The following is a 55,456-nucleotide window of genomic DNA, read 5'->3' on the forward strand; positions in this document are numbered from 1 at the left end:
ACAAAGAAGTGGCCAAAATCTTGTTGCGCGGGCTGTAGAGCAAATTGGCGCGCGGCACATGGGTGGCGCACACCGGTTTGCATTTGCCGCAACGCAAGCAGTCCTTGACGCTGGCCGCGATCGCGCCAATGTCGGACTGCTGCATGATCAGCGACTCGTGGCCCATCAGGCCAAAGCTGGGGGTGTAAGCGTGGGTCAGGTCGGCCGCGTGCACATCGTCGCCCAAGCCCGTGAGGGCCGCGCCGCGCAGCAGCTTGCCCTTGTTGAAGCGGCCTTCGGGGTCCACTTTGGCTTTGTAGGCGGTGAAGTTGGCCAACTCGGCGTCGGTCAAAAACTCCAGCTTGGTGATGCCAATGCCGTGTTCGCCCGAGATCACGCCGTCCAGGCTGCGGGCCAGCACCATGATGCGGGCCACCGCCTCGTGTGCGGTCTGCAGCATCTCGTAGTTGTCGGAGTTGACCGGGATGTTGGTGTGCACATTGCCGTCACCGGCGTGCATGTGCAGCGCCACCCAGACGCGGCCTTTGAGCACGCGCTGGTGGATGGCCGTGACTTCGGTCAGGATCGGCAGGAAAGCCGAGCCAGAAAAGATGTTCTGGAACGCCGGGCGAATTTGCGTTTTCCAGCTGGCGCGCAAAGTGTGCTCTTGCAGCTGAGGGAATAACGCGTCGACATCGGTCAACCAGCCTTGCCACTGCGCCTGCACCTCCCGCACCACCGCCAGGGCTTGCGCCACGCGGTCCTCCAGCAACTCGACCGAAGGGATGTCGCTGGCGTCGTCTTGCTTGCCCAGCGGCAGATTGCCACGCTCCAAGAAGGCTTCGATTTCGCGGCACAGCTTGAGTTTGTTCCGCAAGGAGAGCTCGATGTTGATGCGCTCGATGCCATCGGTGTATTCGGCCATGCGCGGCAGCGGGATCACCACGTCTTCGTTGACCTTGAAGGCGTTGGTGTGGCGCGAGATGGCGGCGGTTTTCTTGCGGTCGTGCCAGAACTTTTTGCGCGCCTCGGGGCTGATGGCGATGAAGCCTTCGCCACTGCGCGAGTTGGCAATGCGCACGATCTCGCTGGTCGCCTTGGCCACATCGTCGGCGTTGTCACCGGCGATGTCGCCGATCAACACCATCTTGGGGAAACCGCCGCGCTTGCTCTTAGTGGAATAACCCACGGCCCGCAAATAGCGGTCATCCAAGTGCTCCAAACCCGCCATCACGGTGCCGGTGCGTTTTTGCTCGGCGAACATGAAGTCTTTGATCTCGACGATGCTGGGCACGGCCTCACGGGCGTGGCCAAAAAACTCCATGCACACCGTACGGGTGTGGGTGGGCATGCGATGCACCACCCAACGGGCGCTGGTGATCAGGCCGTCGCAGCCTTCTTTTTGCACGCCAGGCAAGCCGCTTAAAAACTTGTCGGTCACGTCCTTGCCCAGGCCTTCCTTGCGGAAGGTCTTGCCGGGAATGACCAAGGTTTCGGTGCGGATCGGGGTTTTGCCGTCGGCCTTGAAGTAGCGCAACTCAAAGGTGGCGACCTCGGCGTCGTGGATCTTGCCCATGTTGTGGTCCATGCGCACCACGTCCAGCCACTCGGCGTCAGGCGTGACCATGCGCCAGCTGGCCAGGTTGTCGAGCGCCGTGCCCCAGAGCACGGCCTTTTTGCCGCCCGCGTTCATGGCGATGTTGCCGCCAATGCAAGAGGCTTCGGCAGAAGTCGGGTCCACCGCAAAGACAAAACCGCCGCGCTCGGCCGCATCGGCCACCCGCTGGGTCACCACACCGGCTTCGGTGTAGATGGTCGGGATCTTGTGCGCGATGCCCGGCAAGTCGACCATCTCGACCTCGGTCATGGCTTCGAGCTTTTCGGTGTTGATGACCGCGCTCTTCCAGGTCAGCGGGATCGCACCCCCGGTGTAGCCCGTGCCGCCGCCGCGTGGGACGATGGTCAAGCCCAAATCGATGCAGCCCTTGACCAGTCCCGCCATCTCGACTTCGGAATCAGGCGTCAGGACCACAAAGGGGTACTCCACGCGCCAGTCGGTGGCGTCGGTCACATGGCTCACACGGGAGAGGCCGTCGAACTTGATGTTGTCTTTTGCTGTGAGGCGGCCCAATGTCTTTTGTACTTGGCTGCGCAACTTGGCCATGCGGGTGAAACGCTCGCTGAACTGCGTCACGGCCTGTGCAGCCATGGCCAGCAGTTGGCCGACCAAGGCATCACGGGCCGTGTCGGCCTCGGGCGTGCGGCGCTTTTGCACCTCGCCCAGGCGGTGCTGCAAGGCCTCCACCAGCAGTTTGCGGCGGGCCGGATTGTCCAGCAAGTCATCCTGCAAATAAGGGTTGCGCTCCACCACCCAAATATCGCCCAGCACTTCATAGAGCATCCGAGCAGATCGGCCCGTGCCGCGCTCTTGCCTCAACTGGTTCAGCAGGTCCCAAGCCGACTCACCCAGCAAACGCAGCACGATTTCACGGTCTGAAAAGCTGGTGTAGTTGTAAGGAATTTCGCGCAAGCGCGGCGCATCGGCGTCGGCTTGCATCAAATGTTGGAGCGTGGTGGGTGCATTCATGGGTGTGGCGCAGTCAAAGGCGTCGCTGAAGACGCTGTCAGCCAGACCCGAAAAGGTGTCAAAGCGGCTGAGGCTGAATGTTACCGCAGTGATACAAACACGCGCCGGAGGTGGGGACACCTGTCACACAGGGGTCTGGACTCATGGAAAGTCCGGGTTGTCACAACAGCTTCATGCCGTTTTAATACTTCCGTCATCTTCAAAAGGCACAGTTTCAGTGAATCCATGATCAATTGACCGCTTGGTTTTCACGTTCGACGCCACTTTTACAGGAACCACCATGAAACTCAAACTCACACTGTCCGCCCTGACCCTGGGTCTGGCCAGCATGTCTGCCCAAGCCCAAACCGAAGTCCAGTGGTGGCACTCGATGGGCGGCGCCTTGGGCGAGTGGGTCAACGACCTGGCCAAAGACTTCAACAACAGCCAAAAAGACTACAAAATCGTGCCCACCTTCAAGGGCAGCTACGACGAGTCCATGACCGCCGCCATCGCCGCCTTCCGTGCAGGCAATGCCCCGCACATCCTGCAGGTGTTCGAAGTGGGCACCGCCACCATGATGGCCAGCAAGGGGGCCATCGTGCCTGTGGGCGAGGTCATGAAAAAAGCCGGTGTCACATTTGACGCCAACGCCTACGTGCCTGCTGTGGCCGGTTATTACACCGCCCCCAACGGTCAGATGCTGAGCTTCCCCTTCAACAGCTCGACCACGGTCTTCCATTACAACAAGGACGCTTTCAAGGCGGCCGGGTTGGACCCCGAAACCCCACCCAAAACTTGGCCCGAAGTGGCGCTGGCTGCAGGCAAGCTCAAGGCCTCCGGTCACAAGTGCCCCTTCACCACCAGCTGGGTGAGCTGGACGCAGCTCGAAAGCTTCTCGGCTTGGCACAACACCGAGTTCGCCACCAAGGGCAACGGCATGCGCGGCATTGACGCCCGCCTGAACTTCAACAGCCCCCTGCATGTGCGCCACATCGACAACCTGGCCAACATGGCCAAAACCGGCCTGTTCGTCTACAAGGGCCGGGGCAACGCGGCCGATGCGGTCTTTGTCTCGGGCGAATGCGCCATGACCACCGGCTCGTCTGCGCTGTACGGCAACATCAAGCGCAACGCCAAGTTCGCTTCGGGCATCTCCACCCTGCCTTACTACCCTGATGTGACGGGCGCGCCCCAGAACACCGTCATTGGCGGCGCGAGCCTGTGGGTCATGTCGGGCAAAAAGGACAACGAATACAAGGGTGTGGCCCAGTTCTTTGCCCACCTGTCCAAGGCCGAAGAAGCGGCCAAGAGCCACCAGCGCACCGGCTACCTGCCGCTGACCAAGGCTTCTTATGAGATGACCGAAAAATCGGGCTTTTATAAGCAAAACCCTGGCACCGATGTGTCGGTGGAGCAGATGATCCGCAAGACCACTGAAAAGTCACGCGGCATCCGTCTGGGCAATTTTGTGCAGATCCGCACCATCAACGACGAGGAACTCGAGCAGGTCTGGGCGGGCAAGAAAGCGCCCAAAGAAGCCCTGGATGCCGCCGTCAAACGGGGCAATGAACAGCTCGAGCGCTTCCAAAAAGCCAACAAGTGAGCCGGCATCCCGGGTGATCTGCCCGGGTGTTGCCTTGAAAGCAGGGGTCTCGCGCCCCTGCTTTTTGAGCTTTTGTGGCTCGCCTAAACTCTTGCCCTATGGAAAAACGCGTTCGATTTCAGTCCCGCTGGTTGCCCTGGCTCCTGGTGGCACCCCAAATGGCCATCGTGCTGGTGTTCTTTTTTTGGCCTGCCGGGCAGGCGCTTTACCAAAGTGTGCTGTCGCAAGATGCGTTTGGCACCAGTACCGAGTTTGTCGGCCTGGAAAATTTTGAGCGCCTGTTTGCCGACAACACTTACCTCGAATCCTTCAAGACCACGGCGGTTTTTTCCTTGCTGGTGGCTTTCTCCGGACTGAGCATTTCGCTGCTGCTGGCCGTGATGGCCGACCGGGTGCTCAAGGGGGCGGCCATCTACAAAACCTTGCTGATCTGGCCTTATGCGGTGGCCCCGGTGGTGGCGGGCGTGCTGTGGCTGTTCATGTTCGCCTCGCCCATGGGCGTGATCGCTTTTTACCTGCGTTCGGTGGGCATCGAGTGGAACCACCTGCTCGATTCAGGCCACGCCATGACGCTGATCGTGGTGGCTGCCGTGTGGAAGCAGATTTCCTACAACTTCCTGTTCTTTTTGGCGGGGCTTCAGTCCATCCCCAAATCCCTGCTGGAGGCTGCCGCCATCGACGGGGCCAGTCCTTGGCACCGCTTTTGGACCATCGTGTTCCCGCTCTTGTCGCCCACCACGTTTTTCCTTTTGGTCATCAACGTGGTCTATGCCTTTTTTGACACCTTCGGCATTGTCGATGCCACCACCCAGGGCGGCCCCGGCAAGGACACGGCCATTTTGGTCTACAAGGTCTATTACGACGGCTTCAAGGCGCTGGACATGGGCGGCTCGGCCGCGCAATCGGTCATCCTGATGCTGATCGTGGTGGCGCTGACGGTGGTGCAGTTCCGTTTTGTTGAGAAAAAAGTCCAATACTGAGCCGGCCCCATGATTGAAAAACGCCCCGGCCTCACGGTCCTGTCCCACCTGGTGCTGATCCTGGGGGTGGTGATCGTGGCCTTCCCGCTGTACCTGACTTTTGTGGCGTCGACCCAAAGCGCCGCCGAAATCGCCCAATCGGTGCCCATGTCCATGTGGCCCGACAACCACGCCCTGGAGACCTACAAAACCGCCCTTTTCGGCGGCGAAACCAGCGCCGGCAGCCGCATTCCGGCGGCAGCCCCGATGATGTGGGTCAGCTTGGTCAGTGCGCTGGTCATTGCCTTGGGCAAGATCGCCATTTCTTTGCTGTCGGCCTTTGCCATCGTGTATTTCCGCTTCCCCTTGCGCAATCTGGTGTTCTGGATGATCTTTGTCACCCTGATGCTGCCCGTCGAAGTGCGCATTGGACCCACCTATGAAGTGGTCTCCAACCTCGGCATGCTCAACAGCTACGCGGGCCTGACGGTGCCGCTGATCGCCTCGGCCACGGCCACCTTTTTGTTCCGGCAATTCTTTTTGACCGTGCCCGACGAGCTGGTCGAAGCTGCGCGCATGGACGGCGCGGGGCCGATGCGCTTTTTCATCGATATTTTGCTGCCGCTCACACGCACCTCGATTGCGGCCCTGTTCGTGATCCAGTTCATTTATGGCTGGAACCAATACCTGTGGCCGCTTTTGGTGACCACCAACGAAAACATGTACCCGGTGGTCATGGGCATCAAGCGCCTGATCGCGGGTGAGGCTTACACCGAATGGAACGTGGTCATGGCCACCGCCATTTTGGCCATGCTGCCGCCGGCGCTGGTGGTGATCCTGATGCAAAAATGGTTCGTCAAAGGCTTGGTTGATACGGAGAAATAATTGACCCGGGGACAGACCAATGCGAAGCGTTGCTCTGTCCTCGTCTAACTTACAAGACGGGGACAGACCGCTGCGAAGCGGCGCTCTGTCCTCGTCAAATTAAAAACCCGGGGACAGACCCATGCGAAGCATGGCCCTGTCCCCGGCTGATCAAAAACATATGGCTGCCATCACACTTTCTCACATCCTCAAAACCTACGGCACTGGCGCCAAGGCCAACACCGTCATCCACGACCTGAGTGCTGAGATCGCACACGGCGAGTTTGTGGTGATCGTCGGGCCCTCGGGCTGCGGCAAATCCACCTTGCTGCGCATGGTGGCGGGCCTGGAAGACATCTCGGGCGGCACCATCTCGATTGGTGAACGCGTGGTCAACGACCTGGAGCCCGCCGAACGCGACATCGCCATGGTGTTCCAGAACTACGCGCTGTACCCGCACATGAGCGTGTTCGACAACATGGCCTATGGCCTGAAAATCGCCAAAGTGCCGGTGGCCGAGATCAAAACCCGCGTGGACAAGGCTGCGGGCATCCTCGAATTGAGCCAGCTGCTGCAGCGCAAGCCACGTGAGCTGTCGGGCGGCCAGCGCCAGCGCGTGGCCATGGGCCGCGCCATCGTGCGCCAGCCGCAGGTTTTCTTGTTTGACGAGCCCTTGTCGAATCTGGACGCCAAGCTGCGCGCCCAAACCCGGCTGGAAATTCAAAAACTGCACCGCGAGTTGGGCATCACCAGCCTGTTTGTGACGCACGACCAGGTCGAAGCCATGACCCTGGCCCAGCGCATGATCGTCATGAACGGCGGCCACATGGAACAGTTTGGCACCCCCGAGGAGGTCTACAACCGGCCGGCCAGCACCTTTGTGGCCAGCTTCATCGGCTCGCCGCCCATGAACCTGCTCAAGCACGCACCGGGCACACCTGAGGGACAAATTCTGGGCATCCGCCCCGAGCACCTGGACATCACGCCTTCGGTGGGCTGGACGCTGACCGTGGACACCGTTGAACTGCTGGGCGCCGAGCGCTTGGTACACGCCCGCCTGGGGCAGGAAACCCTGACCTTGCGGCTGGACGCCTCGGTGCCCGCCCCCGAACCTGGCCAGAGCTTTCAGGCCACGCCACGGCCTGAACGGCTGCACTGGTTTGACGCACTCAGCCACAAACGCATCGCCTGACCATGACCACCCTGCCCGCGACCCACTGGACTTGGCCCTATCCCCGCTGGATCGCCCACCGGGGCGCTGGCAAGCTCGCGCCGGAAAACACCCTGGCCGCCTTCCGACTGGGCGCCGAACACGGCTTTCGCATGTTCGAGTGCGATGCCAAGCTCAGCGCCGACGGCGTGGTGTTCTTGCTGCACGACGCCACGCTGGCGCGCACCACCAACGGCCACGGCATCGGCGGTGACCTGCCCTGGCATGACCTGTCGCAGCTGGATGCTGGCAGCTGGCATTCACGCGCTTTCGCGGGCGAGGCCCCGCCCACACTCGAGGCGCTGGCGCGGTTTTGCTTGGCCAATGGCCACCTGCTGAACATCGAAATCAAACCCACGCCGGGCACCGAAGCGGCCACGGGCGAAGCCGTGGCCCGTGAGGCCAAACGCCTGTGGGCGGGTGCTGCCGTGCCGCCGCTCTTGAGCTCGTTCAAACCTGAGGCCCTGGCCGCGGCGCAACAAACAGCACCCGAATTGCCACGTGGATTGCTGGTCGACACGCTGTGGGACGGCTGGTTTGAGAAAGCCCAGGTGCTGGACTGCGTGGCCGTGGTGGCCAACTACGCCCTGTGGGATGCAGCCACCGTGGCCCGCGTCCACGGCGCAGGCATGAAATGCCTGAGCTACACCGTCAACGACGACTGGGCCGCCCAGCACCTGCTGGCTCTGGGCACCGACGGCATCATCACCGACCGGGTGGACCTGTTCAGCCCCTGTTGAAACAAAGGCTGCCCTAGCGAAGCCTGTTGCGCTTACTTAGAAGTCCAACCACGCTGCATGACCCATTCGAGGGTGGCGGCCACCAGCACCAAGGCGATGTAGGTGCTCATTTTGCCGTCCTGGTCATGCAGCCACAAACCGGCCACCAGAACCAGCAAACCGCTCACGGCATGGACAAGCATGCGGCGACGCATCGGCCTCGCGTTCGTGCCCAAGACCCAGCGACCGGCCCAAGGCATGAAAAGAGCCATGGCCAAGGCAGGCATCACAAAACCCCCAAGGTGCAAGACCAACAAGCCAAATGTCATGAAACCCCGATCTGTCAAGGTGGCCCCGCCCCTGTGGCAGTCCAAAACCTCCAAATTGTGCCCTGAAAGCCACGTCAATTTTCAAACCCTTGCAATGTGTCAAGCAAAGTTGACATGTCGTGCCTATAATGACCCTCATGGCTGTCTGGACCCTGGGTTTGAACCACACCACTGCACCGCTGGATCTGCGCGGTCGGTTTGCGTTCGCCGTGGACAAACTGGTCCCCACCCTCCATGGCCTGCGCCGTGATCTGGCCAACCGCATTTCGCAAGAGCCCGAAGCGGCCATCTTGTCGACCTGCAACCGCACCGAAATTTATTGCGCCGCCGACCAGGCCGCCACCAACGACACCCTGCGCTGGCTGGCCCAAACCGGCGGCGTGAGCGCCTCGGAGTTGCACGCCCACACGTATTTGCTGGAAGGCAATGAAGCGGCCCGCCACGCATTTCGCGTGGCCAGCGGTCTGGACTCGATGGTGCTGGGCGAGGCCCAAATTCTGGGGCAACTCAAGGATGCCGTGCGAGCAGCCGAGCAAGCCGGCGCACTGGGCAGCACCCTGAACCAGTTGTTTCAACGCAGCTTTGCGGTGGCCAAAGAGGTGCGCAGCGCCACCGAAATCGGCGCCCATTCCATCAGCATGGCCGCCGCCTCGGTGCGACTGGCCAGCCAGTTGTTCGAAGACCTCAAGGACATCCGCATCCTGTTTGTCGGCGCGGGTGAAATGAACGAGTTGGTGGCCACCCACTTTGCAGCCAAGCAGCCCAAAGGCATGGTGATTGCCAACCGCAGCCTGGAGCGCGCCGAACTGCTGGCGCAGCGCTTTGGGGCCGATGTCATGCGCCTGGCCGATCTGCCCGACCGGCTGCACGAGTTCGATGCCGTGATCAGTTGCACCGCCAGCACGCTGCCCCTGATCGGTTTGGGCGCTGTCGAGCGGGCCCTGAAAAAACGCAAATACCGCCCCATGTTCATGGTCGACCTGGCGGTGCCGCGTGACATCGAACCCGAGGTCAAATCGCTGGACGATGTCTACCTCTACACCGTGGACGATCTGGCCAGCGTGGTCCAAGAAGGACAAGCACATCGCCAAGCGGCCGTGGCCGAAGCCGAAATCATCATCGATGCCGGGGTGCAAAGTTTCAACCATTGGCTGGGCCAACGTGACACCGTCCCGCTGATTCAGCAACTGCAAACGCAGGCCGATGCCTGGCGCGAAGCCGAGCTGGGGCGTGCACGCAAGTTGCTGGCTCGGGGCGACGACCCGATCGCCGTGATGGAGGCCCTGTCCAAAGGCCTGACCCAGAAAATGCTGCACGGTGCCTTGGCCGAATTGCGCGGCGCAGACCCGGAACACCGCGAGCAGACCATGCACACGGTGCAACGCGTTTTTCTGCGCAAAGAGCGCTAGCGAGACCATCGTTCAAGCCCGGCCATTCCCGAGCCAACGGGAAACCATGTCCTCTAATAGAACCCCCTCGATTCCCGCCTTCGCGGGCATGACGCCCTGAAGTGAAACCGTTCCTCATCCAACAACTTGAACGCTACGCCCTGCGCTTGACAGAGCTGGACTTTCTGCTGTCCCGCGAAGACATCATGGCGGACATGACGCAGTTCCTGAAGCTCTCGCGGGAGCACGCCGAGGTCAGCGCCGTGGCCTCGCGCTTTGCCCGCTATCAGCAGCGCAGCGCCGACCTGGCCGCGGCCGAGGCCATGCGCCATGACGATGACTTGCGCGAGATGGCCGAAGAAGAATCGGCCAGCGCCAGCGCCGAGTTGCAAAGCCTGGAAGCTGAGCTGCAGCGCATGCTGCTGCCCAAAGACCCCGACGATGCCCGACCGGCTTTTGTGGAAATCCGGGCTGGCACCGGAGGCGACGAATCGGCCCTTTTTGCAGCCGACTTGCTGCGCATGTACATGCGCTATGCCGAAAGCCAAGGCTGGCGCTGCGACGTCGTGTCTGAATCGGTGAGCGAACTCGGAGGCTACAAGGAAGTCGTGGTGCGCATCGAGGGCGACCACGTCTACGGCGCACTCAAGTTTGAGTCGGGTGGCCACCGGGTGCAGCGCGTGCCCGCCACCGAGACCCAAGGCCGCATCCACACCAGTGCCTGCACCGTGGCCGTACTGGCCGAGCCGGACGAGGCCGAGGCCATCAAGATCAACCCGTCGGATTTGCGCATCGACACCTACCGCGCCAGTGGCGCGGGCGGGCAACACATCAACAAAACCGACTCGGCCGTGCGCATCACCCACTTGCCCACCGGCATCGTGGCCGAGTGCCAAGACGGCCGCAGCCAACACAGCAACAAGGCCCAGGCCCTGAAAGTGCTGACCGCCCGCATCCAGGAAAAAGACCGCGCCGAACGCGCCGCCAAAGACGCAGCTGAGCGCAAAAGCCTGATCGGCAGCGGCGACCGCTCCGACCGCATCCGCACCTACAACTTCCCGCAAGGGCGCCTGAGCGACCACCGCATCAACCTGACTTTGTACAAGCTGCTGACCATCATGGAAGGCGATTTGCAAGACGTGGTCCAGGCCTTACAAAGCTACGAAGCCGCCGAACAGCTGGCCGCGCTGGAAATCGGGGCCACCACCTGATGCGCACCGCCGCCACCGTGGCCCAGTGTCTGCGCCAAGCCCACACCCTGGGTTTGGCCCGGGTGGACGCGCAAATGTTGCTGCTGCACGGCCTGCAGCGGCCCTTGCACGAGCGCGCCTGGCTGATGGCCCATGACGGCGACGCATTGACGACTGAGCAAGAAACCACGTGGCAAAACGCCCTGCAGCGCCGCCTGCAGGGCGAGCCCGTGGCCTACATCACCGGACGCAAGGATTTTTTTGGCCTGACGCTGGGCGTGGACGCCCGTGTGCTGGACCCGCGCCCAGACACGGAAATCCTGGTCGAATGGGCGCTGGAACTCCTGCCCACCGCGTCTGAACACACCCTTCGCGTGCTGGACCTGGGCACCGGCAGCGGGGCCGTGGCCCTGGCCCTGCAACACCAGCGCCCTGCCGCGCAGGTGACCGCCGTGGACGCCAGCGCTGACGCCCTGGCCGTGGCCCTTGCCAACACCCAAGGTCTGAACTTGCCGGTGCAGTGCGTGCTGAGCCACTGGATGGACGCCGTGCCGGGCCCGTTTGAGCTGATCGTTTCCAACCCCCCTTATGTGGCGGAGGGCGACCCGCACCTGGCCGCCCTGACCCATGAACCCCTGAGCGCACTCACGAGTGGTGCAGATGGTCTGGATGACATCCGCCAGATCATTGCCCAAGCCCCCAGCCGACTGGCCCCGGGCGGCTGGCTGCTGCTGGAGCACGGCTGGGACCAGGCCGTCGCCGTGCAAGCGCTGCTGAGCACGGCTGGTTTTGTGCAAGTGCAATCACGCCGCGATCTGGGCGGTATCGAGCGCTGTACAGGCGCGGTCATGCCTTCGTGACAGCAACATCCCTGCAAAAATGGCAGACTTTCAATCAGAGACATAATTCACCTGATACGACAACGACCCTACTTGGAGCACCAACATGAGCGACACCCAACAACGCATCGACGAACTCGTCAAAGGCAACGACATCACCCTCTTCATGAAGGGCAACGCCAACTTTCCCATGTGCGGTTTTTCGGGCCGTGCCATCCAACTGTTGAAGGCTTGCGGCGTGGACCCCAAGACCGTCAAGACCGTGAACGTGTTGGACGACGCCGAAATCCGCCAAGGCATCAAGGAATACAGCAACTGGCCCACCATCCCCCAGCTCTACGTCAAGGGCGAGTTCATTGGCGGCTCGGACATCATGATGGAGATGTACGAGTCGGGTGAGTTGCAGCAAGTCATCAACGGACAAGCTTGAACGGGGCCTGACGAACTGGCCTCTTGGCAACAAGGGGTCGTGAAATCAATCCGGCACAACGAAAAAAGCCAGTCAAAAGACTGGCTTTTTTGTTGGGAGACGCTCTGGACTCAGCGGAACTTGGACTGAGGCACCACTTTCATGTCGCCCTCCAAAGAACCGATGTAACCGGCCATGGCTTTGAGTTCTGAGTTGGAGAACTGCTTGGCAATGCCGCCCATCACGCCGTTGTTGCGGCCCCATGTGGACTGGTTTTCCACTTTGTAAGACTTGAGCGCCACAAACAAAAAGTCTTTGTGCTGGCCGGCCAGCTTGGGGTAGCTGGGGTCGATCGGCTTGCTGAAGTTATCTCCGTGGCAGGAGATACAAGCGCCCTTTTGCAGCAAGGCTGCAACTTTGGCGTCAGCGGCTTTGGGGGCGGCCTTCACGGGCTGGATGTTGCCGTGTTGTTCATAGTAAGCCCCCAAGTCGGCCATGTCCTGCTCGCTCAGGCTGTCCGCGATGCCACGCATGGTGGGGTGCTTGCGCTCGCCCTTTTTGTAGGCGTTCAGGGCAGACACGATGTACTTCGCGTTCTGGCCTGAAATCATGGGCACACGGTAGACCTCTGGGAAGCTGGCTTGGTAACCCTTGATACCGTGGCAACCGATGCACATGGCAATCTTCTGCTCAGCAGCTTTGGCGTCGCCCTTGACTTCTTGGGCTTGGACAGAAATAGCGGTCACAGAGGCGACAGCCAGGGCAAACATCGAGGTCAACAGCTTGTTCATTTTGCTCACACAATCCAAATGATTGATAAAAATCAACTGCGGATTATATCGGGCTGGCCCTCATAATCCTGACAAGCTTTATTCCTGTTTTTAAGAACTGTCCACCATGAAATTTCAAGGTACCGAAAACTACGTCGCCACACAGGACCTGATGCTGGCCGTGAACGCCGCCATCACCCTCAAACGCCCTTTGCTGGTCAAGGGCGAGCCTGGCACGGGCAAGACCATGTTGGCCGAAGAGGTGTCCTCTGCCTTGGGGCTGCCTTTGTTGCAATGGCACATCAAATCGACCACCAAAGCACAACAAGGTCTTTACGAATACGACGCCGTGAGCCGTCTGCGGGACAGCCAATTGGGTGATGCGAAGGTCAAGGACATCGAGAACTACATCATCAAGGGCGTGCTTTGGCAGGCCTTCACTTCCGAAACGCCCGTGGCCATCCTGATCGACGAGATCGACAAGGCCGACATCGAATTCCCCAACGACTTGCTGCGTGAAATCGACCGCATGGAGTTTTACTGCTACGAAACGCGCCAGCTCATCAAGGCCAAAACCCGGCCCCTGGTCTTCATCACCTCCAACAACGAAAAAGAATTGCCCGACGCCTTTTTGCGCCGCTGCTTCTTCCACTACATCAAGTTCCCCGAAGCGGACACCATGCGCCAGATCGTGGATGTGCACTTCCCCACGCTCAAAAAAGACCTGCTGGCCCTGGCCCTCAAGACCTTTTACGACGTGCGCGGCTTGCCGGGCCTGAAGAAAAAACCCTCGACCAGCGAACTGCTCGATTGGCTCAAGCTGCTGGTGGCCGAAGACATCCCCCTCGAAGCCCTGCAAAGTGCCGACCAGAAGGTGTCGGTGCCCCCCATGGTGGGCGCATTGCTGAAGAACGAGCAGGACGTGACTTTGTTTGAAAAGCTGGTCTTCATGAACCAGCGCAACCGCTGAGCCAACGCCATGTCAACTCCAAACCCCTTGCTGGAAGGCGTTTCGGACGCCGTCGGTTTCGTCGGTGGCGCCTTGGCGGGCTATTGGGTGGGCAAGCTCTTGGGCTGGAACATCTTCAGCGCCGGTTATGACAACGCGAGCATTGGCGGCATTTTGCTGGTCGGTCTGGGGGGCGGTGCGGGTCTGCACTTGGCTCGCTTTTGGCGCAGCAAGCAAAAAGCCAAAGACACCGACCCATCATGAACCACGGGATCGCGCCCACACTGCTCTCAGGTCAACATGTGCAGCTCGTGCCGTTGTCACAGGCGCACCACGATGATTTGGTCCAGGCTGTGCGCGACGGCGAACTTTGGAACCACTGGTACACCGCCATCCCCACACCCGAAGGCATGTCGGCCGAAATCACCCGCCGCCTGGACTTGCAGGCCAAGGGCACCATGTGCCCATTTGCTGTGCTCGACCCTGCCACGCACCAAGCCGTGGGCATGACCACTTACATGAACATCGACGCGGCCAACCGCCGATTGGAAATCGGCTCGACCTGGTACCGTCAAAGCGTGCAGCGCACGCCGCTCAACACCGAAGCCAAGCGCTTGCTGCTGGCCAACGCCTTTGAACATCTGAACTGCATCGCAGTAGAGTTCCGCACGCATTTCTTCAACCAGCAAAGCCGCCGCGCCATCGAGCGCCTGGGTGCCAAGCTCGACGGCGTGCTGCGCAACCACCAAATCAACCCCCACCCGCTGGCTGCAGGCGCACTGCGCGACACCTGCGTCTACAGCATCATTGCCAGCGAATGGCCCAATGTGCGCACCCACCTCGACCACCAATTGAGCCGCACCAGAACCGAGGAACTCCGGTCATGCTGATCGACTTTTTCTACACCCTTCGCGCTGCCAAGCTGCCCGTCTCGGTGCGGGAGTACCTGACGCTGCTCGAAGCGCTGCAAGCCAACGTGGTCGGCCCCGCATCGGACGCCTGCAGCATCGACGACTTTTACCACCTGGCCCGCACCGTGATGGTCAAGGACGAAAAGCACTTTGACAAGTTCGACAAGGCTTTCGGCGCTTACTTCAAGGGCGTGGAGATGCTGACCGACTTCACCAAAGAAGTGCCGCTCGACTGGTTGGAAAAAATCCTGCAAAAAGAACTCACCCCCGAGCAAAAGGCCGCCATCGAGAAGATGGGCTGGGATGAATTGATGGAGACGCTCAAAAAACGCCTCGAAGAACAAAAAGAACGCCACGAAGGCGGCAACAAGTGGATCGGCACAGGCGGCACTTCGCCCTTCGGCAATGGCGGCTACAACCCGCAAGGCATCCGCATTGGCGGCAAAGGCGGCAACAAGAGCGCCATCAAAGTCTGGGAGCAGCGCGCCTACAAAGACTACGACGACCAGCAGGAACTGGGCACACGCAACATCAAGGTGGCACTGCGCCGCCTGCGCCGCTTTGCGCGTGAGGGCTCGCAAGACGAGTTGGACCTGGACGGCACCATCCGCAAGACGGCGGCCAACGCAGGCTATCTGGACATCTTGATGCGCCCGGAGCGCCACAACAATGTGAAGGTGCTGCTGCTCATGGACGTGGGCGGCACCATGGACGAGCACATTGCCCGGGTCGAGGAAATGTTCTCGGCGGTGAAGGCCGAGTTCAAGCACCTGGATTTTTATTATTTTCACAATTGCGTCTATGACTTCATGTGGAAGAACAACAAACGCCGTTATGCCGAGAAGTTTCCGACCTGGGACATCCTGCGCAAGTACAACAAGGACTACAAGCTGATCTTCATTGGGGACGCGACCATGAGCCCCTATGAGATTTTGCAAAAGGGCGGCAGCGTTGAATACAACAACGAAGAGGCCGGGGCCGAATGGCTGCAGCGCCTGACGCACACCTTCCCCAAATTTGCCTGGATCAACCCCGAGCCGCAAGGTGTGTGGCAATACCGCCAGAGCATCTCGATCATCCAGCAGCTGATGAGCAACCGCATGTTTCCACTGACCCTCAAGGGGCTGGAAGATGCGATGCGTCTGCTGAGCAAGTGAGCCCATGGGCAGATGGCACGCCTTGTAAAATAGGCACACCGCCACCGTAGTTCAATGGATAGAACTCTCCCCTCCTAAGGGAGTGATACAGGTTCGATTCCTGTCGGGGGCACCAAAGCCATAGCACCGTGCGTGGCAGGTCAACCCCGAATGGGTCCTACCGCCACCAGGCGTTCGATGGCCCGACGCAAAGGGGCCGAGCCTGCGGACTTGGCCAGGGTTTGAAGGCTGTAACGGTGACCTGCCGGCAAAACGTGTAACTGGACTCCCAACATTTCGATGGCCTCCAGGGTTTCCAGCTCGTTCACATTCGATTGCATTTGCGAGGGATCCACCAAGGTGACCGTGCCTTTGCCGATGACCTCCATCGCCTCGCCCCGCTCGATCACCAAAGCGGTGTCTTCATCAATGCCCACCCCCAACAAATCTGGACGCATGGCCAAGGTGGACAACAACCGCGCCAGGCGTCTTCGCTCCGAAAAATGCTGGTCGACCACGGCCTGTGACAACAGGCCCAGACCAATGTCAGTGTCCACCGCCTCCTTGCTCGGTCGCAGAACCGCGGGCCCTTGGGCAATCATGTGCCGCGACATGACTGCAGCGCCTGCACTGGTGCCTCCGATGCAACAACGGTTGAAGTGAAAGGACTGGTGCAACGCTTGGTAGGCCGGGGTGTCCCACAAAGTATCCATGAGTTTGGACTGGTCGCCGCCGCTCATGAAAATCCCGTCCGCTTGCAGAATCTCTGCCTGCAATGACAACGCGTGTGCACTCTCGCGGTCATCGATGGCCAGACGCTGCACATCTTCTACCCCGATGGACTTGAAGGCATTTTGGTAACTTTGCCAAACGCCTTCAGGATCGCCACTGGCAGCGGTGATGACGCGGATGCGTGCTGGGCTTCCACCGGAATAATCGGCGAATTTGCGCAAAATGATGCGGTCCTGCAAACGGTCTTCGGCCCCGCCCACGATCACCAAGCGGGAAATTCTGGGGCCCTGCGCCCAAGCAGGCAAGCCTGCCAGCATAGACACACCAGCCAAGGTCATCCCACTCCATACATCTCTTCTGTTCATGGTGGCACTCTAACCCATGCACCCTGAACCGGACTGTGTGCCAGCACCGTTAAAAAGCCACCTTTTCGGCTTCTAGATAAGCGAGGCTGATGTACTTGCCGATGTTCCCATCGAATCCATCCATGGTTTTGGCCCGAGCGATCACTCGGGGATCTTTGAGCACGGCGGCCTTGGCCTCGGCTTCAGATTGACCATCCTCCACCGCTTTGAGGCAAGGCTGCCAAATGCCGGCCATGAAGTCGCCATAAGTCTTGAGCAGGTCATGGCGTGCCCGACCATGGCCGGGCACCCACAGCTGGTCGCCCGTGGCCGCTTGCAGGTCTTTGTAATATTTGAAGGTACCGGGGTAGGAGCCTTCGTCCATGTTGGCAATGCGGTTGGTCATGGCAATGTCGCCGACTGCCGTCACTTTGTCTTGCACCACCTCGACACACAAATCCGAGGGTGTGTGGGCCGTGCCGTAGTGGTGCATGCGCAAGCTCACATCGCCCACCTGGATAACCTGGCCGTGCTTCACAGGCGTGTTGGGCAAGACCACCTGGGTGCCCAGTGTCGACTGATTGGTCCAGCGCTCCATCAGGCTGCGCCACAGGTTGCCTTCTGCACCTTTGAGTTTTTCGATGGTGCTGGGCAGCGCGTAAATGGGCAACTTGTCGCCATAGGTCTTGACGAAGGCGTGGTTGCCCAGCCAATGGTCACCGTGGTAGTGGCTGTTGAACACGGCCACCACCGGTTTGTCGGTCACCTTGCGAATCATGCGAATGGCCATCTGACCGATTTGCAGCGAGGCGCCCGAGTCGATCACCACCACCCCCGCCGAGGTCACCACAAAGATCACGTTGGCCATCATGCCGCGGTTTTCAGGGGTGGGAAATCCGTCGGGGGAGTAAATCATCCACACATGGGACGACAGTTGTTGCGCCGGGATGTCGGACACGGGCGGGCCTTCGATGAAGTCCTGGGCTTGTTGCGCCAACAATCGGGCCTCGGGCCACAGAGCCACGCCACCCATGGCCACGCTGGCACACAACAGTTGTCTTCTTTTCATGGTGATCCCTCCTCCAACGGTGCAGCGCCTGACAGCGCTGCACACGCTCTTCAAACGGCGTAGCCTTTGTTGGGCAATGCGCCCATGATTTTGGGAGCGTTGAGTTGGCGAGGCTTGATACGCCCGCCTTGCGCCTTGAGCCAGGTCTCGACCACATCCCACACCTGCTTGTTGCCCTGGTTGCGGGCCTCTTCGGCCACAGGGGCCCAGCCTGCGACCTTGTACTTTTTACCCGCCTCGATCAGTTGGCCTTTCAGGCGCAGATCACCAATGCGTTGGCCAGCCTTGGCCACTGGGTTACAGCTGTAGCTCAAGCCCCCCACGCGGACCATGTCACCGCCTTGCTGGTAATAAGGGTCGGGGTTGAACAGGTTATCGGCCACGTCTTCGAGCACCGTCTTGATGGTCTCGCCGGTCATTTCGGTCACGGTGGCGTACGAGTAAGTGGTCGCGGTCATGTCGAGCAGCCACTCGCGCGTGATGGCCTGGCCCGGCAAGAGCGTGGTGCCCCAGCGAAAGCCTGGCGAGAAAGCGATTTCTGCGCCCTGAACATCCAGCAAGGCATCGACCAGCAACTGGTCACCCGTGCCGTTGAAGTTGCCGCGGCGGTAGAGCAGACCATCGGTCACAGCCAGCTTTTCGGCCAGCTTGCTTTCGTAAGGCGCGCGGATCTTGGTGATCAGTGCGTCCATCTCCTTGTCGGCGGGCAGCATGTTGGAGAACACCGGCAGCAATTTGTAGCGGAAGTCGCTGACTTTTTTGTCTTTGACGTCGAAGTCGAGTACGCCCAGAAACTTGCCGTTCGAGCCCGCATTGGTGACGATGGTCTTACCGCCTTTGTTCGAGACGATGGAGGCCACGGGCATGCCATCGTGCGTGTGGCCGCCCATGATGGCGTCGATACCGCTGACGCGGCTGGCCATCTTCAGGTCCACGTCCATGCCGTTGTGGCTGATGACGACCACGACCTGGGCACCTTTGCCCCGCGCTTCGTCCACCATCTTTTGCATGTTCTCATCCTGGATGCCGAACTCCCAGTCGGCCACCATGTAACGCGGATTGGCGATTGGGGTGTAGGGGAAGGCCTGGCCGATGATGGCGCAGGGCACGCCATTGATCTCACGGATCACGTAGGGCTTGAACACCGGGTCACCAAAATCACTGGTCTTGATGTTTTGCGCCACAAAATCGACCTTGCCTGCAAAGTCCTTTTCGACGATTTCCTTGACGCGCTCCATGCCCAAGGTGAATTCCCAGTGGCCGGTCATCACATCCACGCCCAGGAGTTTGCAGGCATCGACCATGTCTTGCCCGTTGGTCCACAGGCTGGTGCCCGAGCCTTGCCAGGTGTCACCACCGTCGAGCAGCAAAGCACCGGGGCGGCTGGCCTTCATGCGCTTGACCAGCGTGGCCAGGTGCGCAAAACCACCGACCTTGCCGTAGCGCTTGGCGGCTTTTTCGTAGTCCAGATACGTCAGCGCATGGGCCTCGGCTGTACCCGGACGGATCTTGGCCACTTGCAACAAATACTCACCCACCAAATGCGGCAGGTTGCCCTGCATCGAGCCAACCCCTAAGTTGATGCTGGGCTCGCGGAAATAAATCGGCTTGAGCTGGGCATGGCAATCGGTCATGTGCAGGAAAGACACATTGCCGAACTTGGGGATGTCATACAGACCCTTGGCAGCCGTGCTCGCGCTGGATTGGGCGTAAGCGCCCATGCTCATGCCGGCCATCGTGCCCGCACCCATGACCTGGATAAATTCGCGTTTGGAGAGATTCATATTTGCAATCACTGATATATAAGGGGCTAAAAAACCCGGTCAAACCGGGTTTTCAAAGGCTTACTGGTTCACGGGTGACTTGGGGTCGAGCAACAAGCCCACGATGTGGCGAACCTGTGTTTCGTTCAAGATACCCATGTGGCCAGCACGAGGCATGTTGGAGCAAGCGTTGTAGGCCTTGGCGTTCCAGATCTTGCCCCAGGTGTACTCCACGATGGCCTTGCTGGCAGGATCATTGGGGTTGGACACACCACGGATCTTGCCGTAGTTGTAGAGGCTAGGACCAATGGTGCCGTAAGAAATTTCTTTTTTGTCCATCTGGTGGCAGTTGTAGCAATTGCCACCGTTGACCGCATCGGCCTTATCGGACCAGGTCAAACCGCGTCCGCTTTGGGCGATTTTTTCGCCTTCTTTCCAGTCACCAATGAACTTGCCGTCCGATGGCCATTTGATGGCTTTGAGGTTGGCTTGTTCGATGCGCTTGGCAGTTTTCTCGTCCAAGGGCTTGCCTGACACGTCGGCTTCACTGCAGACGCGGTTGGTTTCGTCGGTGGCGGTGATCCGCTCCACTTTCACATGGCTTTGGTCACGGAATGAAGCCTTGACGATCTTGTCAGTCAAGGCATTGAGTTCGGCCACGGATGGGCCGGAGGCGCAGCCTGCAGCCACCAAAGCGGCCGCCAAGCTGGCCAAAACGAGTTGGGTCTTTTTGTTCATGAGGGTCTCCTGTTCAGATCAGCGCTTGATGGCCGGTGCAACCGAGGCAGCACCCTTGGCGTTCACACCCAGATAGGTCGACAAGGCGATGGTGGCATCGCTGGCAAAACCTGGATAGGGGAAACGCTGCTGGCGGTAGCAGTCGTTCAGGCGCAGTTGCATGCTCCACATTTGGCCGTTCGAGACGCGATAAGCTGGCCAAGCGGCAAAGCCGATGCCGTCGCCGGGGTTCTTGGTCAGGATGGGCAAGTCTTGCAATCGGATGCGCTTGCCTTCTTCACCGTGGCAGGAGGCACAAGAAAAGTCGTGCGGTCCACCACGCTGGAAAAACAGGCGCTTGCCCACTTCGTAGAAGGTTTTTTCTTGGGGGTGCGCTTGTGACAGGTTAAAGCGCTGACCTTTGGACTCGGCGGCGATCCAAGTGGCCAAGGCGGTCACGTTGGCCATCTCGCCGCGACCAAATGCGGTCTTGGAGATTTCGGCGGCATTGAAGCCTTGCAGGGTTTCCATGCAGGTCACCAAGCGGGACTCCAGGTCCTGCATGCGTTGGGTGTCAGCAAAGTATTTGGGCAACGCCACAAAAGCACCTTTGACCACGCCTGGGCCTTTGCCCAGATCACATTTTTCAAGGCTGGCGTTTTTAGGTCCACGTGCTTTTTTCCAGAGGTCTTCGCCTTTGGCTTCAAAGAGTTCAGCGGGGTTGCCGTCTTGCAACATGGCGCGGTATTCGTCAATGCCTTGGCTGGCGGTCTTTTGGGCCAGAGCGGGCACGGTACTCAAAGCCAGTGCTGCGGCCATGGCCAAAATTGATGCTTTGTTCATTGTCACCTCTGTTGGTATTTTTCAAACGCGAAAAGGGTGAAGTACAGACTTCACCCTTTACTCTATCAGTGAACGATCACGACACAGTGGCTTCGTCGGTGCGGGTATCGCCTTTGTTGTCTTTCCAGGTCACCGCAATCTTGTCACCGGCCTTGGCGCCTTTGACGTTGAATTGGAGGAAGGGGTTTTTCGACACGGCGGGGCCCCATTCTGCCGAAAACACGTCCTTGCCGTTGAGTTTGGCTGTGACTTCTTGGATGAACCAGGCGGGCACGGTTTTGCCGGAAGCGTCTTTACGCTGGCCGGATTCCATCTCGTGGCTCATGAGCACACGAACGGTTGCTTTGTCGCCAGAGGCCTGGGCACGGATGCGCATTGGATCTGCCATTTTTCTCTCCTAAATCTTTCAGTGAATCAATGTGTGGGGGGGTTGTGCCGGGGCTTAGCCGCCGCAACCGCCCAAAGTGACCTTGACTTCTTTTTTGGCCCACAAGGCTTTGCCGTCGTTCATGATGGCCACAGCGTAGACGTCAGAAGACTGGCCCATCTTGGCGCGGGTTGAGAAGTTGGCTTCAACCGCATCGGTCACATGGAACATGGCCACCAAAGCGGATGGGTTCTTTTCGACCATGATCAACAGGTGTTTGACGCCGGGCAGCGCTGTGCTGGCACCCAATGGGACCACTGCGCCGTTTTCGGCGATGTCTGGACCGGTGATGGTCACGTCCTTGCTCTCGGCCATGCTGGTGGCGCCGGCGGCCTTGGCGGAGTCTTGCACCGACTTGGCATCGAATGCGGCTTTGTTGAAGGCGGCGTGGGCAAACTGTGGGAAACCCGCAGTGGCCAAGAGGCCAGCCACAACAGCGCTTTGCTTGAGTGTCTCGCGACGGTTTTGCATCTGATATCTCCTTGATGGTTGAGTGATGCTATTGAAACAGGTTCAGAAGTGCAACGAGGGATACCCCGTATTACTTGCTGGCCCCCTTGGAAATCCATTCGGCAATTTGCTTGGCGTCGGCATCAGGCAGCGACTGGGGTGGCATGGGGATTTGACCATAAACACCCACACCACCGGCCTTGATTTTGCCAACCAAATAGTCGGTTTTACCGGCTTGCTTTTTGGCAATCTCATTGAAACCAGGGCCCACAATCTTCTTGTCCACACCGTGGCAAGCTGTGCAACTGTGCTTGTTCAGGAGCGCAATCGCAGCCTTGGCTTCGTTGTTTTCAGGCTTGGCAACTGCTGCTGGAGCCGCAGCGGCTACGGGCATACCGGCCTTGGGCTCCGGTTTGGTGGTGTCCGCACCGCGCTGTGGGCCGACGATGCGGTTTTGCTCTTGCAAGTTACCGTGGGCATTTCGCGCAAAGTCAGGCAAAAATGATGCCACTTTGGGCTCAGGTGTGCAGTCCTTCATGCAAATCTTGTTGGCGGTGTCGGGTTTTTTAACGCCACCGAATTCATTGCCAGGCCACATCGCATGGGCGGTGGTCATGCCATTGCGGTTGGGCATACGTGCTTGCACCTCCGCAATATTTTTGTCTGACAGCACGTAATTGTCAGGCACGATGTTGGCCAGGTTCAACAAGAAAGCCGTGACAGCGTAGACCTCTTCCGTGGTCAGTGTCTTGGGGTTGGTCCAAGGCATGGCCCTGTTGATGTAGTCCCAAAGTGTAGAAACCGTGGGCACCTTCATGATGGTGGTGCGGCCGGGGTAGTCGGTACGCGACAAATTGGCCACGCGTCCGTTCTTGATGTCTTCTGCAGTGGTGCCACCAATCAGCGGACTGAACACTTCGTTGGACTCTCCAAACACGCCGTGGCAGTGGGCACACTTGGCCTCCCACACGTCCTGGCCTTTGGCAACCGATCCAGAACCTGCAGGCAGCCCCTTGAAGTCGGGGCGCACATCAATGTCCCACTTGGCCACTTCTTTGGGTGTGGCAGCTCGCCCCACACCCGGGTAATGGGTGCTTTGTGCAGTCGCCAAACCAGCAACTGCCATCAACGCCACCGTCAAAACGGCATTACGAAACCTGGACATTTTTCACCTCACCGTTTTCCTGCACCAACCACGACTGGATGGCGTTGTTGTGATAAATAGAGCGCGTTCCGCGCACACTGCGCAACTGCTGGTATGTGGGCTGCACATGGCCGGTTTCGTCTTGTGCGCGACTTTGGATGATGGCCGGTTTGCCGTCCCACACCCAGTCGAGGTTGAAACGACTCAAGGCCTTGGACAAGACCGGGGTTTCAAGGCGTGCCTGACGCCAGTTGCGACCGCCGTCGGTAGAAACATCCACCCGCTTGATCTTGCCTTTGCCCGACCAAGCCAAGCCCGTGATGTTGTAAAACCCTTTGTCCAGCAAAACCTGGCCGCCCGAGGGGGTGGTAACCACACTCTTGACTTCCTGGATGTTGGTGTACTGGCGATGCAAGCCGCTGGGCTGCAAGTCGATGTAATGAACGGCTTCGTCCTTGGCGGCATAGGGCTTGTCGCCCACTTCAATGCGGCGAAGGTACTTGACCCAGCTCACACCTTGCACACCGGGCACCACCAAACGCAAGGGGTAACCGTTTTCGGGGCGGAGCATTTCACCGTTTTGGCCATAGGCCACGATCACCTCACCCGAGGTGATCAGGCTCATGGGGATGGTGCGGGTCATCGACGACCCGTCACCACCTTCGGCCAAAACAAACTTGCCATTTTTCAGATCGGCACCAGCGAGCTCCAGCAAGGTGATCAAGGGCACGCCCGTGAACTCGCTGCAAGACAACATGCCGTGCGTGTACTGCACGGTGGGCACGGCCACATTGCCCCAATCGACCGCCGTGTTGGCACCACACTCGATGAAGTGGAAGCGGGACACGGAAGGCAAACGCATGATCTCGTCCATGGTGAACACCATGTTCTTTTTGACCATGCCGTTGATCATGAAACGGTGCTTGGACGGGTCGATGTCCCACCAGCCTTGGTGGTGACGCTCGAAGTGCAAACCGCTGGGCGTGACGATGCCAAACAAGGACTGCAGTGGCGCAAACGACACCGAAGCCTGTGTGGTTTGTGTCAGGCCGGGACTCTGACGGCGCTGCAAGTTCGCTTCAAACTTGGAGGGCTTGCCATAACCTTCCACGGCCACGCCTTGGCCCAAGCCCACAGCGTGCTCAGGCAAGTTCAGAATGTTGGGGTCACCGCCTTCAACGGGCACCGGGTTGCCTTGGGCCATGGCCATAGGGGCAGCGGCACCTGCAGCCGCTGCTGCAAAGGCATTGCGAATGAAATCACGGCGGCCTTTTTTGCCTTCGGCAAAGACCTCCTTGATGCCACTTTGAGTCAGGAAGTTTTCAGGTGCTTTTTGCACCCTTCCTGAGTTGATACTGTCTTCTTTCACACGAACTCCTTGTTTTGAGTTGTCAATTCACGGCAGTGTCAATGGCGACCTGCGTGCACATGGCACGGCACACCACCACGGCTGTTTCGTCTGCAATCCGGTAAAACATTTGGGCCCCTTGACGCCGCTTGCCCAAAATGCCCGACCTGTACATGATGTTCAAGTGCTGCGACATATTGGGTTGCGCCACGCCGATCTGGTCCAGCAACTGCCCTACATTTTTTTCCCCCTGGCACAACTCACTGATGATGCGCAATCGAATGGGCGTGGACAGAACGGCAAACATTTCTGCCGCCTTCTCAAACACCACATTGGTCTCGTCGCTCATGCGTGATTTGCTGCTAGGTTCGTATATTCGGATGTGCGAATATATACGATAAACAATGAATCTGAATCAGGGATTACACGGAACGTGTTGCCCGATCAGGATAAACCCTGATCGGGAAGGCGTCGTCGTGTTTTTAGAACTTCCAGCCGTACTGCACACCCAACGATTGCTGAGACATACGGATGGTTTCTGCCGTGCCAGATAATGTCGACGTACCTGTCACCGTGTTTTTTGGGGCATACATGTATGCAAAAGTCAGGTCGGATTTGTCATCCAACTTGTACGTTGCACCCAATGTGTAGTGGTCGGTGATGACGCCAGGGGCAATGATGTTGAACGTCACGTTCGCGCCGCTGACAGGGTTGTTGGTGTGGTTATAGCCAGCACGCAAGGTCAAGTTCTGACTCTGCTTCCACTCCACGCCCAACTTGAAGACATTCAGGTCAGCCCAACCGAAACCAGGCCCATCAACAGCCCCCATGGTTTTTGTCAAATCCATTGGATTGCCGATTGACTTAACTTTGCTGTAGATGATCCGCTGATAGTCAACCGCGAACAACAACGCAGGCGTAGCCTGCACAGACAGACCAAGCACGTAGTTTTCGGGAATATCAAAGTCACCACTCTCAGCAAACAAGGTAGCGTACTTCTTAAAAGCACCCATATTGGTTTTGGGTGAGTAAGAGGCACCGAATCGAATACTGTCGTTTAATTGAGTTGTGTATCCAATACGCACCCCCAAACCACTGCTTGAATCATTTCCGGCATCGTTTGCAAGTGCTGGGCTCATACCAGCGAATCCCTGCAAACCTGAAGCCTTAAATTGCTGATAAACCAACAAAGGAGAAACACCAACCGCACTGGAATCCGACAGCTTGTAAGCAAAAGTGGGGGCCACGATCAACTGCATCAAGTTGACGCCCAACTTTGTGCTGCCACACAGCATGTTGGCATCGCCTCCACCACAATTGAAGCCTGTCGCCCCGTAATCTGTGTTCATGCCGCCATTGCCATAGACCGTCAAGCCCACAGCCGTCTTTGCATCCAGTTGCCGGCTGTAGCCAAATTCAGGCACTACAAACGAACTGCTTCCACTTTCTACATTTCCGTCCATTAGACCCGCACCCGTGCGGGTTGCGCCACGTTTTGGCATGAAAATATTGGCCCCGATTTCATATCGATTGCCCGCAAATGCCGCCAATGCCGGGTTGTTGGCGCCCGCAAATGTGTTGCCCGTCACGGCCACTGACGCACCGCCCATGCCCAAAGACTGCATGCCATAGCCATGCGGAAAGTAACCGTCAGTCGCCCAAGCTGCAGAACCTGTGGCCAAAACAGCCGCCACCACGGTGGCACGCAAAGTGTTGATTTTTTTCATGAATATCTCCTGTTGATGACTGATCAGAACTCACCCTTGTGACCACGTTCCATCATTTCCCAGATGGTGTCGCGCACGGCTTTGGCTTCTTCTTTCAGGGGCGAGGGCAACTTGCGGCCCATTTTGACCATCATGTCCATGTTGAGGGTGTAGAGCCACAGACCGTCTTCTTTTTCCACCATGGAAATACGGCATGGCAAATATGCGGCCATGTGCGGGCTGAAGTCCACCATCTTGCGGGCCGTGGTGGGTGAGCAGAAGGAATAGACCGTCAGCAGCTTTTCTTTTTTGCCGGAACGTGCTTCAAGCTCTTTGGACAACGGCAGCGTGCCGACATCGCGCATGTTGCGCTCGGTGGCCACCTGCTTGAGGACTTGCTCCACTTCTTGGGCTGTCACGCCCTTCTTGACCTTGCGCTCCCAGGTGGTGGCCACGGCGATGTCGCCTTCGCCCTCGACCCAGCGGTCCCACATGCGGCTGGCTTCTGCGCCTGCGCCTGATTCAAGCTTGCCGAGGGTGCTGATGGTGCCGCAGCCGGTCAACCAGATCGAGCTGACCAACACCGCCCATTTCAGCCATGTGAAAGATTTGCGCATTGTTTTTTCTCCTGAAGTCATGCATTGATGGAAATCCAGTCGGACACACCATGTGTCTCGCTGGATTGACGTCCATCATCCATGCCCCGAGAAAAAGAAGGTATTGGCAGATACCCTATACCCTATGGGGTAAGGTATCTGTCAAGACCACAACAATGCGGTTTTAAGACCTCATTTGAACTTGTAATGGTCGCGGTTGAGCACCGCAGCGACCGAAGTCACGTCCTCTGGAAACATGCCCAAGTTGAGTTCAGTGTTGCATTGCTCCACCATGCCGCGCAACAAAGAGGCGTTGATGATCCGGCCCTGGGGCTTGTAAATGGCACTGCCATTGCCCCCGACCTTGGAAACATGGCAAGCCACGCACTTGCTTTCGGCGATCAATTTCTCACCCAGCTTGTAGTCGGCGTCCTTGTAAATGGCCAGTTGCGCATGTGCAACTGTTGCAAAAAAGAAACTGATCCCAACCATCGTGGTTTTGTTACAGGTGTCCATTCAAGTCTCCCATCAAAAAAGCCGCTCAAGGGCAGACCCTTGAGCGGCAAAAAAAGCCACGAGTACCCATCGAGCTTTCTAAATCATGCAGTGTTGATCAAGCCTGACAAGGCTTGAATTTATTTGGCGCCAGCCAGAATCCAAGTGGCCAGAGTCAGCGCATCGGCATCGCTCAAAGCGGCTTGGGCTGGCATGGGCACGGGGCCCCACTTGCCCGAACCACCGGCTTTGATGCTCTTGGCCAAAGTGGCTGCTGCGTCTTTTTGGCCGGCATATTTCTTGGCCACGTCTTGGTAAGAGGGACCCACCAGCTTTTTGTCCACCGCATGGCAGGCCATGCAAGCGTTCTTTTTGGCCATGTCCATGTTGGCGAAGGCGGGGGCTGACATCAGGGCAGAGACGGCAACAGCAGCAAAAATCAGTTTCATGAGAGCTCCATGTGAAGGGGTTTAAATATAACCAGTCGCTAATTTAACCGAAATCAAGATGGCTTTGTGAAAAACCGATCCAGTTTGGCTCAGGGATTTTACTGAGGGCAAGTCCTACAAAGACCCAAAGCCATCCCCAAAACGCGGGCATCGTGCTCAGTCAAACGCAGGCTGTTCAGGTTTGACCACTGCTTTGCCTGCAGAGGCCCAAGCATCAAAACCACCCGCAAGCGATGAAACATTCAAGTAACCCATGCTCTGCATGGTTTGCGCGGCCAGAGCTGCGCGGCCGCTGGTCTTGCAATACAGCACCACCTTCAGCTCGCGGCCCGACAAGGCGGGCGTGCCGCTGAGCTTGAACTCCAGCAAGCCCCGGGGCACCAAGATGGCACCCGGCAGGTGGCCTGCGGCAAACTCATCGGCCTCGCGCACGTCGATCAACACATCGGCTTGGCGAATGGCCGCTTCGGCGTCTTGCAAAGCGATTTCGCGGACATTAGCCTTGGCTTGCAGAACCAGGTCATGGGCTGTTTTCATCGTATCTCCTTCAGGTTCAAACAATGGGGTTTCAGCGAGCCAACTGAGCGTTCAGGGCTTGCAGGCTTTGTACCGACATGCTGCCTGTCAAGGCGTCGAGTTGCAAGCGGGTGAGCAGCAACTCGGTCTGTGCACGCAGCCATGCCAGCTCGGCTTGGGCGGCATCGTTTTCGGCTTGCAACAAGTCCAGCGTGGTGCGGTCGCCCACTTGACGGCCCAAACGGGTGGCGTCCAGCCGGGCTGTGCTGGCCTGCCAAGATGCTTTTAGGGCCGTCAAGCGTGCGGGACCGGTCTCCAGCGCCAGCCAAACCGAGCGGGCTTGTTGCTGCGCTTGCTGCACAGCCAAGTCCACTTCGGCCTCAGCCCGCGCTTGGGCATCCACGGCCTCTTGCAGTTTGGCGCTGCGCCAGCCGCCTGTGTACAAAGGCACATTCAAACTCAAGCCCACCATCTGCTGGCTCTGGCTGTTGGTCGATGTACCAAAGTCGCCATCACCACTCAAGCGGTCACGTCCGGCCGAAGCCACCAAATCCAAGGTGACGCCGCCACTGCGTTGGTGCTTTTTGAGCTCTTGACGGGCCACGTCTTGCTGGGCTTTTTGCAAGCGCACACCCGTATTGGCCTCGCGCACCTGCTCCAGCACTTGCGCCAAAGTGGGCCCGGCGATGACCGCTGCATCGGCCTTGGGCGCTAGTGGTTTCAAGGCATCGGCACCCAATCGGGTAGAGTCGGTCAATACACTGCGGGCCATTTGCACTTCGCTGCCTGCGGCCAGCAACTGCGCCTTCAGGCCTTCGGCACGGGCAGCGGCCTCGTGCGTGTCGGTGACCGGCAAATCGCCCAAGGCAAAGCGGTCTATGACTTCCGTCAGTGAGAGGCTCACGGCGGCGTACTGGTTTTTCAACACCTGCTCCTGGCGCTCGGCCAGGAGCAGATTGAAATACCTTTGCGCAGTGAGCAGCATGAACTGTTGCTGCGCCAAGTCGGCGCGCAAACCGGCCACGCCCGCTGCAGTGTGCAACTGCGCTTGCTGTGCCTGCCGCTCGGGGCTGAAGAGCGGCTGTTTGGCCTGCAGCGACCAACGCGTGGAAGTGGCTGCACTGGCCGAGGTGGCGAAACTGCCCGTCGACGGCAACTGACCGCCCACGGCGAACTGGGCACCGGTCGTAGTGGTGTCCGCCGACATGGCACCGACCGTAGCGCTGCCCATCAGGACCGGACGCCACAGTGCCTTGGCTTGCGCTTCAAAGGCTTGCACAGATGAGCGCGTGGCGGCGACCACCTGCATTTGCGGGTCGTGTGCACGCGCCTGCTCCCAGGTTTGCAACACATCCAGGGCCTGCACAGAAGGGCTGGCGAGCATGGCCGCCAGCATCCAGCCTCTCAAGGGCCGGGGTTTGAATAAAAGCAAGCTCATAACTTGGGTGTCGATGGATCAGCTGCCAGCCTCAACGCCCAACTTGCGCAAGATGGACTCCATCAGGCACCATTTGGTCAGCGCGCTTTGCAACAAGTTGGCGCCCACAAAAGCCGTGAAAGCCAACCACCACGGGCTCACAAAAACGGGACTGCCCTGCACGCCCAAGGCCAAGGACAGCAAGATGAAGGTGCCAGCGACCAAACGAACGATTTGCCAAGATTTCATGATTCAAACTCCTAAGGGTTAAAGAAAAAACTCAAGCGCCGTACTTTTTACGGTACGCCACGTAATACAAAGTCGGGATGACGACCAGCGTCAGGACCGTGGACACAAAGATGCCAAAGATCAAAGAAATGGCCAGGCCGTTGAAGATCGGGTCATCCAAGATGAAAAAGGCCCCAATCATGGCCGCTAGGCCCGTGAGCATGATGGGCTGGGCACGGGTGATGGCAGACTGCACAATCGCGCTTTTGAATTCCATGCCGCTGCTGACCTGCAGGTTGATGAAGTCCACCAGCAAGATCGAATTGCGCACGATGATGCCCGCCAGCGCGATCATGCCGATCATGCTGGTGGCGGTGTATTGGGCATTCAGCAAGGCGTGGCCTGGCATCACACCAATGATGGTCAACGGGATCGGCGCCATGATGATCAGCGGTGTGAGGTAGGAGCCAAACTGCGCCACCACCAGCAAATAGATCAGGATCAGGCCCACACCATAGGCCGCGCCCATGTCGCGGAAAGTTTCGTAAGTGATTTGCGACTCGCCATCCCACTTGATGCTGTAGCCGCGCCAGGCGTCATCGGGCTGGCTGATGAAGTACTCATCAATCCGCTCACCATCCGGGCCTTTGATCTGGGCTACATCACCACGCATCTTGAACAGGCCGTACAAGGGGCTGTCCACCTTGCCTGCCATGTCGGCATTGACGAAATTCACGGGCAGCATGTCTTTGTGGATGACGGGCTGCTCGCGCAGCGTGTCGCTCACGGTGACCAGCTCACGCATGGCCACCACCTTGCCCGTGGCGCTTTTCACGCCCAGCTGCAGCAGGGCGTCCAGATCGCCATGCAACTGCTCGGGCAGCTGAATCAAGGCGGGCACCGGGTACTTGCTGCCGTCGTGCAAATAGGTCACCGACTCGCCGGCCAAACCGGCACGCAAGGTGGTCACGATGGCTTGTTGCGACACACCCAACACGGCTGCTTTGCGGCGGTCCACCAGCAGCAGCTTGCGCGGCGCATCGGCAATCGAGCTGACATCGATGTCCACCACGCCTTCGGTTTTTTCAAACACAGCACGCACCGACTCGGCCACTTGGCGGCGGCCTTCGGCATCTGGACCATAAATCTCGGCCACGATGGGCGACATCACAGGCGGGCCAGGCGGCACTTCGACCACCTTGACGTTGGCCCCGTGGCGGCGACCAATCTCCTGCAAAGCCGGACGTACGCGTGTGGCGATCACATGGCTCTTGTCGCTGCGCTCAGATTTGCCCACCAGGTTGACCTGGATATCCCCCAGCTCAGAGCCGGCACGCAGGTAGTACTGGCGCACCAAACCATTGAAATTGATGGGCGAAGCGGTACCCACATAAGCTTGGTAATGGGTCACTTCAGGCACGGTGGCCAGGTGACCGCCCAACTCGCGCATGACTGCGGCTGTTTTTTCCAGCGGCGTGCCTGCGGGCATGTCCACCACCACCTGAAACTCTGACTTGTCGTCAAAGGGCAGCATCTTGAGCATGACCAACCCAGTGACGGGGAGCACCAGGGACAAAGCGATCAAACCTGCTATGCCCAAACCCAGCAGCTTGCGGTTGCGCCCGCCGGATTGGGTGTCGAGCAAAGGCTTGAAGATTTTTTCGAACAGGGGTTCTAGCTTGGCGCTCAGGCCACTGTGGCCACCACCTGTCGCACCATGCGCATGCCCCGAAGACGGCTTCATCCACATGCCCGACAACCATGGCGTGATGACAAAGGCAATGGCCAGCGACAGCAACATGCCCAAGCTGGCATTGATCGGGATCGGGCTCATGTACGGGCCCATCAGGCCGCTCACAAAGGCCATGGGCAGCAAGGCCGCGATCACGGTGAAAGTGGCCAAGATGGTGGGGCCACCGACTTCGTCCACTGCACCGGGGATGATCTCGCGGATGCTCTTACCCGGATACAGCTGCTGGTGGCGGTGGATGTTTTCCACCACCACGATCGCGTCATCCACCAAAATGCCGATCGAAAAGATCAGGGCGAACAGCGACACGCGGTTGAGCGTGAAACCCCAAGCCCAAGAGGCGAACAAGGTCGCCGTCAGCGTCAAGATGACCGCCACGCCGACGATGGCCGCTTCACGGCGGCCCAGCGCCATGAACACCAGCGCCACCACCGAAGCGGTTGCAAACAGCAACTTCTGAATCAGTTTTTGCGCTTTGTCGTTGGCGGTTTCACCGTAGTTGCGGGTCTCCACCACCTGCACGTTGTCAGGAATCACCGTGCCTTGGAGTTTCTCAACCCGGCTCTTGACGCCATTGGCCACATCGATGGCGTTCTCGCCCGACTTTTTTGTGATCGACAGCGTCACAGCGGCAAACTCCTCGCCGCCATTTTTGGCGTTGTTGCCGTGCCAGACATACCGCTCAGCGGGCATCGGGCCGTCTTTCACGATGGCCACGTCTTTCAAAAAGACGGGCTTGCCCTGAACCACCTGCACAACCAGATCGGCTACGTCGCTGGCTTGCGCCAAATGGGGGCCGGCCTCGATGGCCACGCTCTGGTTGGCACCCAACAATTCACCCACAGGCAAGCCCAGGTTGGCTGACTGCAAGGCCATGCGCAAATCGTGCACCGTCACGCCCGAGCCGTTCATGCGCTGCGGGTCAATCTGCACCAGCACCGCGCGGTGCGGGCCACCAATGGTGACCACATCGCGCGTGCCTGGCACGCGCTTGATGTCGGCCTCGATGCTGTGCGCCACGCGCTCCAGATCAAAGGCGCTCACGTCTGCGGTTTTGCCGTGCAAGGTCAGGGACACGATGGGCACATCGTCGATGCCCTTGGGCTTGATCAATGGCTCAGGCAGACCCAGGTTGCGGGGCAACCAGTCGGCGTTTTCACGGATCGTGTCGTGCAACTTGACCAGCGCCTCGGTGCGCGGCACGCCCACCTTGAACTGCACCGTCAGGATCGCCACGCCCGGACGAGAAACCGAATACACGTGTTCCACGCCCGCAATCTTGGACAGCACCTGCTCGGCCGGGATCGCCACCATTTGTTCCACATCGCGCACCGATGCGCCCGGGAAAGGCGCGATCACGTTGGCCATGGTCACGTTGATTTGCGGCTCCTCTTCGCGGGGCGTCACCATCACGGCAAATACGCCCAGCAAGAACGCCACCAGTGCCAGCAAGGGCGTGATCTGCGCACTCTGGAAGGCTGCTGCGATGCGGCCCGAAATACCCATTTTTTGCTCGCTCATGGGGCTGCTTTCAGAGTTTCTTGCCAAGGCTGGCGGGCTCGGTCACCACCTGCTCACCCGCGCTCACACCAGACAGCAACTCCACCGTCTGGCCCGTGGTGCGCCCTAATCGTACTTGGCGTAAACGGGGTTTGCCCTGCGCATCCATCACATAAACACCGGTCATTTCTGCACGGCGCACGATGGCTGTCAAAGGCAGAAACACGCGACCGTCTTTCGCACTGTTCATGGCGGCATCGCTGGCCTGGCTGCCTGGCACCCAGACCCGAACAAACATGCCAGGCACCAAACCCTCTTTTCCCACAGGCAGAGCCAAGCGCAGCTGCGCGGTGTGCGTCACCGGGTCCACTGCGGGCAGCAGTTGCACCCCAGCCGCTACCCCACTGGTGTGACCCGCGATCTCGTAGCGGACAGATTTCAACTGCTTGCTTACGCTTCCCATCATCGACTGCGGCACGGCCGCGCTCACGCGCAAAGCCGAGGGGTCGTGCAAAGTGAGCAAAGGGCGGCCGGGCATGGCCATGTCACCCAAAGTGACAGGCACATCGGATACCACGCCATTGAAGGGTGCGCGCACACTGAAGAAACCCGTCTGGGTTTGGGCCGCACGGGTTTGGGCTTGCTGGGCTTGCACTTGGGCCTGTGCTGCCTCGTACTGGGCTTGGGCGCGCTCCAGAGCACCCTGGCTGATGTATTGCTTCTGGAAGAGTTGCTTTTGCCGGTCCAGCTCTTTGCTGGCCACGCGCAAATTGGCCTGTGCGGCTTCGAGCTGGGCGGTGCTACCGACCACATTTTGCTGGGCAGCGCTGGCATCGATGCGCAGCAACTCCTGCCCGGCCCGCACGCGGTCACCGGCCTTGACGTTCAAACTGACAATGGCCCCAGGGACCTGGGTCGACAGTGTGGCCTGGCGCACCGCCTCGACCACGGCGTCCAAACTCACCTCTTGGGCACCCGCCGCGCTGGCTTGGGCTGACACACTCTTGACCGCCGCCACCTCGGCATTGGCACCAATCGAGGCACTGGACAAGCCTGCAAGCGCCATGGCCGCAGCCAAAATTGATCGTCTGTTCATCAAAGTATCTCCATCAAACCGTTGATTTTACACATTTGGTTGCTTGCGTACATGCGTAATGATACAATCTAAACATCAGCATGTCAAACAGTGTCCTTCACCGTTCAGATTTGTTGTGTAATGGAGCGCCCATGAAAGACCTGCCAGCCAAAGCACTCGAACAGATTGCCGCCTATTTCCAGGCGCTGTCGGAGCCAACACGCCTGCAAATCCTCAATCTGCTGCGCGATGCCGAGCACAACGTGGGAGAGTTGGCCCAGTTGTCAGGCTACTCGTCTGCCAACGTGTCGCGCCACCTGTCTTACCTGGCCCAACACGGCATCGTGGCCCGCGAAAGCCGGGGTGCCAGCGTGTTCTACAAGGTGAGCGACCCCTCCATCTACGCCCTGTGCGATCTGGTCTGCGCCAACATCGCCCGGCAATACGAACAAACCTACAGCGACCGTGCCTTGTTCACGCCGAGCTGAAAGTCACGGCCGATCAGGGACTGATGACTTGGGCCCTGCACTAGGCAGCGTCAGCTAAATTCCCTAAATTCCAAGCCTCATCGCAAATCGCTATCATGGCGCTCCAACGGCTCCACCATTCACTCAGGGGCCACTCAGGAGTCCTGCATGAGCCGCATCGTGAACGCCGAGAAGAAGAAAAACCTGTGTGCCCGCCTGGCCCGCATTGAAGGGCAGCTGCGCGGTTTGCAAAAACTCATCGAAGCCGATGCCGATTGCGAAAAAATTGCCCAGCAATTGGCCGCCGCCCGCAAGGCGCTGGACAAATCCTTTTTCTCCATGGTTGGCTGCATGATCGAGCAAGGCGATCAATCGCCCGAGCACGTGGCAGAAATGCTGACCAAGTTCGCCTGACATCCCCAAACAGTCCACTCAGGACTTGAGCACCACCCCATCGGCATCGAGCACTCGGACCTGGATCTGGATGCCCTGCCCCACGCTCTGGGTGACGGTACAAAAACTTTCAAACTGGCCCAGCACACGCTCGAGCTGCTCGAGCTTGGCGGCGCTCACACCCAGGTGCAAAGTGGCCACCATCTCCAGCACGCGCATGCGGCCATCGGCATTGCGCCCCACTTGGGCCTGTACCTCGCAGCGCAAAGGCTCGGGTGCTTGTTTGAATTTGCGCAAGGCAAACAGCAACGAATCGCTCAGGCAATTGCCCACTGCAGCACACAGCAACTGCACGGGCGACGGCCCCAAGCCCGAGCCCAAGGGCGCGGGCTCGTCGCTGGTCAGTACCGGCATGCTGTCGTCAAAGCGGATGTCGAAGCGGTAATCGTGCTGCTGGGTCAGCGTGACCGAAATGCTTTTCTCGCCCATGGCTCAAGCCTGCGCTGCCTGCAGATCATCCCAGGCTTTCACGGCTTCTGCGGCATACATCAAAGCGGGGCCACCGCCCATGTACACACAGACCGCCAACATTTCCTCGAGCTCGGCCCGCGTGACCCCGAGTTTGATCAAGGCTTTGACATGAAAACCGATACAACCCGAGCAGCGTTGCGTCACACCAATGGCCAAAGCCATCAGTTCTTTGTGTTTGGTGCTCAACGCCCCCTCCGCCATGGCCGCCTGGGCCAATTGGCCAAAGCCTTTCATCGCGTCGGGCTGGCTTTTGCGAAACGGGACCAAGCATTCGTTGATATCTTGCATCAAACTGGGGTGGTCAAACGTGCTCATGGGACTTACCTTTCTGATGGTGACGACAAACTGAAACCAGGCCCGGTGTGCTGGGATGCACCCAAAGGCCTTATATAAGTATCAGTTTATGTCTGCCACTGAAATCCCGATTTGCTTTACATCAAGATTTGGGCGGCCCAACCAGATCTTGTGGTTTGACCATGGGCCAGCCGCGTTTGGCCCACTCGCTCATGCCGCCGTTGACATAGCGGATGTTGGTAAAGCCTTGCTCTTTCAGTGCCTCGGTCACGGCACGCGAGCGGTTTTGGGTGTTGCAGATCAACAAAACCGGTTGATCGGCTTGCTTGGGAATCTCGGCCACGCGCTGCGCCACCTGGCTCATGGGCAGCAAGACCACGCCCTGCGCTACGCCCGTGGCGTGCTCTTGGGACTCGCGGATGTCAATCATCAACACCTTGCCCGCCTCGTGCTCGGCACGGGCTTGCTCCAAGGTCACATTGGGCAGTGGTGCCTCGGGGCTACAGGCGGATAAACCGAGCACAAAAACCAAAAACAAGCCCACAGGAACAGAAAAATGACGGAAAACAATCATCAAAAGATACCTCAAGCAAATCAATAAGCAACAACCAATATACTGAATCTAACGCACAGCGTCACTTGACCTTAACCAAACCCGTTTGGAATTCACATGAGCACCTTTCAAAACCCCCAGCAAACTTGGAACCAACGCTTTGCCGCCGAGCACTACGTGTTTGGCGAAGCGCCCAACGCCTATTTGCAATCACAAGCGGCGCACCTGTCTCCCGGCAACGCGCTGGCCGTGGCCGATGGCGAGGGGCGCAACGGCGTGTGGCTGGCCCAGCAAGGCCTGCAGGTCGATGCCTTTGATTTTTCGGACAACGCCATCCGCAAAGCCTGCGCCTTGGCGCAAAGCCGCCAAGTGACCGTGCATTTTGTCTGCAGCGACTGGCAGTCGTTTGACTGGCGGCCTGCGCACTACGACAACGTCGTGGGCATCTTTTTTCAGTTCGCCACACCCGAGGAGCGCGGCCCCCTGTTTGCGCGCATGCTGGCCAGCCTCAAGCCCGGCGGCACCCTGGTCATCCAGGGTTACACGCCGCGTCAACTGGACTTCAACACAGGTGGCCCCGGCAAATTGGCGCACCTGTACGACGAAACATTGATGCTGGATGCCTTTGGCGAGCTGGACATCCTGGACCTGCGCACCTACGAGGCCGAGATCACCGAGGGCACAGGCCACCAAGGCATGTCGGGCCTGCTGGGTCTGACGGCTCGCAAGCCCTTAGGCTGATCAACAGGCCTGCTGCACTTGGCGTCATATAGCCTTTGAGCACCCAACAATTGGCGCAGGCTGATATTCTGAAGTTCTTGTTGGATTTTTTGGTTCAACTGCTGCCATAAGCGATCATTGACCAGAAAATCCTGCGCCTGGCTCGTGCTTGGTTCTGCCGGCTCCATGGCCTCAACAATGTCGGCCAAGCTGATTTTTTCTGACGCAATGGCCAGGCAATAGCCACCGCCGGGGCCACGTGTGCTTTCCACCAAATGAGATCGGCGCAACTTGCTGAAAACCTGCTCCAGCCGCGTGGTCGATAGGTCGTGCCGTGACTGGATGGCAGCCAAAGACACAGGGCCCTTGTGCTCGTGCAGACCCACCTCCATCAAGACGGTCACAGCCAACTGGCTGTCTTTGCTCATCCGCATCACAAGCCGCCTTGTGTCGTCGCAAAACAGTTTGTCTTGTTGGGCAGCAGCTCTACTATCTCACCAGTACCCATGAATGATCTCCTGTTCTTGGGGGATGGGGTCACTGAAAAAAAGGGGACTCCTTTGACAGAGTCCCCCAATCAGGATGTGTGTACCAAACACAACCTAAACCACAATCCCTCAACAATATAAGAAATCACTTCATTCGCCTTGATCTGCCTCAATTCGTATAACGAGCTGCCATGGCGTCAAGGCTAAGAGGACGGATATTTTGAGCTTGGCCGGCGCAACCAAAAGCTTCAAAACGGGCCTTCACAATGCCCGCTGCCGCCTTTTTCGCAGCCACCAAGGCTTTGCGTGGATCAAACTCTGAGGGTTGCTGAGCAAACAACTGGCGCATGGCACCGGTCATGGCCAAGCGGATGTCGGTATCGATGTTGACCTTGCGCACACCGCTTTGGATGCCGCGCACGATCTCTTCAACCGGCACGCCATAGGTTTCCTTGATGTCGCCGCCGTATTGGCGAATGATCTGCAACCACTCTTGCGGCACGCTGGAGCTGCCGTGCATCACCAAATGCGTGTTGGGAATGGCGGCATGGATGGCGGCAATGCGGTCCATGGCCAAGATGTCGCCTGTGGGCGGACGGGTGAACTTGTAGGCACCGTGACTGGTGCCAATGGCAATGGCCAGGGCGTCCACACCGGTTTGGGCCACAAAGTCCTTGGCCTGCACGGGGTCGGTTAGCATCTGATCGTGGCTGAGTTTGCCTTCGGCACCCACGCCGTCTTCTTCGCCCGCTTCGCCAGTTTCCAGAGAGCCCAGGCAGCCCAATTCACCCTCGACCGACACGCCCACGGCGTGAGCCATCTCGCAGACCTTTTGCGTCACGCCCACGTTGTACTCGTAGCTGGCGGGCGTCTTGGCGTCGGCCATGAGCGAGCCGTCCATCATCACGCTCGAAAAGCCCGAACGGATGGACTGCTGGCACTGCGCGGGCGTGGCGCCGTGGTCTTGGTGCAAAACCACCGGAATGTCGGGGTGTGTTTCGATGGCGGCCAGCACCAAATGGCGCAAATACGCCTCGCCCGCGTATTTGCGGGCCCCGGCCGAAGCTTGCAAGATGACCGGGCTGTCGGTGGCTTGCGCCGCCTCCATGATGGCCTGCACTTGTTCGAGGTTGTTGACGTTGAAAGCGGGAATGCCGTAGCCGAATTCGGCCGCGTGGTCGAGGACCTGGCGCAATGAAACCAATGCCATGAGAGGGCTCCTTGAGAAATAAAAAAGATGAAAAGAGGTCAGTCTGTCGCAGCGCGACGGCTCAGAATTTCTATGGCGGGCAGGGTTTTGCCTTCCAGGATCTCTAGGAAAGCGCCACCGCCCGTCGAGATGTAGCCCACCTGCTTTTCGATGCCGTACTTGGCAATCGCCGCCAGCGTGTCACCACCGCCCGCGATGCTGAAGGCGCTGGACTCGGCAATGGCCTGCGCAATGACCTTGGTGCCGTTTTCGAAGGCCGCAAACTCGAACACGCCCACCGGGCCGTTCCACACAATGGTGCCTGCTTGCTTGAGCTGCGCGGCCAGCTTGGCAGCCGTCTCGGGGCCAATGTCCAAAATCATGTCGTCGTCGGCCACCTCGGTCGCTTTTTTCACCGTCGCTACGGCGTTGGCTGCAAAAGTCTTGGCGGTCACCACATCGGTCGGGATCGGCACTTCCGCACCACGGGCCTTCATGGCCTCAATGACCGCTTTGGCCTCACCCACCAAGTCGGCTTCGGCCAAGCTCTTACCAATCTTCAGGCCTGCCGCCAGCATGAAGGTGTTGGCAATGCCGCCGCCCACGATGAGCTGGTCCACGTTTTTCGACAGGCTCTTCAAAATGGTCAGTTTGGTGCTGACTTTGCTGCCCGCCACGATCGCGGCCAGAGGGCGCTTCGGATTGGCCAAGGCCTGCGTGATGGCGTCGATCTCGGCCGCCAGCAGTGGGCCAGCGCAGGCGATGGGGGCGAACTGGGCGATGCCATAGGTCGTGCCTTCGGCGCGGTGGGCGGTGCCAAATGCATCGTTCACATAAATGTCGCACAGCTGCGCCATTTTTCGGGCCAGTTCTTCACTGTTCTTCTTTTCGCCTTTGTTGACGCGGCAGTTTTCGAGCAGCACGACCTGGCCGGGCTGCACATCCACACCACCGACCCAATTGGCGACCAGCGGCACATCACGGCCGAGCAACTCGCCCAGGCGCTTGGCCACGGGTGCGAGCGAATCTTCGGGTTTGAACTCCCCCTCGGTGGGGCGGCCCAAGTGGCTGGTCACCAAGACGGCAGCGCCAGCGTCCAGCGCCATCTGGATGCAAGGCACGCTGGCCCGCACACGGGTGTCTTCTGTGATGCTGCCGTCATCGGCTTGTGGCACGTTCAGGTCGGCGCGGATGAAGACGCGGCGGTTTTCGGCAAAGCCGCTTTTGACCACATCGGAAAAACGCAAGACTTTCATCGCGCACCTCCTGCTTGGCCGGACACCACGCGGGCCATTTCCAGGCACTTGTTGGAGTAACCCCACTCGTTGTCGTACCAAGCCATCAGCTTCACAAAGGTGCTGTCGAGCGCCATACCTGCTTCGGCGTCGAACACGGAGGTGCAGACCTCGCCCCGGAAATCAGTCGACACCACTTTGGCTTCTGTGTAACCCAACACGCGCTTCAAAGCCCCTTGGCTTTGCGCCTTCATTTCGGCGCAAATCTCAGCATAGGTGGCAGGCATGGCCAACTCCACCGTCAAGTCGACCAGCGACACATCGCTGGTGGGCACCCGAACCGACACGCCCGTGAGCTTGCCCTTGATCTCGGGAATCACCACGCCCACGGCCTTGGCTGCGCCTGTGCTGCTGGGGATGATGTTTTCCAGAATGCCGCGCCCGCCACGCCAGTCCTTGTTGCTCGGACCATCCACGGTTTTTTGGGTGGCGGTGGCCGCGTGCACGGTGGTCATTAGGCCGCGCCGGATGCCCCATTTGTCGTTCAGCACCTTGGCCAAAGGGGCCAATGCGTTGGTGGTGCAGCTGGCATTGCTGATGATGGCTTGGCCCGCATAGCTGGTGTGGTTCACACCAAATACAAACATGGGCATGTCGTCTTTCGACGGGGCCGAAATCACCACCTTTTTGGCCCCTGCAGCCAGGTGCTTACCCGCACCTTCTTGGTCCAAAAAGAGCCCGGTGGCTTCGATCACCACGTCTGCGCCGACCTCGTTCCACTTCAGGTTCGCAGGGTCGCGCTCTTGTGTCAGGCGGATGCGTTGGCCGTTCACGACCAAGGTATTGCCTTCAACGCTCACGTCGCCGTCAAAACGGCCATGCACGCTGTCGTATTGCAGCATGTAGGCCAGGTACTCGGGCTCCAGCAGGTCATTGATGGCGACGATCTCGACGTCGTCAAAATTTTGTACCGCCGCGCGGAACACCATGCGGCCAATGCGGCCAAAACCATTGATGCCAATCTTTGTGCTCATGTCAGTCGCTTTCATTTTTCAAACAGTGAATTTTTGGTGCGTGTGGCACAGGCCCACTTACAACAGCGCCGAAAAATCCTCGATCACGCGGTCGGGCGAACAGGCGTGCACCGACTCGCCCATGTTGTAGCCATAAGGTAGCAACCAGACCGGCACACCTGCGTTGCGGGCGGTGGCTGCGTCGATCGACGAATCCCCCACAAAAAGCGCTTGGGTGGCCTTCAGGTCCCAACGCTTCAAGCAGTCCACCACGCTGGTGGGGTCGGGTTTTTTGACCGGAAAGGAGTCGCCACTGACCACCACGTCGAAAGCCTCATGAAGCCCGTGCACGCGCAGCACGGTGTCGGTATAACGGCTTTCCTTGTTGGTCACCACCGCCAGCTTGCAGCCGCGCGCGCGCAGCGCTGCGAGGACTTCACGCACCTGTGGATACAAGCTACTGCGTGTGCCGCAACGGTCTTGGTAATAGCGATCAAAAATCGGCAGCGCCTGCTTCAAATCGGCCCCTTGCCGGACCGCGGCCACAGGGGTCTGGGTGACGCTGGCCAGCGCCTGGATCAGCAGCTCTTTGGTACCGTGACCGATCCAGTCGTTGACTTGTTGCTGCGACACCTCGGGCCAATCGAAATAGCGCAAGGTGTCGTTCACTGAATCAGCAATTTCGGGCGCGGTTTCGACCAAGGTGCCGTCGAGGTCAAAGAAATAGGCTTGTGGTGTTGGCATTTTTTTCGGGCTTTGTAACGGGCTCGCGGCTCAATTGTCCGAAGGCACGATTTGTGCAGGCAAGGTGTCCGCTTGGCGGTGGGTGTGGCGATGCACCAAGGTGCGTACCGCTTCACACACACGCTCGCTGGTGATACCAAAGTGCGCGTACAAAGCGGGTGCTGGGGCCGATTCACCAAAGCTGGCGATGCCGATCACCATGCCCGTGCGGCCCACGTATTTGCGCCAGAAGTCGGGGTGAGCGGCTTCCACTGCCACGGTGGGCAAACCCAGCGGCAAGACCATGTCCTGGTAGGCCTCGCTTTGCCGGTCAAACACATTGGTACAAGGCATGGACACCACCCGTGTGGCCACACCTTGCGTAGCCAGTTCTGCTTGCGCTTTCAAGGCCAAAGAGGTCTCGGAACCTGTGGCCACGATGATGGCTTGGGCACCTGGCATGTCGCTCAGGATGTAACCGCCCTGGCGCACCTTGGCCGCATCGGCGGTATCGGTCAGCAGCTGTGGCAGATTCTGGCGCGACAGCGCCAAAGCGCTGGGGCCATCGCGGCGCTCCACCGCACAGGCCCAGGCCACGGCGGTTTCCAAGCCATCGGCGGGACGCCACACATCCAGCCCCGGGATGATGCGCAAGCTGGGCACATGCTCCACGCTTTGGTGCGTGGGGCCGTCTTCACCCAAGCCAATTGAGTCGTGCGTGAAGACATGGATCACGCGCTTTTTCATGAGCGCTGCCATGCGAATGGCATTGCGCGAATAGTCCGAGAACGTCAGGAAGGTGCCGCCATAAGGGATGTAACCCCCATGCAGCGCCATGCCGTTCATGATGGCGGCCATGCCAAATTCGCGCACGCCGTACGAGAGGTGGTTGCCCCAGGTGTCGCGGCCGGCTTTGGTACAGGTCTTGAAGTTGGTCAGGTTGGAGCCCGTCAGGTCGGCGCTGCCGCCAAAAAACTCGGGCAACAAAGGGGCCAACACATCGAGCGCATTCTGGCTGGCTTTGCGGGTGGCCACCGCATCGGGCTTGGCCACGATGGCAGCCAGGGCCTTTTCCAGACCCTGTGCGTAGGCCTCGCTCAAGTCGCCTTTCATACGGCGCTCAAACTCAGCCGCCTCTTGCGGGTAGCGGCTTTGGTAGGCGGCAAAGCGTTCGCGCCATTGGCTCTCGGCCTTCGACCCAATCTCGCGGGCATCCCAAGCACTGGCCACATCGGCTGGCACTTCAAAGGGGGCATAGGGCCAGTTCAGCGCTTCGCGGGTGGCGGCAATTTCGGCAGCGCCCAGCGCTGCGCCGTGCACATCGTGGGTGCCCGCCTTGTTGGGTGAGCCCATGCCGATCACGGTTTGGCAGCAGATCAGTGTGGGTTTGCCATTCGCACTTTGGGCTTGCGCCTTGGCCGCTTCGATGGCGGCGTTCACCGCTTGCGGGTCATGGCCATCCACCTTAGCGATCACGTTCCAGCCGTAGGCTTCAAAGCGCTTGGGCGTGTCGTCGGTGAACCAGCCTTCCACATGGCCATCGATCGAGATGCCATTGTCGTCGTACAGCGCCACCAGTTTGGACAAGCGCAAGGTACCCGCCAGCGAACAAGCCTCGTGGCTGATGCCTTCCATCAGGCAGCCATCGCCTAAAAACACATAGGTCATGTGGTCCACGATGTCCAGGCGCTGACCGTCTTCTTCCCGATTGAATTCATCGGCCAACATCTTTTCGGCCAGTGCCATGCCCACTGCGTTGGTGATGCCCTGACCTAAGGGGCCCGTGGTGGTTTCCACGCCAGGCGTGATGTCCACTTCCGGGTGGCCCGGGGTTTTGCTGTGCAGTTGGCGGAACTTTTTCAACTCTTCCAAAGGCAGGTCGTAACCCGTCAGGTGCAGCAAGGCGTAGATCAGCATCGAGCCGTGGCCGTTGGACAATACAAAACGGTCACGGTCAGCCCAATGCGGGTTGAGTGGGTTGTGTTTAAGGTGGCGGCTCCACAGCACTTCGGCAATGTCGGCCATACCCATGGGGGCACCAGGGTGGCCAGACTTGGCCGCCTCGACGGCGTCAACGGCCAGCATGCGCACAGCGTTGGCCATGCGAAAAGCCATATCTGGGCTGGGGTGGGCGGATGTCTTGATAGAGGTTTTCATGGGCTTATTCCTCCGCTTCAAGCCTGGCCCAGAGCGCGTTTTCGGCGCTCCATCATTCGCCACACGAAAGGTGTGAAGATCAGCTGCATGGCGATTTCCATCTTGCCACCGGGCACCACAATGGTGTTGGCACGGCTCATCCAGGAGTCGTTGATCATGTTGAGCAAGTAGGGAAAGTCGATACCTTTGGGGTTAGCAAAACGGATCACCACCACGCTTTCATCGGCCGACGGAATGTCACGCGAGATGAAGGGGTTAGAGGTGTCGACCAAGGGCACTCGCTGGAAGTTGACATGCGTGTGCTCGAACTGCGGCACGATGTAGTTCACATAGTCGGGCATGCGGCGCAAGATGGTGTCGGTGACCGCCTCGGTGCTGTAACCACGCTGGTGCTTGTCGCGCCACAGTTTCTGAATCCATTCCAAGTTGATGACGGGCACCACACCCACGCGCAAATCGGGGTGCTGCGCGATGTTGTGCTCGGGCGTGACCACAGCGCCGTGCAAGCCTTCGTAAAACAGCATGTCCGTATCGTTCGGCAGGTCTTCCCAGGGTGTGAAGGTGCCGGGCTCTTGTTGGTACGGTGCGGCCTCTTCGGCGTTGTGCAGGTATTTGCGTGATTTGCCTTGGCCCGTGGCACCGTAGGTGCGAAACAGGTTTTCAATCTCACCAAACAAGTTGTTCTCGGCGCTGAAGTGGCTGAAATGTTTGTTGCCCTCTTTTTCTGCATCCGCGCCACGTTGCTTCATCTCTTTGCGGTCAAAGCGGTGAAAGCTGTCGCCTTCGATGATGGCCGCCTTCACACCTTCGCGGCGAAAGATGTTGGAAAACGTGCGTGTCACCGTCGAGGTGCCTGCGCCCGAAGAACCGGTGATGGCGATGATGGGGTGGCGTTCAGACATGGGGATCTCCTTGTTGTTTTGTCTATCGTTTTGAAATCAGGTTCATTCCCTCAATCGCGGAACAGGCTGCGCTCTGCAAACAGGGGGGCAAAGCTGTCTTGCTTGGCAGGTTCGGCGTGGTATCGCTCGATGCGCTCGACTTCGTTTTTGGAGCCAAACACCAAGCCAATGCGCTGGTGCAAGCTGGTGGGCTGAACACTCAGCATGGGCACCTGGCCCGTACTGGCACGGCCACCGGCTTGTTCCATGATGAAGCCCACCGGGTTGGCTTCGTACAGCAGGCGCAAACGGCCGGGCTTGCTCGGGTCTTTGGTATCCCGGGGGTACATGAAAACGCCGCCACGCATCAAAATGCGATGCGCTTCGGCCACCATGGAAGCAATCCAACGCATGTTGAAGTCCTTGCCACGCGGGCCGGTTTTGCCGGCCAGGCACTCGTCCACATAGCGCTTGACCGGGGCTTCCCAAAAGCGGCTGTTGGAGGCGTTGATGGCGAATTCCTGGGTGTCTTCGGGCACGCGCAATTCCGGGTGGGTCAGCATGAACTCGCCCATCACCGGGTCGAGTGTGAAACCAGCCACGCCATTGCCCACGCTCAGCACCAGCATGGTGGTGGGGCCGTACAGCGCGTATCCTGCGGCCACTTGGGCGGCGCCCGGCTGGAAGAAATCGGCCTCGGTCAAAGGCCCACCTTCTGCGGTGGCGTCAGGCGCACGCAGCACACTGAAAATGCTGCCCACCGACACGTTCACGTCAATGTTGCTGGAGCCATCCAGCGGGTCAAACACCAGCAGGTATTTTCCACGGGGGTGTTGCGGTGGAATGTCGTAGGGCAAGTCCATCTCTTCAGACGCCATGCCCGCCAAATGACCACCCCACTCGTTCATGCGGATGAACAACTCGTTGCTCACCACGTCCAGCTTTTTCTGGGTCTCACCTTGCACGTTGATGCTGCCACCTGCATCGGCCGCGTGGTTGCCGTACATGTCGGCCAAAGCGCCATAGGCGACCGATTTGGCGATGGCTTTGCAGGCCATGGCCACATCCAAAATCAAAGCATTGAAGTCACCACTGGCATCGGGAAAACGGCGACGCTCTTCGATCAGGTACTGCGTCAAGGTGGGCGTGGTGCGGGGGCTCAAGGACATGGGGCAAACACTCTCTGAAGTTTTAAAAATTCGGGAATTCGGCAGTTCTTAATTTGGCTCAAGCCACAGCGGCTTGCTTGAGGGCTTGCATCACCCCCCGGTAGCCCCCATCGGCATCGGGCGCACCGAACACGGCGCTGCCTGCCACGCAGGTGTCGGCTCCAGCCGCCACGATCTGCGCGATGTTGTCGGTCTTCACGCCGCCGTCCACCTCCAGCACGATGGGCTGGCCACCCCGGGCCAAATGGGTGTTGATGCGCTGGCGGGCCGCTTGCAACTTGGGCAAGGTCGATGGGATGAATTTCTGGCCGCCAAAACCGGGGTTCACGCTCATGAGCAAGACCACGTCCAAGCGGTCCATCACATGGTCCATCCACTCCAGCGGCGTGGCGGGATTGAACACCAGGCCCGCTTTGCAACCGTGGTCGCGGATCATTTGCAAAGTTCGGTCCACATGGCGGCTGGCTTCGGGGTGAAAGGTGATGATGTTGGCCCCGGCTTTGGCGAACAAGGGCACCAGCGCATCGACCGGCTCGACCATCAAATGCACATCGATCGGGATCTGGACATGGGGGCGGATCGCCTCGCACACCAGCGGGCCAATGGTCAGGTTGGGCACGTAATGGTTGTCCATCACGTCAAAGTGCACCCAGTCTGCGCCTGCGGCTTCAATGGCGCGGACCTCTTCGCCCAAACGGGCAAAGTCGGCGGACAAGATGGAGGGGGCAATGCGGACGGTGCTCATGCGGTGGCCTTGAAAGCGGTGTGGTGCCATTCACGCAACTGCGCCAGCCCCACGCCCTGCAGGCTGGGGACAATGCGCAATGCGCCTTTGAAATCGTGCTCGGCAGTGAAATCGTTGGGCGTGATGACCGTGGGCAGACCTGCTGCCATGGCCGCGCGCAGGCCGTTCTCGGAATCCTCAAACGCCAAGCAATGCTCGGGTGCAAGCCCTAAGCGCGAGAGGGTTTGCTGGTAGACCATCGGGTCGGGTTTTTTCCGCGGCGCGGTCGAAGCATCTTCGATCACCGAAAAATGCAGCTGCCAGTCCGGCCCGATGGCTTGGCGCAGCAAGGCCGCGATGTTGACGGGCGAGGTGGTGGTGGCAATGGCCAGCTTCAGCCCCACCGTACTGGCGGCTGACAGCAGCGCCAGCACCCCGGGACGCATCTGTACCGCACCGTCTTGCACCGCTTGCTCATACGCGGCGGTCTTGATCTCGTGCAGATGGTCAATGGTCTCCTGCATGCCAGCGCCCGTGATGTCCTTGGGCTGGGTCTCCAGCGTTTGCCAATACGCCTTGATGCGCTCTTTACCACCCGACACAGCCAACAATCGGGTGTACAGCGGCACATCCCAGCGCCAGTCGAGCCCCATCTCTGCAAAGGCGTGGTTGAACGCTGCCAAATGGGCCATTTCGGTGTCGGCCAAGGTGCCGTCAACGTCAAAGATCAGTGCTTGCAGCATGGGGTGGAGCCCTTCGTGAGGAAGAAGGTCTCCACTTTAAAAAGGACTGAAGCTCAGGACAATTCAATATTGGTAATGAGTTAATTAAGGTATTGCTTAATTGAATTAATTTCCAATACACAAATCCCTCAATCCCGGCATCCCGGCTTTGGCCAATTGGAGAAGCCTCAACGGTGTTGGAGCACCAAGTTAGTGGGCTCAGAACTCAAGGTCTCAGACGACCTGCGTCAAAGCCTGTACCGCCTGGTGGTGCGTCAGGAACACTTGGCCACTCAGTTGTGCCAACAAATGGCTGCGCTGCAAACGGTCGTGCACGGGGCCCTTGACCTCGGACAGGTGCAGCTGCACACCTGAAGCCTGCAAACGGGCGTTGATGGTTTCCAGGCTGTCGAGTGCGCTGGCGTCAATGTCGTTGACCGCCGAGCATTGCAGCACCACATGCCGCACACCTGGCCGTACAGCCACTTGGGCCGCGATGGTGTCTTCGAGGAAACGGGCGTTGGCAAAGTACAAGCTTTCGTCCACGCGCAGGCCCAAAATGTCCGGCTGCTCCAGCACGGCGTGACGCAGCACATTGCGGTAATGCTCGGTGCCCGGCACTTGCCCCACCACCGCGATGTGCGGGCGGCTGGTGCGGTACAGCAGCAACAGCACCGAGGCGCTCACGCCCGCGATCAACCCGGCCTCCACACCCACCGCCAAGGTCAGGCCAAAGGTCAGCAACAAGGCAATGAAATCGGCCTTGGCGTAATGCCAGGTCCGGGCAAACACCCTGACATCGACCAAGGTGAGCACGGCCACCATGATGGTGGCGGCCAAGGTGGCTTGGGGCAAATGAAAGAGCCAAGGCGTCAAGAACAAAGCCGCCAGCGCCAGCCCCACAGCGGTGTAGATGCCTGCGGCAGGCGTGCGTGCACCCGCATCAAAATTGACCACCGAACGCGAAAACCCGCCCGTGACCGGAAAGCCGCCGGAGAGGCCTGCGCCCAAATTGCTCAGGCCCAGCGCTCGAAGTTCGGCATCGGGGTCGATGCGTTCGCGCCGCTTGGCCGCCAAAGACTGGCCCACCGACACCGACTCCACAAAGCCCACCAAGGAAATCAGCAAAGCGGGCACCCACAAAGCCTGGGCCAGCGCCCATGGGGCGGCCCAGCCATCTATCGATCCACCCGGCAGCGTGAGTGGCGGCAAGCCTTGTGGCACCGTGCCCACCACCCGCACGCCCTGCTCGGCCAACTGCCACACGGCTGACAAGGCAATGCTCAAGAGCAGCACCGCCACCGGGGCCGCCTTGGCCGCCAAATCGGCCGCACCCGCAGACACCCCCAAGCGCTTGAGCCCGGGCTTGAGCTGACGGCGCACCAGCAGCAGCAAAGCCAAAGCCCCCAGGCCCATCGCAGTGGTGGGCACATGCAGGCTGGACAAGTTGTGCCACAGCTGCGGCAGCAGCTGCAAGAGGTTCTCCCCATGCAGCGGCACACCCAACAAATGTTTGAGCTGGCTGGCCGCGATCAGCAAACCCGATGCCGAGACAAAACCCGAGATGACCGGGTGGCTCAAAAAATTGGCCAAAAAGCCCAACCGAGCCGCGCCCATCACCAGCATGATGGCCCCACTGAGCATCGCCAGCATCAAAGCCGCCTCGGTGTAAGCCACGCTGCCTTGTGCCGCCACCGCGCCCACACTGGCCGCTGTCATGAGCGAGGTCACCGCCGCAGGCCCCACAGCCAAAGTACCGCTGCTGCCCATCAAGGCATACAGCACCAGGGGGGCCATGCTGGCGTACAGGCCCGCCTGCGCGGGCAAGCCCGCCAACAGGGCATAGGCCAGGCTTTGCGGAATCAACATCAGCGTCACCACTACGGCAGCCACACCATCGGCGGTGAGCAGCGAACGGTTGTAACGCCGCCCCCAATCCAGAATGGGGAAAAAACGCTCAAGTGACGAATTCACAAAGCGTCCACCGGAATTTTCAGGTAACGCTGGCCGTTGTCTTCAGGCGGTGGCATTTGTCCGGCACGCATGTTCACCTGAACCGAAGGCAAGATCAGCACGGGCATGGACAAGGTGGCATCGCGCTTTTCACGCATGGCCACAAACTCGGCCTCGCTCACACCCTGATGCACATGCACATTGGCCTTTTTCTGCTCGGCCACGGTGGTCACGCACTGGGGCTGACGGGTCTCGGGCGGGTAGTCATGGCACATGAACAGCTCGGTGTTATCCGGCAAGCTGAGCACTTTCTGGATCGACTGGAACAACACGCTGGCACTGCCCCCAGGAAAGTCGCAGCGCGCCGTGCCGTAGTCGGGCATGAACAAGGTGTCGCCCACAAAGGCCACCTGCCGCGCAGGATCGCTACTGGCATCTGTGACCACATAAGTCATGCATGCCGGGGTGTGGCCGGGGGTGTGCAGGGCCTGCGCCTGCAAAGCGCCAATCTGAAATGTTTCGCCGTCGCCCAGCAAAAGGTCGAACTGGCTGCCATCGCGGGCAAATTCGGTGCCCGCGTTGAACAGCTTGCCAAACACGTTTTGCACCGTGGTGATGTGCGAACCAATGGCCAATTGGCCGCCCAGCTGCTTTTGCAAATAGGGCGCTGCCGACAAATGGTCAGCGTGCACATGCGTCTCCAAAATCCACTGCACACGCAGGTCCAGCGCCTTCACACGCGCCACCAACTGGTCGGCGCTGGCGGTGCTGGTGCGGCCCGACTTGGGGTCGTAGTCCAGCACGCTGTCGATCAAGGCGCACTGCCGGGTGCTCAGGTCGGCCAGGATGTGGCTGAAGGTGAACGTGGCCGGATCAAAAAACGATTCAATGTGCATGTGGGCTGAACTCATGGTGACTTCCTTGGCAGTGGAACAACAAAGGTCCTTGGCACCCCTTGCCGCTGTGCGGCAAGGGGGCAAGCCTTCAACTTAGAGGGACTTGGTCGAAAAATACCAGTCCTTCATGGCGTAACCCTCGCCTTTGCGCTTGGCAATGGCTTCGGGGGTTTTGGGTGGTGGCACGATCACGTCGCAACCGGGCGTCCAGCCCTCGGGGGTGGCGATCTTGTTGGCATCGCTGGTCTGCATGGCTTGCAACAAACGCACAAACTCTTCGATCGAACGGCCGTTGCTCATGGGGTAGTACACCATGGCGCGCAGCTTGCCTTCGGGGTCAATGAAGAAGGTGGCACGCACGGCCTGGGTGTCGGCAGCGCCGGGGTGGATCATGCCGTAGGCTTGGGCCACTTCCATCTTGATGTCGTCGATGATGGGGAAAGGAATCTCCACACCAAAGTTGTTCTGAATGCTTTGCATCCAGGCCAAGTGCGAGTAAATGCTGTCGATCGACAAGCCGAGCAATTCGCAGTTCATGCTCTTGAACAACTCGGCACGCTTGGCAAAACCGATGAATTCGGTGGTGCACACAGGCGTGAAGTCGGCAGGGTGCGAGAACAAGATGAGCCACTTGCCTTTGTAATCGGCGAGGCTTCGGGGGCCGTGGGTGGTGTTGGCGCTGAAGGCGGGAGCGGCTTCGTTGATGAGGGGCATGGACATGGCGGGCTTCCTTTGAGTTTGACTATCGGTTTTCGAAATCGAGAGATTCATTCAATCGACAGGGTCAACTGTACATACCCCTGAAGGTATTGGGTATGAGTTATCTCAATGATGGGCATAGTGACAATTGCGGTCGTGAAATCTACCCGTTTGATCCATCGCAAGCCCTCACGGTCTTGGTCATGCATGGCCCAAAAACCACAGGCCTCAATGCTTGGCTGGCCCTGCGGCTTTGGCCGCCGCGTCAAAGCCGCCCTTGGCCTGCCACTCAGTCATGCCGCCTTGCAAGATGCGCACGTTCTCCCAGCCCGCCACGCGCAGCGCAAAACCAGCTTGGGCCGACAGCGACCCGGTGTTGCAATAAACGAGCACAGGCTTGTTTTTGGGGATGGTGTTGCGCTTGGCCAGCACCTGTCGCCAGTCCATGTTGACCGCGCCAGGAATGTGCCCCTTGGCAAATTGCGCTGGGTCACGCGCATCGATCACCACCATCTTGGGCCACTCGTCTTTGGGAATTTGCTCGGCAAAAATCACACCGCCACCGTAGTCCACAAACTCCAGATACGCCTCCATCTCGTCGGTGGCAATGGCTTTGTTGTCCGCGTAGGCCGCTGGGGCCAACAGCAAGCTGCCAGCGGTGGCGGCGACAAGGGCGAGGGTACGCAAGCGCATGGGGGTCTCCACTTCGTCAGGTAATATCAGTCAAAACGAATATTGTCGCTGAACGGCTGCAAAACCTCCAAAAAAAGCCTCGGCGCACATGTCCAGAGACAAAAATTTCACCGCACTGTTACTCACACTGGCTTTGCACGCAGCCGTTTGGCTGCTGGCCGGTGACTACCCGTTCCAACACGTCAGTCCACCGCAAGCGCCCAAAACAGTCGAAAACATTGTCTTTCTGGAACTGATCCCGCCACCGCGCCAGCCGCTGCCTGAACCGCCATCAGCGCCCCCCACAACGCCCATCACTGCACCCACCACGCCACCCCCGCCCGACACAGCCTTGGCTGCTCCGGCCACAGCTCTCTCACCCGATCGCCCCCGCGCCAGCATGGCCGCGCCCCCGCCACCCACCGCCGAAGAATGGGCTTTTGCCGCGAACTACACCAACAAAAACAGCAAAGGCTACCGCTACAGCTGGGGCCAGCAAGTGCGCAGCATGATGGGCACCGCCGTCGAAGGCCCCGACCAGGGCGTGGTGCGCTTTCGCATCGAGATCGCCCCGGATGGCCGCTTGACGCAGCTGCAAACGCTGTGGACCACCTCGGCCAAGGCCGAACAGCTCGCCCGCCAAGCCATTGAGAACATGCCACCACTGCCGCCCACCCCCACGGGCAAACCGCTGATTTTTGACAAGACGATTTCGTTTTCACCCTTTGCCAACGACGGGCCACCCCTGTACAGAGACGACTGCCTGCCCGAGCCGCCCGTGTTCCGCAACCCTTTTGCTTGGGACGGTAAATCGCCCCAAGTGGTGGCTGCGCCCACACCGACCGCCCCACTGAACCCGCAAGCGCTGGCCGACTGCCTGCGCCAGCTGCCCCAAGACAGCGTCGAAGCCGAAAGCGCCAGCGACCAAAGGCTGATGGACCAATGGGGTTCGAGCAAAACAGGGCGCTGAGCGCTTCGCGCAAAAGGGCCCTGTCGCCACACGACCTCAGTCGTCGTCGCCCAACTCGGCGTCCCACCCCATGCCTTTGGCCCGTTGCATGGCCTCGTCGTGGATGCGGGCGTGTTTGGCGGCCAGCTCGGGTGGCAAGCGGCTGGGCAGCTGGCCATAGGGTTCCCACGCGGTGTGCACCGCTTCAAACAGGTTTTGCAACTCGCCCGCGTGTTTGCCGGCAAAGCCATCGCCTTCGGGCAACAAACCAAACACCCAAGCGTCGCGGATGATGCGCCCGGTCATGCTCATGCCGTGGTGTTCTTCGTGGTCGATGCCGGCGTAGGTTTGCTGGCGGCTGTGGATCATGCTCATGGGGGTGTCCTGGTTAACGGGTCAGTCCAGCATACAGGACGGGGAGTTTTTCGGGCAGGCGCTCGACCTTGTCGACCACCAGGTAATGTCGTTCGCCAAAAATGCGGCTGACGTATTGGTCGGCCCGGGGGTCCAAGCTCATGCAATAGGTGGTCACGCCATGGCGTGCGGCCGCCTCGACGGCTTTTTTAGTGTCGTGACGCAGGTACTGCGGATCGCGCACATCCACATCGGCGGGCTCGCCGTCGGTGATGAAAAGCAAGAGTTTTTTGCTGCTACGCTGTGCTTTGAATGCGGCCGTGGCGTGCCGAATGGCCGCGCCCATGCGGGTGGACAACTGGCCTTGCATACCCGCCAACCGGGCCTTGGCCAGCTCATCGTAGGGCTGATCGAAGTCTTTGAAGCGCCAGTAGTTCACATCGTGGCGGCCGTCCGAACAAAAGCCGTGGATCGCAAACGGGTCGCCCACCTTTTGAATCGCATCGGCCAGCAAAGCACAGGCCGAGCGGGTCAGGTCCAACACCGTGTGTTCTTGCCCCGCCACTTTGTCGTTCGTGGACTGCGAGAGATCAAGCAAGACCAGCACCGAAATGTCGCGGGTTTTGCGCACGCTACGCATCATGATGCGCGGATCGGGCTGACGGCCCATGCGCATCTCGATCACCGAAGCCAATGCAGCGTTGAGGTCGATCTCGTCGCCGTCTTCGAGCTTGCGGATGCGCTGCACACCTTGCGGTTGCATGGCATCCAAAATGAATTTCATGCGGCCGATCAAACGGCGGTGCTCGCTCAAGATGCCATCGATCAGTGTCGGGTCGCCCGCTTTGGGTCGACGCTCTTGCACCGTGGCCCAAGCGGGACGCTCGAGCTGGATCATGTGGTCCCACTCGGCGTAATGCACGGGCGGCAACACCGGTTCGCGACCTTCGCTTTGATTGAAGGACACGCCCAGGTCTTCATAAGGGAACAATTCGGTGCCCAGCACCCAGACCTCTTGCGCGTCGTCCCCCGCGCCCTCCACTTCCAGCTCGTTGACGAACTCCATCAGGTTGACTTGCTTGCGCACCTGTTGAGGCGGCTCGTAACCCGCAGCGACCGAACGCTCAAAGTCGTAGCCATCAAACGCCCAAAAGTAACGGTTGTCGTCGCGGTAGACGGCCGTCTGACCATCGGTTCGGGGAGCGAAGGCGGGGCCTTGGGTGAGCTCGCGGTAGCTGTGTGCCAACTGCACACCCATGGCCCACGATTCGCTGTTGTCGTGGGGCTGTGCCAGCAGGCGTGGCATGGCTTCGGCCATCAAGGCACGGCCTTGGGCAATCCAAGGGTGATCGTCGTCATACGTGGGGTCGATCCACGCCCGCGCCATGCGGGCCAACCAGTCCCCCGCCGTGGTTTGCTGTGTGGCGGGGGTGGTGTGCAACTGTGCCCACAAAGGCCGCATGCCGGGAAAGCGCGCCACAGCCAAGGCTTCCACCCGCGCGTCTTCGGCCAAGGCCACCATGGCCATCTGCCACGGGTTGAGCGATTCGGCCGAGATCGGTTGGCGCGTGAACACCACATGGGCCGCAGCGTGGGCACAAGCCGCGCGGTAGAGCTGGGTGGCGTCCACCGGGCCATCGTTGCCTTGCACGGCGTCCAAGGCGTCCGGCAAGTGGATGAAATAGTCCTCGATGAAGGGGCGCAAGCCTTCCCGGTTTTCAAAGTCACCCGCGGTGGGGCGCATGAAAAAGTCGCGGCCCCACAAGGCACGCAGGTACATGTTGATGCGCCGCTGCACATCGACCAACAAAGTACCTTTGCGCTCTTGTTGCAGCATGGCCAAAGACTCTTTGGACTGCAAACCGAAATACGCGATCTGGGCCTCGTACTCCGTGCGGTGGGCTTGTGCGCCCCAAGTCGCCCAGCGACGCAAGCCCCCCAAGGTCAGCTGGCCAAACAGCGCATCAAGCTGCCCCAACATGGGCCGCAAACCGCGCGGGGCTTGCGCCACCAAAGTGTTGAGGAACTGCAGGTACTGCATGAACAGCGCCGCGTCGGCCAATCGCTTGGCCGCTGTCGGTGCGGTGGCCAGCACCAACTCGATCACCGCACCCGAGGTTTTGGACGCCAACACCAAGGCGGTGGTGGCCAACTCTCCGACCACATCCTCGCCAATTTCTTTGGCCACTTGGGGTGCGCCATCGATCCAAGCGTTGACCAAGGCATGGCCACGGCCCAAACCGCGCAAGGCCGCAGCGCCCTTGACGTAGTTGTCGAGCCC

The 55,456-nt window shown here is 59.5% G+C and carries 58 protein-coding genes and 1 tRNA gene (2 of these 59 running past the window's edge); 18 read left to right on the top strand and 41 right to left on the bottom strand.

All coding sequences use genetic code 11. The annotated features are described in order from the left end of the window. Positions 1-2,566, bottom strand: the 5' portion of a protein-coding gene (locus LHAB_RS01370) for a DUF3683 domain-containing protein (RefSeq protein WP_090043586.1). Its footprint begins 1,313 nt before the window's first position; 2,566 of the gene's 3,879 nt are visible here — the first part of the coding sequence; it begins with the start codon at positions 2,564-2,566; the stop codon falls past the left edge of the window. 280 nt (positions 2,567-2,846) lie between these two features. Between LHAB_RS01370 and ugpB the strand changes: the two genes are divergently transcribed. The 5 genes from ugpB (at position 2,847) to ugpQ (ending at position 7,924) form a co-directional block, all read left to right on the top strand. Further along, positions 2,847-4,151: a sn-glycerol-3-phosphate ABC transporter substrate-binding protein UgpB gene (gene ugpB / locus LHAB_RS01375; RefSeq protein WP_090043587.1), complete on the top strand. Its 1,305-nt coding sequence runs from the start codon at positions 2,847-2,849 to the stop codon at positions 4,149-4,151. 98 nt (positions 4,152-4,249) lie between these two features. Then, a complete protein-coding gene (ugpA, locus tag LHAB_RS01380) occupies positions 4,250-5,131 on the top strand; it encodes a sn-glycerol-3-phosphate ABC transporter permease UgpA (RefSeq protein WP_090043588.1) in 882 nt (293 codons plus the stop codon). 9 nt (positions 5,132-5,140) lie between these two features. Further along, the gene (gene ugpE / locus LHAB_RS01385; RefSeq protein WP_090043589.1) at positions 5,141-5,995 is read left to right on the top strand and encodes a sn-glycerol-3-phosphate ABC transporter permease UgpE; all 855 of its coding nucleotides are present in this window, start codon (positions 5,141-5,143) and stop codon (positions 5,993-5,995) included. A 160-nt stretch (positions 5,996-6,155) separates the two neighbouring features. Then, complete coding sequence (ugpC, locus tag LHAB_RS01390) at positions 6,156-7,166, top strand: sn-glycerol-3-phosphate ABC transporter ATP-binding protein UgpC (protein WP_090043835.1); 1,011 nt, start codon at positions 6,156-6,158, stop codon at positions 7,164-7,166. Between the two features lie 2 nt (positions 7,167-7,168). Next, positions 7,169-7,924 carry a glycerophosphodiester phosphodiesterase gene (gene ugpQ, locus LHAB_RS01395; protein ID WP_090043590.1) on the top strand — a complete coding sequence of 252 codons (756 nt, stop codon included), beginning with the start codon at positions 7,169-7,171 and terminating at the stop codon, positions 7,922-7,924. 32 nt (positions 7,925-7,956) lie between these two features. On the opposite strand, the gene LHAB_RS01400 is transcribed toward ugpQ, so the two are convergent. After that, on the bottom strand, positions 7,957-8,232 hold the full coding sequence (locus tag LHAB_RS01400) for a hypothetical protein (RefSeq protein WP_090043591.1): 276 nt from the start codon (positions 8,230-8,232) through the stop codon (positions 7,957-7,959). 137 nt (positions 8,233-8,369) lie between these two features. Between LHAB_RS01400 and hemA the strand changes: the two genes are divergently transcribed. The 4 genes from hemA (at position 8,370) to grxD (ending at position 12,079) form a co-directional block, all read left to right on the top strand. Continuing rightward, positions 8,370-9,641, top strand: coding sequence for a glutamyl-tRNA reductase (gene hemA, locus LHAB_RS01405; RefSeq protein WP_090043836.1), 1,272 nt, complete (start codon positions 8,370-8,372; stop codon positions 9,639-9,641). Positions 9,642-9,742: 101 nt separating this feature from the next. After that, positions 9,743-10,831 (top strand): peptide chain release factor 1, encoded by a 1,089-nt coding sequence (gene prfA / locus LHAB_RS01410; protein WP_090043592.1) that lies wholly within the window; start codon positions 9,743-9,745, stop codon positions 10,829-10,831. After that, positions 10,831-11,670 (top strand): peptide chain release factor N(5)-glutamine methyltransferase, encoded by an 840-nt coding sequence (prmC, locus tag LHAB_RS01415; protein WP_090043593.1) that lies wholly within the window; start codon positions 10,831-10,833, stop codon positions 11,668-11,670. Before prfA ends, prmC begins: the two co-directional genes overlap by 1 nt. A gap of 85 nt (positions 11,671-11,755) precedes the next feature. Then, a complete protein-coding gene (gene grxD / locus LHAB_RS01420) occupies positions 11,756-12,079 on the top strand; it encodes a Grx4 family monothiol glutaredoxin (RefSeq protein WP_090043594.1) in 324 nt (107 codons plus the stop codon). Positions 12,080-12,189: 110 nt separating this feature from the next. Here grxD and LHAB_RS01425 read toward each other — a convergent pair whose 3' ends face one another. Then, the gene (locus LHAB_RS01425; RefSeq protein ID WP_090043595.1) at positions 12,190-12,849 is read right to left on the bottom strand and encodes a c-type cytochrome; all 660 of its coding nucleotides are present in this window, start codon (positions 12,847-12,849) and stop codon (positions 12,190-12,192) included. 106 nt (positions 12,850-12,955) lie between these two features. Between LHAB_RS01425 and LHAB_RS01430 the strand changes: the two genes are divergently transcribed. The 5 genes from LHAB_RS01430 (at position 12,956) to LHAB_RS01450 (ending at position 15,960) form a co-directional block, all read left to right on the top strand. Next, positions 12,956-13,798, top strand: a complete 843-nt coding sequence (locus tag LHAB_RS01430) for an AAA family ATPase (RefSeq protein ID WP_090043596.1) — start codon at positions 12,956-12,958, stop codon at positions 13,796-13,798. 9 nt (positions 13,799-13,807) lie between these two features. Further along, the gene (locus LHAB_RS01435; RefSeq protein WP_090043597.1) at positions 13,808-14,041 is read left to right on the top strand and encodes a hypothetical protein; all 234 of its coding nucleotides are present in this window, start codon (positions 13,808-13,810) and stop codon (positions 14,039-14,041) included. Then, positions 14,038-14,667, top strand: a complete 630-nt coding sequence (locus LHAB_RS01440; RefSeq protein ID WP_090043598.1) for a GNAT family N-acetyltransferase — start codon at positions 14,038-14,040, stop codon at positions 14,665-14,667. Before LHAB_RS01435 ends, LHAB_RS01440 begins: the two co-directional genes overlap by 4 nt. Next, entirely contained in the window at positions 14,661-15,845 is a 1,185-nt protein-coding gene (locus tag LHAB_RS01445; RefSeq protein ID WP_090043599.1) for a vWA domain-containing protein, read from the top strand. The genes LHAB_RS01440 and LHAB_RS01445 overlap by 7 nt, the downstream gene beginning before the upstream one ends. Positions 15,846-15,885: 40 nt before the next feature. Next, positions 15,886-15,960: transfer RNA gene (locus tag LHAB_RS01450), tRNA-Arg, on the top strand. 25 nt (positions 15,961-15,985) lie between these two features. Here LHAB_RS01450 and LHAB_RS01455 read toward each other — a convergent pair. The 19 genes from LHAB_RS01455 to LHAB_RS01545 form a co-directional block, all read right to left on the bottom strand. Continuing rightward, positions 15,986-16,921, bottom strand: a complete 936-nt coding sequence (locus LHAB_RS01455) for a cyanophycinase (protein ID WP_090043600.1) — start codon at positions 16,919-16,921, stop codon at positions 15,986-15,988. A gap of 49 nt (positions 16,922-16,970) precedes the next feature. Beyond that, positions 16,971-17,969 carry an MBL fold metallo-hydrolase gene (locus LHAB_RS01460; RefSeq protein ID WP_090043601.1) on the bottom strand — a complete coding sequence of 333 codons (999 nt, stop codon included), beginning with the start codon at positions 17,967-17,969 and terminating at the stop codon, positions 16,971-16,973. 50 nt (positions 17,970-18,019) lie between these two features. After that, positions 18,020-19,753 carry a thiosulfohydrolase SoxB gene (gene soxB, locus LHAB_RS01465; protein WP_090043602.1) on the bottom strand — a complete coding sequence of 578 codons (1,734 nt, stop codon included), beginning with the start codon at positions 19,751-19,753 and terminating at the stop codon, positions 18,020-18,022. Between the two features lie 60 nt (positions 19,754-19,813). Then, positions 19,814-20,470: a sulfur oxidation c-type cytochrome SoxX gene (gene soxX, locus LHAB_RS01470; RefSeq protein ID WP_090043603.1), complete on the bottom strand. Its 657-nt coding sequence runs from the start codon at positions 20,468-20,470 to the stop codon at positions 19,814-19,816. Positions 20,471-20,488: 18 nt separating this feature from the next. Further along, entirely contained in the window at positions 20,489-21,292 is an 804-nt protein-coding gene (soxA, locus tag LHAB_RS01475; protein ID WP_090043604.1) for a sulfur oxidation c-type cytochrome SoxA, read from the bottom strand. Between the two features lie 76 nt (positions 21,293-21,368). After that, on the bottom strand, positions 21,369-21,680 hold the full coding sequence (gene soxZ, locus LHAB_RS01480; RefSeq protein ID WP_194943046.1) for a thiosulfate oxidation carrier complex protein SoxZ: 312 nt from the start codon (positions 21,678-21,680) through the stop codon (positions 21,369-21,371). 54 nt (positions 21,681-21,734) lie between these two features. Beyond that, a complete protein-coding gene (gene soxY / locus LHAB_RS01485; protein ID WP_062402982.1) occupies positions 21,735-22,190 on the bottom strand; it encodes a thiosulfate oxidation carrier protein SoxY in 456 nt (151 codons plus the stop codon). A 70-nt stretch (positions 22,191-22,260) separates the two neighbouring features. After that, entirely contained in the window at positions 22,261-23,334 is a 1,074-nt protein-coding gene (locus LHAB_RS01490; RefSeq protein WP_090043606.1) for a c-type cytochrome, read from the bottom strand. Beyond that, entirely contained in the window at positions 23,318-24,682 is a 1,365-nt protein-coding gene (soxC, locus tag LHAB_RS01495; RefSeq protein ID WP_228763304.1) for a sulfite dehydrogenase, read from the bottom strand. Before soxC ends, LHAB_RS01490 begins: the two co-directional genes overlap by 17 nt. Before the next feature lie 22 nt (positions 24,683-24,704). Beyond that, positions 24,705-25,010 carry an ArsR/SmtB family transcription factor gene (locus LHAB_RS01500; RefSeq protein WP_090043607.1) on the bottom strand — a complete coding sequence of 102 codons (306 nt, stop codon included), beginning with the start codon at positions 25,008-25,010 and terminating at the stop codon, positions 24,705-24,707. Positions 25,011-25,143: 133 nt separating this feature from the next. Next, the gene (locus tag LHAB_RS01505) at positions 25,144-26,388 is read right to left on the bottom strand and encodes an OmpP1/FadL family transporter (protein ID WP_090043608.1); all 1,245 of its coding nucleotides are present in this window, start codon (positions 26,386-26,388) and stop codon (positions 25,144-25,146) included. Positions 26,389-26,411: 23 nt separating this feature from the next. Then, on the bottom strand, positions 26,412-26,984 hold the full coding sequence (locus tag LHAB_RS01510; protein WP_090043609.1) for a DUF302 domain-containing protein: 573 nt from the start codon (positions 26,982-26,984) through the stop codon (positions 26,412-26,414). A gap of 171 nt (positions 26,985-27,155) precedes the next feature. Then, the gene (locus LHAB_RS01515; protein ID WP_228763305.1) at positions 27,156-27,455 is read right to left on the bottom strand and encodes a hypothetical protein; all 300 of its coding nucleotides are present in this window, start codon (positions 27,453-27,455) and stop codon (positions 27,156-27,158) included. 143 nt (positions 27,456-27,598) lie between these two features. Further along, positions 27,599-27,907, bottom strand: a complete 309-nt coding sequence (locus LHAB_RS01520) for a c-type cytochrome (protein ID WP_090043611.1) — start codon at positions 27,905-27,907, stop codon at positions 27,599-27,601. Positions 27,908-28,063: 156 nt separating this feature from the next. Beyond that, positions 28,064-28,444: a rhodanese-like domain-containing protein gene (locus LHAB_RS01525; protein ID WP_090043612.1), complete on the bottom strand. Its 381-nt coding sequence runs from the start codon at positions 28,442-28,444 to the stop codon at positions 28,064-28,066. Between the two features lie 31 nt (positions 28,445-28,475). After that, a complete protein-coding gene (locus tag LHAB_RS01530) occupies positions 28,476-29,861 on the bottom strand; it encodes a TolC family protein (protein WP_090043613.1) in 1,386 nt (461 codons plus the stop codon). Positions 29,862-29,879: 18 nt separating this feature from the next. After that, positions 29,880-30,089: a YgaP family membrane protein gene (locus LHAB_RS01535; RefSeq protein ID WP_090043614.1), complete on the bottom strand. Its 210-nt coding sequence runs from the start codon at positions 30,087-30,089 to the stop codon at positions 29,880-29,882. Between the two features lie 31 nt (positions 30,090-30,120). Continuing rightward, positions 30,121-33,339, bottom strand: coding sequence for an efflux RND transporter permease subunit (locus LHAB_RS01540; RefSeq protein WP_090043615.1), 3,219 nt, complete (start codon positions 33,337-33,339; stop codon positions 30,121-30,123). 10 nt (positions 33,340-33,349) lie between these two features. Further along, entirely contained in the window at positions 33,350-34,414 is a 1,065-nt protein-coding gene (locus LHAB_RS01545) for an efflux RND transporter periplasmic adaptor subunit (RefSeq protein ID WP_090043616.1), read from the bottom strand. Between the two features lie 131 nt (positions 34,415-34,545). Between LHAB_RS01545 and LHAB_RS01550 the strand changes: the two genes are divergently transcribed. Together LHAB_RS01550 and LHAB_RS01555 are read left to right on the top strand one after the other, a co-directional pair. Beyond that, entirely contained in the window at positions 34,546-34,881 is a 336-nt protein-coding gene (locus LHAB_RS01550) for an ArsR/SmtB family transcription factor (RefSeq protein ID WP_090043617.1), read from the top strand. A gap of 147 nt (positions 34,882-35,028) precedes the next feature. Then, positions 35,029-35,274 (top strand): metal-sensitive transcriptional regulator, encoded by a 246-nt coding sequence (locus tag LHAB_RS01555; RefSeq protein WP_090043618.1) that lies wholly within the window; start codon positions 35,029-35,031, stop codon positions 35,272-35,274. Between the two features lie 18 nt (positions 35,275-35,292). Here the strand turns inward: LHAB_RS01555 and LHAB_RS01560 are convergent, their stop codons facing one another. From LHAB_RS01560 to LHAB_RS01570, 3 genes are all read right to left on the bottom strand, one after another. Then, a complete protein-coding gene (locus LHAB_RS01560) occupies positions 35,293-35,742 on the bottom strand; it encodes an OsmC family protein (protein ID WP_090043619.1) in 450 nt (149 codons plus the stop codon). Positions 35,743-35,745: 3 nt separating this feature from the next. Continuing rightward, on the bottom strand, positions 35,746-36,099 hold the full coding sequence (locus LHAB_RS01565) for a carboxymuconolactone decarboxylase family protein (protein WP_090043620.1): 354 nt from the start codon (positions 36,097-36,099) through the stop codon (positions 35,746-35,748). 121 nt (positions 36,100-36,220) lie between these two features. Continuing rightward, complete coding sequence (locus tag LHAB_RS01570; protein WP_228763325.1) at positions 36,221-36,652, bottom strand: rhodanese-like domain-containing protein; 432 nt, start codon at positions 36,650-36,652, stop codon at positions 36,221-36,223. 96 nt (positions 36,653-36,748) lie between these two features. On the opposite strand from LHAB_RS01570, the gene LHAB_RS01575 reads away from it, so the two are divergent. Further along, positions 36,749-37,372: a class I SAM-dependent methyltransferase gene (locus LHAB_RS01575; RefSeq protein ID WP_090043621.1), complete on the top strand. Its 624-nt coding sequence runs from the start codon at positions 36,749-36,751 to the stop codon at positions 37,370-37,372. On the opposite strand, the gene LHAB_RS14835 is transcribed toward LHAB_RS01575, so the two are convergent. From LHAB_RS14835 to LHAB_RS01645, 14 genes are all read right to left on the bottom strand, one after another. Further along, positions 37,288-37,785: an RrF2 family transcriptional regulator gene (locus tag LHAB_RS14835; RefSeq protein WP_090043622.1), complete on the bottom strand. Its 498-nt coding sequence runs from the start codon at positions 37,783-37,785 to the stop codon at positions 37,288-37,290. The two genes, LHAB_RS01575 and LHAB_RS14835, sit on opposite strands and share 85 nt — an antisense overlap. A 223-nt stretch (positions 37,786-38,008) precedes the next feature. Further along, positions 38,009-39,049 (bottom strand): class II fructose-bisphosphate aldolase, encoded by a 1,041-nt coding sequence (fba, locus tag LHAB_RS01585; RefSeq protein WP_090043623.1) that lies wholly within the window; start codon positions 39,047-39,049, stop codon positions 38,009-38,011. 38 nt (positions 39,050-39,087) lie between these two features. After that, a complete protein-coding gene (locus LHAB_RS01590) occupies positions 39,088-40,284 on the bottom strand; it encodes a phosphoglycerate kinase (RefSeq protein ID WP_090043624.1) in 1,197 nt (398 codons plus the stop codon). Beyond that, positions 40,281-41,297 carry a type I glyceraldehyde-3-phosphate dehydrogenase gene (gene gap, locus LHAB_RS01595; protein ID WP_090043839.1) on the bottom strand — a complete coding sequence of 339 codons (1,017 nt, stop codon included), beginning with the start codon at positions 41,295-41,297 and terminating at the stop codon, positions 40,281-40,283. The genes LHAB_RS01590 and gap overlap by 4 nt, the downstream gene beginning before the upstream one ends. Before the next feature lie 57 nt (positions 41,298-41,354). Beyond that, the gene (gene gph, locus LHAB_RS01600; RefSeq protein ID WP_090043625.1) at positions 41,355-42,020 is read right to left on the bottom strand and encodes a phosphoglycolate phosphatase; all 666 of its coding nucleotides are present in this window, start codon (positions 42,018-42,020) and stop codon (positions 41,355-41,357) included. A 30-nt stretch (positions 42,021-42,050) separates the two neighbouring features. Continuing rightward, entirely contained in the window at positions 42,051-44,156 is a 2,106-nt protein-coding gene (gene tkt / locus LHAB_RS01605; protein ID WP_228763306.1) for a transketolase, read from the bottom strand. Between the two features lie 17 nt (positions 44,157-44,173). Beyond that, complete coding sequence (locus LHAB_RS01610) at positions 44,174-45,058, bottom strand: phosphoribulokinase (RefSeq protein WP_090043626.1); 885 nt, start codon at positions 45,056-45,058, stop codon at positions 44,174-44,176. Between the two features lie 50 nt (positions 45,059-45,108). Further along, the gene (locus LHAB_RS01615; protein WP_090043627.1) at positions 45,109-46,206 is read right to left on the bottom strand and encodes a class 1 fructose-bisphosphatase; all 1,098 of its coding nucleotides are present in this window, start codon (positions 46,204-46,206) and stop codon (positions 45,109-45,111) included. 58 nt (positions 46,207-46,264) lie between these two features. Continuing rightward, positions 46,265-46,951, bottom strand: a complete 687-nt coding sequence (gene rpe / locus LHAB_RS01620) for a ribulose-phosphate 3-epimerase (RefSeq protein ID WP_090043628.1) — start codon at positions 46,949-46,951, stop codon at positions 46,265-46,267. Continuing rightward, positions 46,948-47,673 carry an HAD-IA family hydrolase gene (locus LHAB_RS01625; RefSeq protein WP_090043629.1) on the bottom strand — a complete coding sequence of 242 codons (726 nt, stop codon included), beginning with the start codon at positions 47,671-47,673 and terminating at the stop codon, positions 46,948-46,950. The genes rpe and LHAB_RS01625 overlap by 4 nt, the downstream gene beginning before the upstream one ends. A gap of 213 nt (positions 47,674-47,886) precedes the next feature. After that, a complete protein-coding gene (locus LHAB_RS01630; RefSeq protein WP_090043630.1) occupies positions 47,887-49,626 on the bottom strand; it encodes a SulP family inorganic anion transporter in 1,740 nt (579 codons plus the stop codon). Continuing rightward, complete coding sequence (locus tag LHAB_RS01635; protein WP_090043631.1) at positions 49,623-50,516, bottom strand: MBL fold metallo-hydrolase; 894 nt, start codon at positions 50,514-50,516, stop codon at positions 49,623-49,625. The genes LHAB_RS01630 and LHAB_RS01635 overlap by 4 nt, the downstream gene beginning before the upstream one ends. 78 nt (positions 50,517-50,594) lie before the next feature. After that, complete coding sequence (locus LHAB_RS01640) at positions 50,595-51,221, bottom strand: peroxiredoxin (protein ID WP_062402895.1); 627 nt, start codon at positions 51,219-51,221, stop codon at positions 50,595-50,597. 207 nt (positions 51,222-51,428) lie between these two features. After that, positions 51,429-51,893 carry a rhodanese-like domain-containing protein gene (locus tag LHAB_RS01645; RefSeq protein ID WP_090043632.1) on the bottom strand — a complete coding sequence of 155 codons (465 nt, stop codon included), beginning with the start codon at positions 51,891-51,893 and terminating at the stop codon, positions 51,429-51,431. An 88-nt stretch (positions 51,894-51,981) separates the two neighbouring features. Between LHAB_RS01645 and LHAB_RS01650 the strand changes: the two genes are divergently transcribed. After that, positions 51,982-52,842: an energy transducer TonB family protein gene (locus tag LHAB_RS01650; protein ID WP_090043633.1), complete on the top strand. Its 861-nt coding sequence runs from the start codon at positions 51,982-51,984 to the stop codon at positions 52,840-52,842. 36 nt (positions 52,843-52,878) lie between these two features. On the opposite strand, the gene LHAB_RS01655 is transcribed toward LHAB_RS01650, so the two are convergent. Both LHAB_RS01655 and LHAB_RS01660 read right to left on the bottom strand, forming a co-directional pair. Then, positions 52,879-53,196: a hypothetical protein gene (locus LHAB_RS01655; protein ID WP_228763307.1), complete on the bottom strand. Its 318-nt coding sequence runs from the start codon at positions 53,194-53,196 to the stop codon at positions 52,879-52,881. A gap of 13 nt (positions 53,197-53,209) precedes the next feature. Then, positions 53,210-55,456, bottom strand: the 3' portion of a protein-coding gene (locus tag LHAB_RS01660; RefSeq protein WP_090043634.1) for a nitric oxide reductase activation protein NorD. The gene runs 111 nt beyond the window's last position; only the last 2,247 of its 2,358 coding nucleotides appear in the window; its start codon lies beyond the right edge, outside the window; its stop codon occupies positions 53,210-53,212.

This window comes from Limnohabitans sp. 2KL-27 (genome assembly GCF_001269345.1).
Lineage (GTDB): Bacteria > Pseudomonadota > Gammaproteobacteria > Burkholderiales > Burkholderiaceae_C > Limnohabitans_A.

What these genes read in the sequence shown, in the direction of transcription:
- rpe (WP_090043628.1), bottom strand. Translation starts at nt 46,951, where the DNA reads ATGAGCACCGTCCGCATTGCCCCCTCCATCTTGTCCGCCGACTTTGCC.
- LHAB_RS01525 (WP_090043612.1), bottom strand. Translation starts at nt 28,444, where the DNA reads ATGAAAACAGCCCATGACCTGGTTCTGCAAGCCAAGGCTAATGTCCGC.
- LHAB_RS01455 (WP_090043600.1), bottom strand. Translation starts at nt 16,921, where the DNA reads ATGAACAGAAGAGATGTATGGAGTGGGATGACCTTGGCTGGTGTGTCT.
- LHAB_RS01615 (WP_090043627.1), bottom strand. Translation starts at nt 46,206, where the DNA reads ATGTCCTTGAGCCCCCGCACCACGCCCACCTTGACGCAGTACCTGATC.
- LHAB_RS01565 (WP_090043620.1), bottom strand. Translation starts at nt 36,099, where the DNA reads ATGAGCACGTTTGACCACCCCAGTTTGATGCAAGATATCAACGAATGC.
- LHAB_RS01520 (WP_090043611.1), bottom strand. Translation starts at nt 27,907, where the DNA reads ATGAAACTGATTTTTGCTGCTGTTGCCGTCTCTGCCCTGATGTCAGCC.
- LHAB_RS01515 (WP_228763305.1), bottom strand. Translation starts at nt 27,455, where the DNA reads ATGGTTGGGATCAGTTTCTTTTTTGCAACAGTTGCACATGCGCAACTG.
- LHAB_RS01425 (WP_090043595.1), bottom strand. Translation starts at nt 12,849, where the DNA reads ATGAACAAGCTGTTGACCTCGATGTTTGCCCTGGCTGTCGCCTCTGTG.
- soxB (WP_090043602.1), bottom strand. Translation starts at nt 19,753, where the DNA reads ATGAATCTCTCCAAACGCGAATTTATCCAGGTCATGGGTGCGGGCACG.
- tkt (WP_228763306.1), bottom strand. Translation starts at nt 44,156, where the DNA reads ATGAAAACCTCTATCAAGACATCCGCCCACCCCAGCCCAGATATGGCT.
- LHAB_RS01440 (WP_090043598.1), top strand. Translation starts at nt 14,038, where the DNA reads ATGAACCACGGGATCGCGCCCACACTGCTCTCAGGTCAACATGTGCAG.
- ugpA (WP_090043588.1), top strand. Translation starts at nt 4,250, where the DNA reads ATGGAAAAACGCGTTCGATTTCAGTCCCGCTGGTTGCCCTGGCTCCTG.
- LHAB_RS01655 (WP_228763307.1), bottom strand. Translation starts at nt 53,196, where the DNA reads ATGAGCATGATCCACAGCCGCCAGCAAACCTACGCCGGCATCGACCAC.
- LHAB_RS01535 (WP_090043614.1), bottom strand. Translation starts at nt 30,089, where the DNA reads ATGAAATCTTGGCAAATCGTTCGTTTGGTCGCTGGCACCTTCATCTTG.
- LHAB_RS01530 (WP_090043613.1), bottom strand. Translation starts at nt 29,861, where the DNA reads ATGAGCTTGCTTTTATTCAAACCCCGGCCCTTGAGAGGCTGGATGCTG.
- LHAB_RS01400 (WP_090043591.1), bottom strand. Translation starts at nt 8,232, where the DNA reads ATGACATTTGGCTTGTTGGTCTTGCACCTTGGGGGTTTTGTGATGCCT.
- LHAB_RS01555 (WP_090043618.1), top strand. Translation starts at nt 35,029, where the DNA reads ATGAGCCGCATCGTGAACGCCGAGAAGAAGAAAAACCTGTGTGCCCGC.
- LHAB_RS14835 (WP_090043622.1), bottom strand. Translation starts at nt 37,785, where the DNA reads ATGCGGATGAGCAAAGACAGCCAGTTGGCTGTGACCGTCTTGATGGAG.
- LHAB_RS01545 (WP_090043616.1), bottom strand. Translation starts at nt 34,414, where the DNA reads ATGAACAGACGATCAATTTTGGCTGCGGCCATGGCGCTTGCAGGCTTG.
- LHAB_RS01560 (WP_090043619.1), bottom strand. Translation starts at nt 35,742, where the DNA reads ATGGGCGAGAAAAGCATTTCGGTCACGCTGACCCAGCAGCACGATTAC.
- LHAB_RS01445 (WP_090043599.1), top strand. Translation starts at nt 14,661, where the DNA reads ATGCTGATCGACTTTTTCTACACCCTTCGCGCTGCCAAGCTGCCCGTC.
- ugpQ (WP_090043590.1), top strand. Translation starts at nt 7,169, where the DNA reads ATGACCACCCTGCCCGCGACCCACTGGACTTGGCCCTATCCCCGCTGG.
- hemA (WP_090043836.1), top strand. Translation starts at nt 8,370, where the DNA reads ATGGCTGTCTGGACCCTGGGTTTGAACCACACCACTGCACCGCTGGAT.
- LHAB_RS01635 (WP_090043631.1), bottom strand. Translation starts at nt 50,516, where the DNA reads ATGAGTTCAGCCCACATGCACATTGAATCGTTTTTTGATCCGGCCACG.
- soxY (WP_062402982.1), bottom strand. Translation starts at nt 22,190, where the DNA reads ATGCAAAACCGTCGCGAGACACTCAAGCAAAGCGCTGTTGTGGCTGGC.
- LHAB_RS01575 (WP_090043621.1), top strand. Translation starts at nt 36,749, where the DNA reads ATGAGCACCTTTCAAAACCCCCAGCAAACTTGGAACCAACGCTTTGCC.
- LHAB_RS01460 (WP_090043601.1), bottom strand. Translation starts at nt 17,969, where the DNA reads ATGAAAAGAAGACAACTGTTGTGTGCCAGCGTGGCCATGGGTGGCGTG.
- fba (WP_090043623.1), bottom strand. Translation starts at nt 39,049, where the DNA reads ATGGCATTGGTTTCATTGCGCCAGGTCCTCGACCACGCGGCCGAATTC.
- LHAB_RS01625 (WP_090043629.1), bottom strand. Translation starts at nt 47,673, where the DNA reads ATGCTGCAAGCACTGATCTTTGACGTTGACGGCACCTTGGCCGACACC.
- soxZ (WP_194943046.1), bottom strand. Translation starts at nt 21,680, where the DNA reads ATGGCAGATCCAATGCGCATCCGTGCCCAGGCCTCTGGCGACAAAGCA.
- LHAB_RS01540 (WP_090043615.1), bottom strand. Translation starts at nt 33,339, where the DNA reads ATGAGCGAGCAAAAAATGGGTATTTCGGGCCGCATCGCAGCAGCCTTC.
- LHAB_RS01510 (WP_090043609.1), bottom strand. Translation starts at nt 26,984, where the DNA reads ATGCGCAAATCTTTCACATGGCTGAAATGGGCGGTGTTGGTCAGCTCG.
- LHAB_RS01645 (WP_090043632.1), bottom strand. Translation starts at nt 51,893, where the DNA reads ATGCGCTTGCGTACCCTCGCCCTTGTCGCCGCCACCGCTGGCAGCTTG.
- gap (WP_090043839.1), bottom strand. Translation starts at nt 41,297, where the DNA reads ATGAGCACAAAGATTGGCATCAATGGTTTTGGCCGCATTGGCCGCATG.
- LHAB_RS01610 (WP_090043626.1), bottom strand. Translation starts at nt 45,058, where the DNA reads ATGTCTGAACGCCACCCCATCATCGCCATCACCGGTTCTTCGGGCGCA.
- LHAB_RS01550 (WP_090043617.1), top strand. Translation starts at nt 34,546, where the DNA reads ATGAAAGACCTGCCAGCCAAAGCACTCGAACAGATTGCCGCCTATTTC.
- LHAB_RS01640 (WP_062402895.1), bottom strand. Translation starts at nt 51,221, where the DNA reads ATGTCCATGCCCCTCATCAACGAAGCCGCTCCCGCCTTCAGCGCCAAC.
- LHAB_RS01505 (WP_090043608.1), bottom strand. Translation starts at nt 26,388, where the DNA reads ATGAAAAAAATCAACACTTTGCGTGCCACCGTGGTGGCGGCTGTTTTG.
- LHAB_RS01435 (WP_090043597.1), top strand. Translation starts at nt 13,808, where the DNA reads ATGTCAACTCCAAACCCCTTGCTGGAAGGCGTTTCGGACGCCGTCGGT.
- LHAB_RS01570 (WP_228763325.1), bottom strand. Translation starts at nt 36,652, where the DNA reads ATGATTGTTTTCCGTCATTTTTCTGTTCCTGTGGGCTTGTTTTTGGTT.
- ugpE (WP_090043589.1), top strand. Translation starts at nt 5,141, where the DNA reads ATGATTGAAAAACGCCCCGGCCTCACGGTCCTGTCCCACCTGGTGCTG.
- LHAB_RS01430 (WP_090043596.1), top strand. Translation starts at nt 12,956, where the DNA reads ATGAAATTTCAAGGTACCGAAAACTACGTCGCCACACAGGACCTGATG.
- soxA (WP_090043604.1), bottom strand. Translation starts at nt 21,292, where the DNA reads ATGAACAAAGCATCAATTTTGGCCATGGCCGCAGCACTGGCTTTGAGT.
- grxD (WP_090043594.1), top strand. Translation starts at nt 11,756, where the DNA reads ATGAGCGACACCCAACAACGCATCGACGAACTCGTCAAAGGCAACGAC.
- soxX (WP_090043603.1), bottom strand. Translation starts at nt 20,470, where the DNA reads ATGAACAAAAAGACCCAACTCGTTTTGGCCAGCTTGGCGGCCGCTTTG.
- ugpC (WP_090043835.1), top strand. Translation starts at nt 6,156, where the DNA reads ATGGCTGCCATCACACTTTCTCACATCCTCAAAACCTACGGCACTGGC.
- prmC (WP_090043593.1), top strand. Translation starts at nt 10,831, where the DNA reads ATGCGCACCGCCGCCACCGTGGCCCAGTGTCTGCGCCAAGCCCACACC.
- LHAB_RS01590 (WP_090043624.1), bottom strand. Translation starts at nt 40,284, where the DNA reads ATGAAAGTCTTGCGTTTTTCCGATGTGGTCAAAAGCGGCTTTGCCGAA.
- LHAB_RS01650 (WP_090043633.1), top strand. Translation starts at nt 51,982, where the DNA reads ATGTCCAGAGACAAAAATTTCACCGCACTGTTACTCACACTGGCTTTG.
- ugpB (WP_090043587.1), top strand. Translation starts at nt 2,847, where the DNA reads ATGAAACTCAAACTCACACTGTCCGCCCTGACCCTGGGTCTGGCCAGC.
- LHAB_RS01500 (WP_090043607.1), bottom strand. Translation starts at nt 25,010, where the DNA reads ATGAGCGACGAGACCAATGTGGTGTTTGAGAAGGCGGCAGAAATGTTT.
- LHAB_RS01490 (WP_090043606.1), bottom strand. Translation starts at nt 23,334, where the DNA reads ATGTCCAGGTTTCGTAATGCCGTTTTGACGGTGGCGTTGATGGCAGTT.
- gph (WP_090043625.1), bottom strand. Translation starts at nt 42,020, where the DNA reads ATGCCAACACCACAAGCCTATTTCTTTGACCTCGACGGCACCTTGGTC.